The sequence below is a fragment of the Pseudomonas saponiphila genome, from assembly GCF_900105185.1.
In the GTDB taxonomy this organism is placed as follows: Bacteria; Pseudomonadota; Gammaproteobacteria; order Pseudomonadales; family Pseudomonadaceae; genus Aquipseudomonas; species Aquipseudomonas saponiphila.
Genome location: NZ_FNTJ01000004.1, coordinates 1 through 52,431, shown reverse-complemented (window position 1 = coordinate 52,431; position 52,431 = coordinate 1). Strand labels below are relative to the sequence as shown.

Below are 52,431 nucleotides of genomic sequence, written 5' to 3'. Positions count from 1 at the left end.
TCCTTGAAATTGCAATTTCAGTGAGTAACCGCTATTATGAGGGCAGTTGAGAACATGTCAAGCGAATGCGACGACAAAGATGCCGACAAGAGCAAATCAGCGGGGAAATCGAAATCCGTGCCCACGACACGCGAACTGGAATTCGTTCCATTGGGAGAAAGACCACCGCGAGGCCAGGCCAGATACAGAGATCCAGGCAACCCGTTTCATACGTGGAGCGGCAGGGGTAAGCGCCCCGCTTGGTTGAAGGAGTATCTGGACGCCGGCAGACAGCTCGCGGAATTCGAGATACAGGAAAAGGAGGACTGAAATATGGGCGAAGTTGTTGAGCTGCCCGCAGGCAGAAAGCGGAACCGCCAGGTGCAGAAGATCCGCACTGTGGCCACAAAGGATCGAGCAGCGAACGGTGAGCAACCGTCGTTCTTGGCAAAGGCTGCCTCGGGCGCTAAACGCTTCGCCATCGATGCTTTGCGTATCACCACCGGCAACCTGTTCGGCCTCGCAGGCAGGCTGCTTTGGCTTGTGCGCCGCCCCATCAGCCTAGTGCTGACGTTCGGCGCCGTGTCGATGCTAGTGGTGTTCGTGATCCAGGCCGCCAATGGCTGGCCTGATCCAAAGCTGGTTGTGCTGTCCATAGTCGGTTTGATCGCCTTCCTTGCCGCCTCGGGCGGCTACGACCGCCTGGCCCGCGCATTTTTCCACATCGAGCACAGACTAAAAGGAGAGTAGTCATATGAAACGATCAACGGTCGTCGTTGCCTTCTTGGCCAGCCTGGCACTGGTAGGCACCGCAGAAGCCCGTGACCCGTGCAAGACCATGATGTGCATGGCAGGCAAAGCAGGCCTCAAGGGCGGCTCGCTGGCAGACAGCGATTGCAGTGGGGCGATATCCGACTTCTTCTCAATCGTCGTCAAGAAGAAGGGCAAATTCAAAGCCGAGGCCACAGCCCGGGCCAGGGAAGAGTTCTTGAACTCCTGCCCAGGCTCGGACAAAAACCAAGGCACCATCAGCCCGATCATTTCAATGTTCGGCAAGACACGTTAAGGAAATCTCTATGGGAAACAGGACTCGCACGTTCACCAAACTACTGCCGGCATTGCTGCTGGCCAGCGTTGGCCTAACTGGCTGCGCCACGTCGAAACAGGTGGATCAGACCAACGAGCAGCTTCACCAAGTCAATCAAGGTCTGGTCAACATTTCGGCCCAGCTCGCCGCCCTGGAAGCGAAGGCAAACCGCCCTGCCCCAGCTCCTGCCCGTGGCTGCCTGCTGGGCGGTCAGATCTACTCACCAGGCGCAGTAGTCGCGGGTCGGATTTGCGAAGACACACGCGGCATTCGCATCAGCGACCAACCCCCCGTGTACGGCTGGGGCCTGCACACCAACCCACGGCGATAAGCCTCCGCAAAAGCCCGCGTAAGCGGGCTTTTTCTTGCCCGTGCGAAACCTTGACCACGGCTTTCCTACTTCGCACCTGGCCTGCCAGGCGCTGCGCGCTCCGCTTGCCCTCCGGCCTGTCGGCCTGCGCGGCGGCCTGCTGGCCACCTTGCCGCCCCTGCGCGTCCTGGGTGTGCTCATCACCCTCCGGCTGGCCGCTATCAGCCCTATTCGCCTACCCTCCGCTGGGCCTATGCCGTCAAGGGGCTTTCGCGGCATATGCTCACTCCCTTCGGTCGCTCCGCTATTCCACGGTCCCCATGACGGCGGCCCAGCTCCGGGTAGTCGGGGCTTACCGCGACCAACCGAAGGCTGACGAGCAGATCCACCGGGGGAGATTCACGCTCCAGGGCAAAAGCGAGGCTGCACCCGCTTCGCGGGCGCGCTTGATGTTTACCTCCCGCTCCCACCTCGGCATCTAAGCAGCTCCGAAAAGCGCGCCGCGTCAAGTCAATTATTCGTCAAAGAATGTTTTACCAACAGTTGACGAAGGCGCCGCGATTTGAGATACTAACCACGTCGAAGCAATACCGCCTCGACACCCCGGAAACCAGCGGCGGCAACCGCTCCGGGGAATCTGCGAAGGAGATACACCAATGAGCGCTTACGTTGTCGATCGTTTCCACATTTCGGCCATCCTCATGTTCACCTGCATCGGCAGGCCAGGCCGCGAAGCCCGCGAGATCCTTGAGGCTCAGGGCCAGCAATTGCTGGATGAAAACGTGCGTTCCGTGCGGGTCCGCTACCCCCGCGAAAACACCCCCGACAAGCTGTTCCTGCTGGACACCGACGTGCGCCGGCTCTCGGCCCTGGAAGTGCTCAAGCTGATCGAATGCCTGGAGCACCAGTCGAGCGAGGCCAGCGACTACTACTCGACCCCTGCGTTTCGCACCCTGCACGCCATTCGCCAGTCGGCACAGCGCAAGCTTCCCGGTTGGGATCAGGCCAAGTGGGATTACGCCTGATGGCTCCCGCCAGCCAGCACGTAGCGCCCATGTGGCGCTACTCCCTTCGGTGGTGCCTGCCGCACCAGCCCTGCCCTGGCGACTTTGAATTGCTGGTGATCGAGGCCCCAGCGGGGACGCGGATGCCGGAAGAAATGCACCTGGCATGGAAGCGCCGCCCCGAGGGTTACGGTGTTTGCCTGGACTTCCCACAGTCCCGCGCCGTCAAGCGCTGGAGTGCCGAAGCCAAAGGCCGGGTACGCAAGCAGAAGATGGCCAAGCGCATCGAGAAGGCCGCGCCGCTGTTCGCAGACGAGTTGATCGCCCGCGAGCTGGAGCAGCGCCCCGACTACTTCAAGGGGGAGTGAACCATGCTCAGCACGCAGATCCGCCCAGCACAGCCTGGGCTGTTCACCGGCCAGGCCCTGGGCGTTGACGACTTCGAGCTAAGCCAGATCGCCGCCGAGTTCAGCGCCATGAACTCGGGCGAGCTGGAGCACCACTTGTTCGACGCGCCCAGGCCGTCCGAGATCGTGCGCCTGGCCGACAAGGTGGCCCGCCACACCCGGTCACATGGCTGGCTTGACCAGGCCGCCGCCCATGCCCGAATTGCCGAGTGGAAGCGCCACGCCTTCGCCCAGGGCGAAGGGCGGGCCAATGCCGACAAGGTAGTGCTGTCGCTGTTCGACCACACCGGGCAGTGGTCGCAGCCGTGGGAGGATGCCGGCTACCAGGTCCTGCGCTTCGACATACAGGACAACCCCGTTACCGGCGACGTAAACGAGTTCGGCGCCGGCTTCTTCGGTGACTGGTTTGGTGACTTCGACGGCTTGGATATCTACGCCATCCTCGCCGCGTGCCCGTGCACCGAATTCGCCACCAGTGGCGCCCGACACTTCGCAGCCAAAGATGCAGACGGGCGCACGGTTGCCGCCGTGCAGCTCGTTCACCAGACATTGCGCACCATTGAATATTTCCGGCCTGCCGTATGGGCCATCGAGAACCCGGTAGGCCGGATCGAGAAGTTGGGCGGTCTACCGCCGTGGCGCCTGGCCTTCGACCCGCACCACCTGGGCGACCCGTACACGAAGAAAACCCTGCTTTGGGGCCGCTTCAATGCAAACCTGCCCATTGCCCCGGTCGAGGCTTCGGACGGCTCGAAGATGCACCGCAAATTCGGCGGTAACCGCCTCGCTACCAAGAACGCCCGCAGCGCAACCCCGGAAGGGTTTTCCTACGGCTTCTTCATGGCCAACAACGCCCAGGACAACCCGGCGCTGGCCATGGCCTACAAGTACGACCGACTCGACGCCGGCCTGCTACGCGCCGCGCTCGATGCTAATGTGAGCGCCCGCGAGATCGACGAGCTGGTGGCGGATGCTTACTACATGGACATGGACGATAGCGCTGCCGAGTCAGCGCTACGCCAAGCGATCTCTACACAGAACCCACCTACATAGGACTGCCGTTATGCCGAAACCGATGCGCCCAAATATGACCCTGCGCGAGCAGGAGGATGCAGCCAAGATCCAGTGTTACGACTGGAACGCCCAGCACAAAGTAAGCGTCACCGTGACTTATGAAGAGTTGCTTGGCTCGGGCGAGACGATCCAGACCAAAACCTGTGGCCGTGCATTCGTCATGTGCTGCCAGGCGGTCATCATGGTGGAGGATGTTTCGGGCGCGGTGTCCCTGGACCACTGCACCGTTGTCGCAGAGAAAGCCGCGTAGACACCGGCAAATGGCTGTGCAGTAAACGGTCGTTTGCTGCACACATCAAAAAAAGCGCCCAGGGGCGTTTTTTTTGGGGCAAAACTGTAAACTTTCCCGTAAACTTTTCTATGTGAACATTAGGTGTTCGGAAACAACCCCTCCCAAACGACACGGAGTAGTTGATATGGCAGAAAAGCTATCACTCGATACCAGCCTAATTTGGGGACGATAGAGAAAACGGACAAAATCGTACGCTAAGCGTGCGGCCTGTCAGGTTGAGGCCCTAGAGGTTGCAGGCGAGTCGTCAGAAAATGCTGGAATCGGCCCTATTCTGACACTGCCCAAGGTTCCGGCCTGACGCCCAGTTAGGGCATAGCTCAATATGACACATGGCTGCAAATCGCTAATTTACCAACTATAAAGAGCTATGCTCTCAAGAAGCGGTTGCGCTAACCGATACAGTATAAATTAGGCCCCAAGTATTATTTTATTTGCGCAAAGGTAATGATTATGTTTTTCAATAAAAACAAACAACTGCTGGACACAGAAAATAAGCTCTCAGAACTACAGTGGCAGCTTGATTCAATAAATCGAAATGTCGCGGAAATCAGATTCAGGCCAGACGGGAGCGTAATCTATGCGAGCAATATCTTTCTAGAGATGCTTGGTTACAAACTCGAAGAAATAGCAGGGCAGCACCACAGAATTTTCTGCGAAAAGAATTATGCTAGCACAGCTGATTATTCGCGCTTCTGGCAGAAATTGGCTGACGGCCATCCTCAATCAGGTTTATTTAGGCGGCTGCGCAAAGACGGTAACTTAATATTGATTGAGGCTACTTATATTCCAGTTCAAAATCAAGATGGAAAAGTTATTGAAATCATTAAGATTGGCTCAGATGTCACTCAGAGAGAAAACGAGTTACTCTCACTAAGAGCCGTCCATGCAGCCATCTCCCGCTCGATGGCGGAGATCGAGTTCACACCTAACGGTGACATTCTGCATGCAAATGAGAATTTCCTCCGTGCTATGGGTTATCGCCTCAGCGATATCAAGGGTCGACACCACCGAATGTTCTGTTTCGATAATTTTTATCAAGAAAATACAAATTTTTGGCAGAGTTTAAAGGGAGGAACTTTTCTCAGCGGGCAATTTGAGCGCAAGACCGCATCGGGAGAGACCATCTATCTTGAGGCCACCTACAACCCCGTCGTTGATGAAGCCGGCCAGGTTGTGAAAGTGTTAAAATTTGCCACCGACGTCAGCTCGCAGAAGCATAAGGCTGATGAAATCCGTCAAGCCGCAGAGCTTTCCTTCACCACCGCCGAGGAGACATCTCAAATTTCCGTGCGGGGCATGGAGTCCCTTGCTAGTTCAATTGAATTATCTCAGAGCACACTTAATTTAATAAACGGTGCGGTTATTTTGATTACACAGCTAAATGCTCAGGCTAAAGATATCGAGAAAATTGTTACCACCATCCAAGGCGTGGCAGAACAAACTAACTTACTAGCACTTAACGCCGCAATTGAAGCTGCCCGAGCGGGTGAAATGGGCCGAGGCTTTGCTGTAGTAGCCGACGAGGTTCGTCAGTTGGCAGCTCGAACTAGCAGTGCCACCGTGGAAATCCAGAATGTGGTAACTGCTAACGGAAAGCTTACTCAGCAACTGAATATAGATATGAACAGCATCGCTAGAAGCGCCGAAGAAAACAACGATCAGATCGCAACTGTAACAACTATTATGCGTGAAATCAGTGACGGTGCAGACCATGTTGCCCGTACCGTATCGACGTTGTTCAAAGACAATAGCTAGTGTCCAGTTTTAGGCAAAATCAGGATCGGAACTTCGAGCCGCAGCGCTACAGAGCCAGAAGCCCAAACTTGGTGACGGCCATCGTGCTATGGAACACGATGTATCTGGAGCGCATCACTTGGGGCTGGTCGAGGCAAGTCGGTGGACGGCGAGCTGCTGCAATACCTGTTGCCGCTGGGCTGGGAGCACATCAACCTGACTGGCGATTACGTCTGGCGGCAGAGCCGCAGGCTGGAGGTCGGGAAGTTCAGGCCGCTACGATTGCCCGGAAAACCTTAGCGTACGATTTTTTCCGAATTCAGCGGGCACCCCTAATTTGGCGTCTAGTCGGCCTAGCTCTAGTGGAGCTGGGTGGCGGCGCTACTGGGGTATTCCTTGCTGGTAAATATGGCCTCAGCGACCAATACAGCCTGGCCGTTATAGGCGGGGGCATTATTGTCGTATTGCTGTCGATCCGCCGTTCTGAAGACTTTGGTCTAGCAGGCATCATCATGGGATCAGCCGTGGTCGGCGCAGGGTGTGCTTCCGTGCTGGGATCTCCAGCCGTCTCTCCCCTCCTGTTTTCTATCTCTCTAGCGTTAGTCGTGGCAGGTTCAACCCTCCGTATTTTCAGTAACTATTGAGCTGGGAGGCGCTGATGCGTAACAGCAAAGACACTTCCACCCTCGACATACTGACGGGTGGCCTGCGCATCGGGTATGCGCGAACCAGCAAACAGGACCAGAACCTGGACCTACAGCGAGACGCGCTTATTGCCGCTGGCTGCACGCGGATCTATGAGGAACAGATCAGCGGGGCCAAGACAAACCGGCCCGAACTGGAGCAGATGCTAAAGGCGCTGCGCCCAGGTGACACCGTTGTCGTCTGGCAGCTCTCCCGGTTCGGTCGAAGCCTCTCCCACCTGCTCCAACTCATGGCCCAACTGGAGGCCATGCAGGTTCGCTTTGAATCGCTCAAAGAACACATCGACACCAGCACGGCAGGCGGGCGTTTGCAGTTGAACTTATTGGCCACCCTGGCGGAGTACGAGCGCGAGCTGAACCGCGAACGCACCATGGCCGGCCTGGATGCAGCACGCGCACGCGGGCGAAAAGGGGGCCGTAAACCGACGCTCGGGGCGAAGGAGATCCGCGATATCAAGATCCTGTTGGCCGACCCCTTGACGACCGTCAGCGACGTGGCCGCCAGGTTCAAAGTCAGCAGAACCACCATCTACAAGTATCTGAGCAAGGAGGCCCAGCATGTCGTCCAATGAGTTGTTTGATATCGATCCCGACGTGGCCACCTCGCCACCGCCGAAACGTCGCCCAGCGACCAAAGGCCCCTTGGTCGGCCAGGACGCAATCAACATCGACAAGTGGCGCAAGCGCATCGAGGCCGAAGCACGACCAGGCGAAACCTACCAGCAGGCGGCGGAACGACTGAAACGCGAAGAAGCCAAGCAGCCGAAGGACAAGGCACCAGGGCGCGAAGCGGTGAAGGCCTCAGCGGGACGCAAGCAAGTTGTTGTGCTCGAAACGCAGCTCGATTTCTGGATAGCTACCGGCCTGCCAGCGATCCCAAAGGACGAGCGGCCTACGATGGAGCACCCGATCTACGCCGTGGAAGACGGCGATACCAGGCAGATCAGCTACGAGCACAACGGGAACAAGATCGAGATCATTCCCAGCGTTGCCGGTCGGGCGACCCAGCACGACAAAGACATTGTGCTGTTTTGCGTGTCGAAGCTGGTCGCCGCGATCAACGCTGGAATCCCGGTATCGCCGGTCATCGAAACGACCGCCCATGAACTTCTGAGCTTTACCCGCAGCAGCACCAGCGAACGCGGCTACGAGCTGCTTAGCAAGGCGTTCGATAGGCTTACCGGGACTCGCATGCGAGCCACCTTCGAATCGACGAAGGATCGGAACGGAAGCCGGCGCTGGGTTGGCCTGCTCGATGACGTGGAGATCATCACCAGGGGCGCCAAGAACCGCATGTGTGCGATTCGGATCAAGGTATCAGACACCACGTACAACGCTGCAACGGCCATGGACGTGTTGACGATCCCTGGCGACTACTTCGGCCTGCGCAGCGCCATCGCCAAACGCATCTATGAGCTTTGCCGGAAGCATTGCGGCGACCAGGGCCAATGGAAAATCGGCCTGGCCCTCCTGCAAAAGAAAGTCGGAAGCGCCCAGCCCGAAAAGAAGTTTCGCGCCAGGGTCAAGGAGCTGGCCGAGGCCGGCAGCTTGCTCGACTACTTCATGACCTATCTGCCCGACGAAGACGCGGTGTTGTTCTTCAACAAGTCCAATGCCGGCAAAACGGCCTTGCTCAAAGCCACTCGCAGCGGTATCAAGAAGCCACGCAAGGCCAATGCCGCTCCCACTGCATGAGTCATGGCAATTCGTCACTCCAGGGACCGGAAGGGGTCAATCCACTGATGTGTAAGGGTTTTTCTCTATTGATCCAGGCGTGCTTGAACTGTACCGCAGCCCCTTCGGGGGCTTTATCTGCGCATTCGTCACTCCAGGGACCGCGCCCAATTTCACGCCCTAGACGATTCGTCACTCCGGGGACCGCAATTCGTCACTCCAGGGACCGCCGATTCGTCACTCCGGGGACTGGGGTTCGTCACTCCAGGGACCGCCGATTTCGTCACTCCAGGGACCAGAACCACCCGCCAGCCCAGGTAAATCAAGGCCTCGCAAAACGCTAACAACGCGCGCGCGTATTAACCCTTTAACTTAAACCTTTAACGGCCTTGTTTTGGCTTGGCTTGTGGATAACTCACGGGTAGCGCTCGACACCGGCACCGCGCACAACGAACCGACACACCAGACCAACCCGACCCCTCCCCGTTTCTGCTGCTGCGCTCTGGTGCGGTGGCGTGCCGCCGCGCTGGAGCGGAGCCAACAAGGCCGACTGGCCGCGTTAGCCTGTATTGTATTTTGTAGTATGTTGTATGATACTACACGCTACAACATACAAAGGAGCACGCCCCATGGCACTCACCAAGGAAATGATCTGGAAGGCCGCCGACGAACTGGACGCAGACGGCACTAAGCCCACCCTGGCCAACGTGCGCAAGCGCCTGGGCGGCGTCGGCAGCTTTACGACCATTCAGGAGGCCATGAGCGAGTGGAAGAACCGCAAGCAGCAAGAGGCCCAGCCACTCATCGACCCACCACCGCCTGCCCTGGCGCAGTTGCTTGAGAACTTCGGCGCCGATATCTGGAACCTGGCCCGCGTTGCTGCCGACCAGGCACTGGAGGGGAAACGCCGGGTGATCGAAGAGAATGCCGCGCAGATCCGCGAGCAGGCCGAGGAAGCAATTGCGCTGGCTGACAGCATGGATGCAGAACTGCACGATCTTCGCGCCAAGATCGCCGGTCTGGAGGAAACCGCAGCGCTGTACCGCGAGCTACAGGCCAGCTATAACGCCCTGGAGCAACGTGCCGAGCTGGAGTTGAAGCACCAGAAGGAGCACAGCGCCCAGGAGATCCACCGGGCTGTTACCAGAGCAAACGAAAAGGACTCCGAAGCTATCGAGGCACGCAAAAGCGAACGCCTGGCCCTGGACCGCGCCGCACGCGCCGAGGGCCAAGTGGAAGCCTTGGAAAAGCAACTTGACCAACAGTCGAAGAAGAGCAAATAGGCCGAGCCATCGACCTAGCCCAAGCCCGCGGTGCGGGCTTTTTTTTGCCTGCCGGCAGCGGCCAGCCGCTCGCAACGGACAGACTCGGGCAAGCCTCGCTAGTCAGCCACGCGCACCAGGCTCTACGAAGATTCAGGGATTCTTGGGAAGGGGATTACAGGAGGGCCAGAAATGGCGAAGCCCGCTGCACGGCAATGCAAACGGGCCTCTAGTGCTCTGCGAAGGAGCGCATGACCGCAGTATAACGACGCACCCCAACACGCTCAATTGCTCAATTGACATATGCTCGCCATATGCTAGGATTCTCTCAGAGATTGAGGGAGGTTCCGATGCTCAACCGCTGCTTACCTGCATTGCTTTTGGGGTCCGTGCTCACCGCTCCGGCTCATAGCGCCGACTGCCGGTTGTCGTTCCAGAATGGCGCGACCCTCGACCTACCCGTGGCCACCACCGAAGCCGCACAGGCGCAGGGCCTCACCGGTCGGGCAGATCCAGGGCGCGGCATGCTGTTTCTCTGGACTACGCCGGCAGTGCGGTTTGTATGGATGAAGAACACACCAGCCCTGTTAGAGGCCGCTTGGATCGGGGCAGACGGGGTTATCCAGAGCGTGCAGGAGCTGGAGCCACACACGACCACCAAGCATTCATCATTACGGCCCGCCCTGGCCATTATCGAGGTTCCACGCGGGCAGTTTGCAAACCTCGGCATCGAGCGCGGCAGCACCATCACCGGCTCAACGTGTTTCAACTTGTAGGAGGTTCCCATGCGTACCGTTTCCATTTTCATGAACAGCCGAAACCAGGCGATCCGTATCCCTCGGGATATGGAGTACCAGGGCGTTTCCGAGCTGGAGATTATCCGCGATGGTGAAACCCTGATCCTTCGCCCTGTGCGCCCCTCCTGGGCATCGCTGCGCGAAGTGGCTCCCGCAGATCCTGACTTTCTGACCGAGCGGAAGGACGTGATCGAGGAAGGCCGTTTCCTGGGTGACTTCACATGAGCAAAAAGACGTACATGCTCGATACGAACATCTGTTCGTTCATCATGCGCGAACGCCCCGAGGCGGTACTGGCCAAGCTGGAACAAGCAGTTATCCACCAGCACCGGATAGTCGTTTCAGCAATTACCTACTCCGAAATGCGTTTCGGGGCCGCCAACCCCAAGGCATCGCCCAAGGTGGCTGCGATGGTCAACGCCTTCGTCCAGCGACTGGACGCCATCCTGTCTTGGGACGCCGCCGCCGTGGATCAAACAACACAGATCCGCACTACCCTCGCCCGCCTGGGCACGCCCATTGGCAACAACGATGCAGCCATTGCCGGCCACGCCCTGGCCGCTGGGTGTGTGCTGGTCACGAACAACACCCGCGAATTTGCCCGCGTGCCTGGCCTAGTCCTCGAGGACTGGACCCAACCCACCACTACCAAGAGTTGATACGCCATGACCGAATTGGAACAAGCCATCCTTGATTGCGCCCGACTGCACCTGGCCCAGTTGAAAGGTGCACTCGCACTGCCCAATGGTCCCGAGCGTTCAGACAGCTTTAGCTCGGCTTGGTGGCAGCTCACCGGCCTGGCCCAGCTTGCCGAGTTCCACAGCGGGCTTAGCCAGCCCGCCCGCGATCAGTTGCGCGCTATCGACCGCGAGGCCGCCCAGGCTGCGAGCAGCAATCGCGAGTCGTCCGGTACCGCGCAGTTTGCCGATAGCATCGCCGCCACGCTGGCCGACCCCACCACCTCGAACTGGCTAAAGCAGAGTCTCAACGAAGCCTTGGCACGGGATAGCGTGGACGCCGCCAATGACGCCCAGGTGCTTTTCGAGCTGCTGGCCCACCGCAGCGAGGAAGAGTTGCGCGCCGCCGCTCTCGCCGCCTCCGGCATACCGGCGCCGACCCTGGCTGTTCGCTTTGCAGACGGTCGCGCTGGGACGCTGGACGTGTCTCAGGCCCGCCATACGATCATTACTGGCGACAACTGACAGGAGGCCCCAGGGATGGCAAGAGGGCGTATTCACCTCACCCCTGCAGAAGCGGAGGCCAAAGGCTGGCTGTGCTGCCGCGATCTCAAGGCGCGCCACCGCCTAATGCCTGGGTATAGCACCCGGCCTGCCGGCAGCGTCTGGCAAGGTCGCGGTGCCTACCATGTTTACGACCCCGCCGATTGCGTGCCCTGGAAATGGGAGCCAAGTGCCGCGCAGCTTCGCCGGAAGGACGTGGCTGCCCGTGCCCAGGCGCTGATTGGCGGTGATTGTCTGCTGCTGGACACAGAAACAACGGGTGTGGGTAATGACGACGAGGTGTGCGAAATCACGATCCTCGACGCGAGCGGCACGCCCCTACTCAATACGCTGGTACGCCCGACTCAGCTGATTCCAGCGGAGGCTACAGCGGTTCACCGCATCACCAATGACATGGTGTCCACCGCACCGGGCTGGCCCGAGATCGCAGAGCAATACGCTTCTATCGTCGCGGGGCGAACGGTCGTTGCCTACAACGCTTCCTTTGACGTGCGCCTGCTTTCGCAGACCCACCAGCGGCACGGCCTTGTCGCCCCTGCGCTGGCCACCGCCTGCGCCATGCTGCTGTATGCCGAATGGCATGGGGAATGGGTTGAAGGCCGATATGGGTGCTGGCAATGGCGCTGGATCAAGCTGATCGAGGCCGCCCGTGAATGCGGCGTGCTGGAGGATGGTGCCCACCGTTCCCTGGCCGACGCTCGCATGACCCTGGGCGTGCTGCGTTACCTGCACAAGCGCACCAATGGACGCAAACCTTCTACCAAGCGGAGAACTGAACATGCCCAGTGATTACGATTTCAAGGTTGTGAGCAAGGAAGACGCCGTGCGTTACCTGCTGGTGTGGGAGTCGAAAGGCTATGCTCGCCTGCTCGATGTGGTGCGGATGTTCGACATGGACGATGGCGGCGTTACCGTTGGATTCATGGACTACGGCAACCCAGATACCGTGGTGATCGTGCCCGAGCACATGAACCGCACGTATACCAAGCAACAGCACGCCCTGGCAGCGGTCGGCGCGATGTTTGATGCGGTCGACGAGTGGAACAAGGTCATGGCCGAAGTGCGCCAGGTCGTGGGTGTGCAGTCATGAGCACCACTGATGATCGGGCGGTCAAAGGCCGACAGGCACCACTCATAGAAAGGAACCCCTGCGATGTTGACGATTGAAGCCACCGAATTAAAAGCCCTGGTACAAGCCAGTGATCAGGCACACCGAGAATTGATCCAGGCCAGTGAGGCCTGGCTCGACATTCAGGCGCGGCTGTTCCGTGTGCCTGCTGACCCGGCGGATGAGGTCGCTGAGGTGATTGCCAAGGAGGCCGTAACAAAGGCCCGAGCTGGGCATACTTACGCGATGGGAGCGGTTGTGGCAGCGCTGCGCAACGCAATTATCAAGGCCGAGCACGGCACCCAGTAGGAGGAAAGCGCGACCATGAACCCTGATTTGTTGCCTGGCTTGATCCTGCCGCCGAGCTATCTGGTCGTGTTGCGCAGGCGCCTGGCCGAAGTGACCAAAGCCACCAGCGCAGCGAATTGCTTAATTGCCCAGGCCCGCGCCGAGGGCATGGTAGAGGCCCTGGAGCTGCTGAAAGCGCTGGAACAACAGCAGGTTGAGCGCCTGTATTTGTTGATCGAGCAGGCCGCCACAGCGCGCTTGCTGGAGCTGGAGCAGGGTGCCGGCGAGTGACCGACCTGCCGTCATCCGAGGCATAGCGCGAGGCCTTCGGCCCGGGCTTTCGTGCTGCGCATCGAGCCACGGCTGCGCCGCGTCTCGCCCCTTCGGGCTTCAATCCCTCTCGCCTGCGCACCTGGCCTGCCAGGCGCTGCGCGCTCCGCTTGCCCTCCGGCCTGTCGGCCTGCGCGGCGGCCTGCTGGCCACCTTGCCGCCCCTGCGCGTCCTGGGTGTGCTCATCACCCTCCGGCTGGCCGCTATCAGCCCTAGTCGCCTACCCTCCGCTGGGCCTATGCCGTCAAGGGGCTTTCGCGGCATATGCTCACTCCCTTCGGTCGCTCCGCTATTCCACGGTCCCCATGACGGCGGCCCAGCTCCGGGTAGTCGGGGCTTACCGCGACCAACCGAAGGCTGACGAGCAGATCCACCGGGGAAGATTCACGCTCCAGGGCAAAAGCGAGGCTGCACCCGCTTCGCGGGCGCGCTTGATGTTTACCTCCCGCTCCCACCTCGGCATCTAAGCAGCTCCGAAAAGCGCGCTGCGTCAAGTCAATTATTCGTCAAAGAATGTTTTACCAACAGTTGACGAAGGCGCCACGATTTGAGATACTAACCACGTCGAAGCAATACCGCCTCGACACCCCGGAAACCAGCGGCGGCAACCGCTCCGGGGAATCTGCGAAGGAGATACAAAAATGCGTCTTTCCAGCAACTTCCGTAACCCGTGCATGATCCGCAGCGATGCCCCTCTGACCAATGACGAGATTGCCCGCGTGGCGCCCTCGATCTTTGCCGAGGAAGCGCACGACAGCCGTTCGGAACGTTACCTGTATATCCCCACCGTCGCGGTGCTCGATGCGCTGCGCGCCGAAGGGTTTCAGCCGTTCATGGCTTGCCAGACCCGCGTCCGTAACACCGACAAGCGCGATCACACCAAGCACATGATTCGCCTGCGCCATGCCAGCAACATCATGAGCAAGGAAGCGAACGAAATCATTCTGCTGAACAGCCACGACGGGAGCAGCAGCTACCAGATGATGGCCGGCAAGTTCCGTTTCGTGTGCGCTAACGGGCTGGTCCTGGGCGACATGGCGATGGATCAGAAAGTGCGCCACAGCGGCCGCATTGACGTTGTTAACGACGTTATCGAAGGCGCCTATGAGGTGCTGGGCCAGTTCGAGCAGATCGACGCCAACCTTGACGACATGCAGCACTACCACTTGCGCCAGGAAGAGCAAGAAGCGTTCGCCATGGCGGCCCTGGCCTACCGCTATGACCCATCCGAAGGCCCTGCCCCGGTCACGCCGTCGCAACTGCTGATGCCGCGCCGTGCCGAAGACCGCGCAAGCGATCTCTGGACCACGTTCAACCGTGTGCAGGAAAACACCATCAAGGGCGGCTTGCGTGGCCGCAACAAGCAAGGACGCCGGACCACTACCCGCGCCGTTAACGGCATTGACCAAGACGTGAAACTCAATCGCGCCTTGTGGGTGCTGGCCCAGGCCCTACGCAGCGGCCAAGCCGCCGCGTAACTGGCGAGCCGGGCGCTAGCCGCCCGGCTTTCCCCCGCCCTTGGAGGATCGAACCATGTGCAAAGTCTTCTATGTCCCTGGCCATACCGCGATCATCGACTATGCCCGCCAGATCGCGCCGAACATGTGGATGGCCCAGCATTCCGGCCTGATGTTGCCCGAACTGCGCGTGCGCTACCCCGGCGCGATCCTCGGCGACGAAGAGACGTTTTTGATCGATCAGGAACGCGCCTACGGCACGCCACCGGCCCGCACGACCGCCGCCCGTTTCGATTTCAACCTTTCGCAGCGGCCCGTGATCGACTACCACGCCGACGAGCTGGGCGCGTCGTTCAAGCTGGCCGACCTGGACCACGGCAACATGACGACCATTTTTGCCCAGTGGGGCGGGCGCTACTGGACCTTGACGGGCCTGGCCACCCTGCCCCACCTGCTCATCATGCGCCGCATCGCTACCCACTCCCTGGCCGTGGCCAAGGCCTAAGATCGAGGACCGACCATGACTTACGACCGCACGTTAGAAGCCTACCGATCGTTACTCAGGGCGAACCCTGGCCACGGCCTTGTCATCCCTGGCGATTGCGTGGCGTTTCTGCTCGACTCCGACCAGCTCTACGCCTGCCAGGTGCAGGACGGTCGGCCACTCTTGGCGTGGATGTTCCCCGTTACCGCCGAAGCCTGGGACGAAGACGACGAAGCATGGTTGAGCGATCCGGGCGGCCTGGAGACAGCCGACGCGCTCAACGACCCGCAGTTTGTGCCCCTGCTGGTATGGGACCGCGAGACACTGGAGAGCGAAACCGTGGCGGCAGTCGCCGCCAAGGTTGGTACCAGTGACCAGGGCGTTGCCATTACTATCGAGCGCAACAACGAGGGGACGTTTTACGTCATCTGGAAAGCCACCGCCCAGGGCGTCAAACGGCACCGGCTTCATGCCGGTTCCACAGACGCCCGCCGCTTGGAAGCGCATGCGCGGGGCTTCATCGAGCAAATTAACCAGCAGCACGCTTGACCCGTAGCCCTGCCGGTTGCAGGGCATTTAGCCAACAGTAAGGAACCGCGAATGCAGCCCACCCAGCCGAAATACACCGCCGAACAATGGACCGCTTCCCTGCCGGCGCTCCGGGGCATGTCCACCAAAACCCTGGACATTGCCAGGGCGGTGCTGGTGGAGGGCAAGGAACCTATCGAGGTGGCCAACAACATCGGCCAGTCGCGGCAGCTTGTACACGCTGCAATCAAGCGCGTAACCGCCGTGCTGGAGCGCCAGACCGTCGGCCTTGTGCCTGTCATGGTCTGGCTCACCCCCGAGGAAGCCGAGCAGGTCAAGCAGATGGCCGCCAAGCATGAGCAGCCAAAGGAGGCCCAACCAGGGACCACAAAGAAAACACCTAACCGACAGAAAAAGGCCTAGATAGCGCCTTGCTGTCACGGACAGATCGACTGCTGAGGGAATTGCAGATGCTTACACCAACAGAAGAAAAGGGCGTGCTCGATTACCTGGCTTGCCTTGCATGGGTAGCCAGCGCCGAGGTTGAAGAGATCCGCCAGCGGCTGGAATCAGCGGAGGGCCAGGCCCGCGAGGATCTGGTGACAGCGATCAAGCAGCAGATGGGCGGCAACCGTCCAGAATTGGCCTGGTACTTCCACCACCTGGCCAGCGAGAAGATCTAGTGCGAGGCCTGCGGCCCGGGCTTTCGTGCTACGCATCGAGCCACGGCTGCGCCGCGTCTCGCCCCTTCGGGCTTCAATCCCTCTCGCCTGCGCACCTGGCCTGCCAGGCGCTGCGCGCTCCGCTTGCCCTCCGGCCTGTCGGCCTGCGCGGCGGCCTGCTGGCCACCTTGCCGCCCCTGCGCGTCCTGGGTGTGCTCATCACCCTCCGGCTGGCCGCTATCAGCCCTATTCGCCTACCCTCCGCTGGGCCTATGCCGTCAAGGGGCTTTCGCGGCATATGCTCACTCCCTTCGGTCGCTCCGCTATTCCACGGTCCCCATGACGGCGGCCCAGCTCCGGGTAGTCGGGGCTTACCGCGACCAACCGAAGGCTGACGAGCAGATCCACCGGGGGAGATTCACGCTCCAGGGCAAAAGCGAGGCTGCACCCGCTTCGCGGGCGCGCTTGATGTTTACCTCCCGCTCCCACCTCGGCATCTAAGCAGCTCCGAAAAGCGCGCCGCGTCAAGTCAATTATTCGTCAAAGAATGTTTTACCAACAGTTGACGAAGGCGCCACGATTTGAGATACTAACCACGTCGAAGCAATACCGCCTCGACACCCCGGAAACCAGCGGCGGCAACCGCTCCGGGGAATCTGCGAAGGAGATACACATGAATACCAGCACCTTTCTAGAGGACGCCGATTTCCTAACGAACGAAGACTTTGTTTCGTTCGCTAGAGGGCTGCGCAAACCAGAGGCTGCAATCATGGATTCCCAGGCAGTAATCCAACATCCGTTTAACGTATGCGCGGTCATTGTCCTGGCCGATCTCATCGACCTGATTCGTTACGAACTGGAGGTGATCGAGGACGATGAGCTGGGGTCGCGGAGAGGGGTTGACCTGTTCAATGAGATGGTGGCCAACGTACACAGCGAAGCCGAGAAACAACTGCTGATCGACGCAATCAACGACGCATTCATCTAACCTAACGTGCCCGGTTTAACCGGGCACTTCGCGAGAAAGGAGACTCATCATGGCCCGTGGCGTAAACAAAGTGATCCTCGTTGGCACTTGCGGACAAGACCCCGAAGTCCGCTATTTGCCCAATGGCAACGCCGTTACCAATCTGAGCTTGGCCACCAGCGAGCAATGGACCGACAAACAGACAGGCCAGAAGGTCGAGCGCACCGAGTGGCACCGCGTTTCGTTGTTTGGCAAGGTCGCGGAAATTGCCGGCGAGTATCTGCGTAAAGGCTCCCAGTGCTACATCGAGGGCAAGTTGCAGACCCGCGAATGGGAGAAGGACGGCATCAAGCGTTACACCACCGAGATCATCGTGGACATGCAGGGCACCATGCAGCTACTGGGCGGGCGTCCGCAGAACCAGCAACAGCAAGGCGGCGATCCGTACAACCAGGGCCAGCAGCAGGCACCACGTCAGCAGGCCCCGCGACCACAACAGGCCCAGCGGCGACCAGCCCAGCAACAGCCGCCGCAACCTTCCCCGCAGCCCGCCGCCGACTTCGATAGTTTCGACGACGATATCCCGTTCATGGACCCGTACCGCTTCACTTGGATGATGCAGTGACGTGACTGCCTGCCCCGCCCTGGACATGTCCGGGGCTTTTTTTTGCCCAATGATCCGGCGCAGTTTTCGTAAATGTATCGTCAAATATTGTTTTACGAACAGTTGACGAGGGCCGCAAGTTTTGAGATACTAACCACGTCGAAGCAATACCGCCTCGACTCCCCGGACACCAGCGGCGGCAACCGCTCCGGGGCAATCTGCGAAAGGAGATTCAACCCATGACTATCGAAACCCACATCCTGTATTTCAGCGAAGCCGAGGCCCTGCGCGAGTTCAGCGGCTTCACCGTTGAAGTTTCCCATCAGGCTCGCCCGAACCAGACCCCATCCAACGTCACCATGTACATGATCGTTGCCCAGCGTGGCGGCATCGGTCGTCGCGAGGTGATCGCCGAGTTCCCACTGGAAATGCACGCCGAGATCTTTCGCGACATGTGTGAAGGCTTTGTGCGCAGCGAGCGCCTGACCAAGTAAACCAACCCCGGCCCGGATACCAGCGGCGGCAACCGCTCCGGGCCTTCCTCTGCGAAAAAAGGAGTCACCCGATGGCTACTCAAACCCTTCCCTCGTTCCGCGTCTTCCTGGCCCGCCTGGCCGCTTCTGCGCGCCGCGCAGCGGCTCCAGCTTGCCCGGTGCCGTCCATGCAGCAACTGGCCGAGCACGGCCAGTTAATGGAGGCCGCCGACCTTCTGACCCTCGCACGGGCTGTTAAACGGGCTTAACCCCACTACCCAACCGAGCGCCGCGGCTTCGCCCCGGCGCTCCCCGCTGGAGAACAGGATATGTACGGACACCAGACCACGCCGACCAGGGCCGCCAAGACGTGCCAGGCGCTTGCCGCCGCTGCGCGCAAGGCTGCGGATTTCGGAGCACCGTGACCGGCCGTTTCGGTTGATCGTGACCGGTCATTTCGCTAACGCGTGACCGCTCATTTCGGTAGCAACGTGACCGATTTTCCGCCTGTTCCGAAACAGGTGGTCACGGCTTACCGAAATCGCCGGTCACGACTTAGCGAAAGCCTTCCCCTTCGTTGCGCATGACCTGATGCGCCGCCATCCTCGACCGATTTCGGGAGAGGAAGATGGCGGCGCCGCGAGTAGCCATGCGAAACATCAAAGAATGTCTGCGCCTCAAGTTTGAGGCCGGCTTGTCCCACGAGAAGATTGCCCGTGCCTTGCAGCTGTCCAAGGGCGTGGTTAGCAAGTACATCGCGGCGGCGCGGGTGGCCGGGCTGGACTGGCCGGCGCTGGTGGCCATGGACGAGGCCGCGCTGGCGGCCGCCTTGTTTGCACCGACGTCGACGAACAAGCCGCGCGGTGAGCGAGTGCTGCCCGATGTGCTGAGCATCCACCGCGAGTTGCGACGCAAGGGCGTGACCTTGCAGCTGCTGTGGGAGGAATATCTCGCCGCGCATGCGGGCCAGCCGACCTACCGCTACACCCAGTTCGTCGAGCACTACCGGCGCTACGCCCAGACGCTCAAACGTTCGATGCGTCAGCTGCACCGTGCGGGCGAGAAGCTATTCATCGACTATGCCGGGCCGACGCTGCCGGTGGTCGACCCGGCCACCGGCGAAGTGCGCCGGGCGCACATCTTCGTCGCCGCCCTGGGCGCCTCGAATTACACCTATGCCTGCGCGACGCCAGGCGAAACCCAGGTGGACTGGCTGACCTCGCTGGGCCAGGCTCTGACCTACTTTGGCGGCGTGCCGGAAATGGTTGTGCCGGACAATCCGCGCGCCCTGGTCGCCCAGCCGGATCGCTACGAGCCGGGCCTGAACCGGGCCACGCTGGAGTGCGCGCGTCATTACCAGACGGTGATCCTGCCGGCACGGCCACGCAAGCCTCAGGACAAGGCCAAGGCCGAGGTGGCGGTGCAGGTGGTCGAGCGCTGGATCATGGCGCGGCTGCGCCATCGGCAGTTCTTCAGCCTGCATGCGCTTAACCAGGCCATCGCCGAGCTGCTGGAGGATCTGAATCGGCGCCCGTTCAAGCGGCTCGATGGCTGCCGGCGCGACTGGTTCGAGCGCCTGGATCGCCCGGCCTTGCGAGCGCTGCCGGTGCATCCCTACGAGGTCGCCACCTTCAAGCGCTGCAAGGTCAGCATCGACTACCACATCGAGGTCAATGGCAGCTTCTACAGCGTGCCCTCCGCCCTGGCCCGGCAGAACGTGGACGTGCGACTGACGGCACACACCCTGGAAGTGCTGCATGGCAACCGGCGGGTGGCCAGCCACCTGCTGCTGGGGCGACGCGGCGCTTACAGTACCCAGCGCGAGCACATGCCCGCGGCGCACCAGGCGCATCGCGAATGGACGCCACAACGCCTGCTCGACTGGGGCGCGCGGATCGGCCCCTACACGCGCCAACTGATCGATCACCAACTGACCCACAAGCCGCACCCGGAGATGGGCTACCGCGCCTGCCTCGGCCTGCTCTCGCTGGCCCGGCGCTATGGCAATGCACGCCTGGAAGCCGCTGCCGAACGTGCCGTACACCTGCGCGCCTTCACCGGGCGCAGCGTGCGCAACCTGCTCCAGCAAGGCCTGGATCAACAGCCGCTGCCCCAGCGTGCCGCCGAAACGACCTTACCCGGCGACCACGAGAACGTCCGTGGCGCCGACTACTACCAACCCCCGCAACAGGAGCTGTTCGATGATGCCGCAACACACCCTGAATCAACTGCACCAGCTACGCCTGGACGGCATGGCCCGCGCCCTGGAAGAGCAATGGACGCTGCCGGCCAGCCACAGCCTGAGCTTCGATGAACGCCTCGGCCTACTGCTCGACCGCGAACTGGCCTGGCGTGACAACCAGCGCCTGGTACGGCTGCGCAAGAAGGCCAAGCTCAAGTACGCCAACGCCTGCCTGGAAGATCTCGACCGCCGCACCGGACGCGCCCTGGACGAGCGTCTGATCGCCACCCTGGCCAGTGGCGACTGGATCCGCCAGCAGCACAACCTGCTGCTGACCGGCCCGACCGGTGCCGGCAAAACCTGGCTGGCCTGCGCCCTGGGCAACCAGGCCTGCCGCCAGGGCTATAGCACCCTGTACCTGCGCACCCCGCGCCTGCTGGAACAACTGCGCATCGCTCATGGCGACGGCAGCTTCGGCCGTACCCTGCAACAGCTGGCAAAGGTCGACGTCCTGGTGCTGGACGACTGGGCGCTAGCCCCGCTGGAGGAAGGAGCCCGGCATGACCTGCTGGAGGTGATCGACGACCGCGCTGGCAGCCGCTCCACCATCCTGACGAGCCAACTGCCCATCGAGCACTGGCACGGCTGGATCAACGACCCGACCCTGGCCGATGCCATCCTCGACCGCCTGGTGCACAACGCCTACCGACTGACGATGAAAGGCGAGTCGCTGCGCCGAAAAAAAGCCGAGGAACAAGCCGCATCGTGACCGATGCGATTACAATCCAGAACCCGCGCAACCGGGGTGGAAGCACCGGTCACGTATTAGCGAAACGCTCGGTCACGTTCACCGAAATCCGCACAAGGCCGAGCTGCAACACGATTGGGAAGTGGCCGCAGAGTTCTACGAGGCCGCCGCGACGTTCATCACCAAACCGGGCGAACTGGCGCACCGCGATAGCGCCGGCTTGCTGCGCAAGGCCGCCGCATGCTGGGAAGCTGGAGATCGAGGCCGGGACGTAGAGCCTGGCCACCGTTGAGAACGTGGATTGCGCAATCCAAAAGGCCCGCTTTCGCGGGCCTTTGTCATCGTGCTACCGGCTGGAATGGCGACCCGCCGCAGTGCTCGCCGCCGCACAGAATTGCCAGCTCAGGCTTGCCCCAAACCTGCGTAGCGCATTTCGGGCACCGATACTTGACCCGGTTTGACCGGTTCGGCGGCACCTCGGGCGGCAGCTCGACCAGCTCACCGAGCGGCCCCAGGTCATCGCCGCCCTGATCCACGCCTAGCGCCTGCCCTTCGTCCTCTCCGTCCACGTCATCGACAAACCCGCGACCGTTCGAGCCGGTCGGCGGATCAATTTGCGGTCGCTCCGGGGGGAAACGGTCGTACCACGACAGGGAGAAGTCCCGCGTCAGCAGCTCCGCGCAGCTCACGTCAAAGCGCCCGCCTGGGATGATGTAGTGATCCATTTGTTCGCCCAGGCGCTTACCACCAGGTGCGCCGGTATTGCTGGGCATCAGGCCCAGGGCTTCCATGCGGGCGGCCCATTCTTTGTTGTGGTAGCCACGCCGGCCAGGCGCGCCAAAGTGGAACTGCCACAGGTGCACCATTTCATGGGCCAGCACCGACAGCGTTTTACGCAATGAACGAATCGCGAAGTAGCCGGGGTTCATGGCGATTTCATCGGTCATTTCACCGCTACGACGGGCGAAGCGCTTGCGCGAGAAGTAGCCGTAGGTTCGGCGTTCACGCTGGAGGGTGATAAGGCAGTCCGGTAGCTGGCCGTCGAACAGCTGGACGTTGAAGTGTTCGTACGCCAGTTGCAGCTCGGCATAGACCTCATGAGTCGGCAGTAGCGACATGGTGACGATCCTGTCTTGTGGATTGTGCAATCCAGTTTAATGGAAGTGGATTGCGCAATCCAGGGCGAGGCCTTCGGCGCGGGCTGTCGTGCTGCGCATCGAGCCACGGCTGCGCCGCGTCTCGACCCTTCGGGCTTCCATCCCTCTCGCCTCCGCGCCCGGTTCCCAGGCGCTGCGCGCTCCGCTTGCCGCACGGGAGCGCCTGCGGCGACTCCCACAAACGGCGAGGCCGCCTTGCGGCGGCCTCAGCGTGTGTCACACCCCGGCGCTAGCCGGCAACTAGGCGGTAGAAGAGCAGGGCACCGCCCAGGCCTCCGGCCAGGCCGGCGATGCCGGCGCAGATCGCCGCCACCCACACCGTCCGACGCTGGGTCGCGGCCAACAGGCTTTTGGCTTGGCGGTCCAATTTTTCCAGGGCCTTGTCATGCCGTGCCTCGGTTTCCCGAATCGCGGAAGTCAGCTCCCGATGGGCCGTGACCAGCTCGGCACGCGCATCCTCGACCGTGGAGGCCAGGCTTGCGCCGGCCTCCTGCATCAACTGGTGCACCTCGCGGGCCGCCGCAACCGCGCCTTGGAGATCGGACACAATCTCTCTGGAGTCGCCCAGGAACCACTCAATTAATACTTCTTCTCTCGGTTTCCTAGAATCCATTACTGGTACTCCGGTCGCTTAGGCCGTCAAGGCGGCGTAGCATTCGTCCAAGTTTTGACGAATAGGTTTTGCATAACTTGTCCAACGATAGAGACTTACATACTTGCTGCGCTGCGCCTCATCAGCTTCGGCCCGTGCCAGCGCCTTGTAATCGGTATCGTCACCGATCAACTGATCGAATGACATTTTGTTAGCAGCCAAATAACCATATACGTCGCTATCAAACAGGAACGCGCCTGGCTTGATGGTGGCCTTCTTGGTCTTCTTTACATAGTTGTAGATCGACGGAATTTCGGCCTCGGGGTTATCTTGAATGCGGTTCGGCAGCAGAATAATGCGATCAGCCGAAACCCCCATGGTCGCCAGCGCTTCTACAGTCTTCAAACTTTCTTGCCACGCTTTTTGCTCAGGCGTGACCGGAACAATGAATTGTTCGATTTCATCTATGAAGCCGTGGTAGCGCGAACCGGCTTCAAAGAACGACTCAATGTTCGACGCGCCAATGTCAATAATCGCCACGTCCTCAAGTACCAGTTCCTCGATCAAATCGCCTACTTCACGACCGCGCATGGTCTTAACCTCGGCAATGCCCAGGTCCAAAGCAGACTGGTTGATCGACTCGATGGCGAAGAATACAGAACTTGGCATGCGAGGGTAGAGCAGGTGCGCTGCGATAGTGGTTTTGCCGATGCTGCCGCTGTAGTTCAAGATGGCTCGTTTCATACGCTATTTCCTTTTGCCCGTATATTTATCATCAAGATCCGAGAAGTCCATGGAGTGGACTTTCTCAAAATCGCTACTGGTGACGATGCGACCCTTTAAGGGCGCCTCGGGTGGCGTGGGTTCTTCGTTCTGGATTGCGCAATCCACTTCCTTTCCCTGGCCATCGTTCCCCGGTCGGGGTAGCGGTGGAGTGGTCGCCGCTGGTGTTCCAGCTCGCTCCTGCCTGGCGGCCCTCGCTCGCATCAGCGCCTTGCAAAATCCGTTGAACCCGATGGTCATGCCGTGCTCATTTTTGAGCGTTTCCCATACATCCTCCCGTGAGGCTCCGGCTGTCAGTGCGGCCTCGATCTCGCCGAGCATGTTCCGCACCAGGGCCGAATCGCTCCGTGGTTTTATTCGCGATAGTGGCATCGCTGATCCCTCGTTATCGACCTCGGGCACTTTTGTCCCCTGTTTGTCTCTGATCCGTACTCTAAACGTCCCTTTTCGGTCTGGCAAGTCCCTTTTTTGTCTCTTCGTTGTCTTCACTCCGTCTCTCGATTGTCTCTAAAGCGTACCCAGTGGCACCCCTAGGCCGCGAAAAGCCCCTCACGCTGCGCGTGAGGGATCAGGAGGACGCTTTTTTGCGGCCTCCGAGGGGTGCAGACGGCTGTTTTCTCCCTTAAAAGCAGAGCGGTATTTTCCCTTAACGAGCTATACACCATACGCAACGCTTCGCGTAGCTAAGTCGTTGAAAAATAAAGCATTTTCAACGACCTACGGAAAAGCGTAATACCTGCGTAAGACAAAAGTAGGCGCAGCCCCTGATTTTGCTGTATTTTGTGTCTTACACACGTCAGACAAGGAGGCCATCCGTGCCCACAGTGAGCTTTCGATGCACCGAAACACAGAAAATCGAGCTGGAAGAGCGGTCGCAGGGCGACATTTCGGAGTATGTTCGCCGGCAGCTTTTCCGGCAGATGGAGCAGGAGGACACGCTAGAAATGATCCTCCAGCGCCTCGATCAACGGCCTGGTGGCGCCGAGCAACCGAGCGCAGGAATCGACCGTCAGTCGATGGCCATTTTGATCGAGCTGCTGTTGCTGCTGCGCACCGCGTCCAAACCGGACGCCAAGAGAGAGGCCCAGGCCGAGGTCGAGCGCCTGGGCCTCGACGTATGGGATTCATCAAAGAGGGATAGCTGATGAACGAGCGCCAACGATCTCAAATCTGCCTGGCCGTCATGGTACTGGTGCCCCTGTTCGCTTGGTTCTTTACCGCCAAGCTGATGTATGGAATTGAAAAACAAGGCGCTCGCGACAGGGTGTTTTACCTAGCGAAAAATACGTTCACCTTGTGGCCGCTTGCGGTTGCGTTAGTTGGTGGATTGATCCTGGCGATTGCGCTGTGCGTGCTTATCGTGAAGTTGAGCAAGACCACTTTTGCCGGCGCCCACTTCGACAAGTATTTTCGTGGTAGCCAACTTGTATCCCAGCGTGAGCTTAAACGGCTTACCAAGGAAAAAGAGGAACAAATAACTATTGCCGGCGTGCCTGTTCCTATTGCTGCTGAGGCGACACACTTCTCAGTTGGCGGAGCGACAGGTACGGGTAAAAGTACGATTTTCCGCGAAATGATGTACGGCTGCATGCAGCGGAAAGATCGAATGGTAATTCTTGATCCCGATGGGGAATTCCTATCAACCTTCTATCGCAAGGGGGATAAAATCTTGAATCCCTATGATGCCAGAACCGAAGGTTGGAACTTCTATAACGAAATCCGTAGTCACTACGATTTCGAGCGCTATGCAAAATCCATTATTCAAGTCTCAGACAGTAACGACTCGGAAGAATGGAATCAGTATGGCCGTCTTCTTTTTGCAGAGGTGGCCAAGAAGCTGTATAACACCACGCGCAATCCTGGCATGAGAAATGTATTTCGGTGGACTAACGAATGCAGTTCGGAAGCACTCCAGGGGTTTGTAAAAGGCACTCGCGCCGTATCGTTGTTCACTGAAAACGAGCGCGCTACAGGCAGCGTCCGGTTTGTCCTCAGTAATAAACTGCCTGCGCATTTTGATATGCCGCCAGGCAACTTTTCGCTGCGCCAGTGGTGCGAAGATCCTAACGGCGGCAACTTGTTTATCACTTGGGACGAGAACATGCGCGAAGCGCTGCGCCCATTGATTAGTTGCTGGGTTGATACCATTTTCACCAGCATTCTTGGGATGAAATCCAACCCCAAGCGCCGCATCTGGACGTACCTCGACGAGCTGGAGTCGCTGCAACGGTTGCCCACCCTGGGCGACATGTTGACGCGGGGCCGGAAGAAGGGCGGTTGCGTGGTATCCGGCTACCAGTCCTACACCCAGCTCGAATCTGTGTATGGCGAGAAACTGGCCGAAACGATGCTGGCCAACCACCGGACGATGGTCGCCCTGGCCGTTGGCCGCATGGGTACGGCCACCGCCGAACGCATGTCCAAAGCCTTGAGCGAGCATGAAGTGCTGCGCACAAAAGAAGGCCGCAGCTCGCGCTGGGGTGACTGGGGCACTCGCAGCGAGAACGAGGATGTGAAACCCGAGCGCATCGTTATGTCGTCGGAAATCATGGCCTTGAACAACCTCGAAGGCTTCCTGTCGTTCCCCGGCAGCATCCCGATTGCACGGGTGGCCATTGAGCCGATCAACTTCACCCGCACGAACCCGGTACCGGGCATCGTTCCAAACCTTGAGATCATCTAAATGCTCGATATCACGACCATTTCTCGGCAATCACTGGGCAAAGTCGTGTCGTACTACGCGGATGGTGCGGATGACTACTACGCAAAAGACGGCGGCGCCATGCAATGGCAAGGTGCCGGCGCCGAGGCATTAGGCCTGTCCGGGGAGGTAGAGCAGGCCCGATTCCGCGAGCTGCTGGATGGCCGGATTAGCGACAGCACGAAGCTCATGCGCACCGTCAAAGAGGCGGACGGCAAAGTGGTCAGCAAGGAACGGCTGGGGTACGACCTCACATTCTCGGCACCCAAGGGCGTGTCGCTCCAGGCCTTGGTCCACGGTGACGCCAGTATCATCGAAGCCCACGACAAGGCCGTGGCGGCGGCGATCCGCGAAGCAGAACGGCTGTCCCAGGCGCGGATAACGGTCAACAAGAAGACCGGCACCGAGAACACCAACAACTTGGTGGTGGCCAAGTTCCGACACGAAACGTCACGCGCCCTGGACCCCGACCTGCATACCCATGCGTTCGTGCTGAACATGACCCAGCGTAGCGACGGCGAATGGCGGGCACTAAAAAATGACGGCGTGTTCAATTCGTCCATGTTCCTAGGCAACGTCTACAAGGCGGAACTGGCCCGCGAGCTGGAAAAGGCCGGCTTCCAGTTGCGCTATGAGCGCAACGGCACATTCGACCTGGCGCACTTCTCCGATGAGCAGATCCGCGAATTCAGTTCGCGCAGCCAGCAGATCGAGGCAGCGCTAGCGGCGAAAGGCCTGGACCGCAGCACAGCGTCGTATGCCGAAAAGAACCAGGCCGCGCTGGCCACCCGCGACAAAAAGCAGGGTGGCATCGACCGCGAGGAACTGCGCCAGGTTTGGCTTGAGCGGTCGAGGGCCTTGGGTATCGACTACCACAGCCGCGAGTGGGCCGGCGTCGGCGCCGATGCCCAGGGCGGCAGGGAGCGAAACAGCGCGGCCACTCCGCAGATCGAGAAGCCCCTGGAGTACCGTGCCGACCAGGTGATCGAATTCGCGATCAAGAGTCTGACCGAACGCCAGGCTGTGATCGGACAGAAGGAGCTGATGGATACCGCGCTGCGCCACGGGTACGGCGCCCTCACCATCGACGATGTGCGCGCCGGCATCGAGCGGCGAGCCGCATCTGGCCACCTGATCCGCGAGGAACCGCTGTACTCATCACAGAACCCAGCCGATGGAAAGAAGGGGAAGGCCGCCGAGAAGGCCCGCCAGGAGGCGCCACAACTCAGCCGCAAGGAATGGGTAGCAAACCTTGTCCGCGCCGGAAAATCGCGCTCAGAGGCCGCCAGGCTCGTTGATGAGGGTATCCGCACCGGACGGCTGCGCCAGGGTGAAAACCGTTTCACCACGCACATCGCGCAGAAGCGCGAGCGCGAGGTGCTGCAAATCGAGCGAATGGGGCGCGGTACGGTTGAGCCGCGGATCTCCAAAGAAGCCGCCGAAGCCTTCCTTGCCGATCGGGGATTGAACGCGGAACAGCAAGCCTCGGTGATGCGGATCGCCCGCACACAAAACCAGTTCATCGGCGTCCAGGGTTTTGCCGGCGTCGGCAAAAGCTACATGACTGTAGCGGCCAAGGATCTGCTGGAAGCGAACGGATACCGTGTCACCAGCCTGGCGCCCTACGGTAGCCAGGTGAAGGCGCTCCAGGCCGAGGGCCTGGAAGCGCGCACTCTGCAATCGTTCCTCAAGGCCCGCGATAAGAAGATCGACAGCAACACCGTCGTGATTATCGACGAGGCCGGCGTAATTCCTGCGCGGCAGATGCACGAGGCCATGAAAACCATCGAGGCAGCCGGCGCCCGCGTCGTCTTCCTGGGCGACGTGGCACAGACCAAAGCCATTGAGGCGGGCAAACCTTTCGAGCAGCTGATGAAAGCCGGCATGGAAACGTCCCGACTGACTGACATTCAGCGGCAGAAAGACCCGCAGTTGCTGGAGGCGGTGAAGCTGGCCGCCGAGGGCAAATCCAAGCAATCGCTGCCGCTGGTGAACGAGATACGCGAGATCGAGGACAACGGGGCACGCTACCAAGCGATTGTCGACGCCTACGCCTCGATGCCGAAGGCCGAGCGCGACCAGGCTCTGATTATCACTGGTACCAACGCCAGCAGGATCGAGATCAACGAAGGGGTGCGCGAGGCGCTGGGACTGAAAGGGCAGGGCACGGAGTATCCATTGCTCAATCGCCTGGACACCACGCAGGCCGAACGCCGGCACAGCAAATACTACGGCAAGGGCAGCATTGTCGTGCCCGAGGTGGACTACAAGAACGGGCTGCAACGGGGCGTGCAGTACGTGGTTCTCGACACCGGCCCCGGCAACAAACTCACCGTGCGCGGGCCGGAAGGCGAGACATTGCAATTCACCCCGGCCCGTTGCACAAAGCTGTCGGTCTACAGCGTTGAGCGAACGGAGCTGGCCCCTGGCGATCAGGTGAAAATCACCCGAAACGACGCCGAAAAGGACTTGGCCAACGGCGACCGATTTGTGGTGAAGGAGATCCACAGCGACCGCGTGGTACTCGAAGGAGACAAAGGCCGCCAGGTCGAGCTGGACACAGCGTCGGCTATGTTCGTCGGCCTGGCCTATGCCTCGACCGTTCACAGCGCCCAGGGCCTCACCTGCGACAAGGTGCTCATCAACCTTGAAACCCAGTCACGCACGACCGCCAAGGACGTGTACTACGTGGCGATCAGCCGCGCCCGGCATGCAGCGGAAATCTTCACCGATAACCGCAAAAAGCTGGGTGCTGCGATCAGCCGCTTGAACGCCAAGGCCGGCGCCCTGGATATCAAGCAGCTCCAGCGGCACGCGCTCGAGCGCAAAGGACACGACCAGGCTGGCAAACAGAAGGACGCTGCGCAGAAGCAACAGCAAGGCCAGCAGTTGCCGGCCAAACAGCCCAAGGAAAAGGGCAGGGCATTCGGCCTGTAACCAGCAAAGGGGCTTCGGCCCCTTTTCTGCACGTTAAAGCCCCTTGGCCATGCGCATTTGCGCGATCCGCTCATGTGACACACCTGCGAGCTTGGCCAGCACGCTATTTGGCACCACGCCGAACAGATGCACGTACCGATCAGCACGCGACACGCGCTTATAGGGCGCGATACCCAGGAACTGCCGGCGTGCCTCTACGACCGCATAGGCCACGCCTACGGTGCGGCTCAGTTTGGCGGCAGACATGGTGCCCAGGAGCGATTCGTAACCGAGTCCGGGGCCGTGGTAGTCCTCGACCGGCGCCGGGCTGGCCAGGTCGGGGGAGGGCGCCACAGCATCCAGGCCGAACGCTTCGCGCAGCGCCTGCACGACTTCTACGGCCACGCCCGAGGCCTGGGCTATGTCTTCATCGGGAACCAGGCCCAGCGCGTTCTTGTACGGCCTCACAGGATGATCGAGCGGCAAACGCTGAATACGGCGTGTGACCTTGGAGCGAGGCGCGATGCCCTGGGACTTGCGGTAAGCCTGGATACTCTTCACCGACACCCCGCTTTTCTCAGAGACAGACCTATCCGACTCCAGGCCCAGCAGATGCTGGTATGGGGCAAGGGCTACTGCGACCGAGTAGGCCTCGATTCCGAATTGAACACGTCGGCGCCGTATGCTGCCCTCGCTGGTTCCGACCAGCTTGGCCAGGTCCCGGTCGGAAAGCTTGCCCAGCTTCCAGTCGTACCAGCGGGCCACACCAATAACCGTCCAGTTAGTTTGCTTCACAATCTCCCCTCGTAACACAACATCTTGTGTCGCTGGCCAGCTGATCGAGCACAAGATATAGCGGCAAGCAAAAGCCCCGCAAATGCGGGGCTTCGTTTCTGGTCCGAGCGCTAGATCAAAGTTGCATTCTGCGCCGCTGCTCTTCGCTCACAGCGGCGCTAACCAACGTCAGCAGTCGGTCTACCGGCTTTTCTACCGACGCGCCGAGGAACAAGCGCTGTGTAGCGTTGTATACCTGGCCGTTGGCAACAACGTTGACCATGAACTGCCAGGTACGCGAATCATCGCCGATGGCGATGGCGCGGCGTGGCTGAACCTCTTGGATCGATGACAGGCGAATCCATCGCCAGTCATCGGCGCTGTAGGCAGGGGTACGGCCTTCAACGCTGGGATAGACACGCAGCCAGATCGGCAGCTCACCGTGGACGGCAATGCCATCACCGCCCAGCAGGTCCACGACCACGGCCATGACGCTATCGAACTCTCGGGCGCCGATCTCGCGCACGGACGGCACCAGTTCTTCCAAGCCATGGCGACCAAGCAGCAGCAGTTGGTCGTAGACATCGCGTGGGCCTGGCTCGCCACAGTCCATGGCGACAAGGTTTTCATGTACCGCCTTGGTGATCTCGGTTGCGGTGGCAGTCCAGATATTGGTTGCTTCTGTCATGCGTACTTCTCCTTGGTTTTAGCCCTGCAGGGCGCTAAGCGGCTTGAGTTCCTACACCGCAGCCATTGCTTGTTTCTTGAACATCGGGTCGTACAGGATTTCCAGCACTTCCCGTTTTTCCATGTACACGACCACATCTAACGTGGTGTTGATGGTTTTCATGATGACGTCGTAGTCGAGCGCCCGACCGATTTCCGAGGCCTTTACCAACGTGGCGATACGCGCTGGGGTGCTGGCCGCGCTGTCAGCGTGGGTCGAGAAAATGCCCCCAGGGTGGCCCGTGTTCGCGCCGGCTAGGTAGTCCCAGGCAGCATCGTCGCGCAGCTCGGTCAGGAAGATCCGGTCAGGGGACAGACGCATGCACAGCTTGAGGCATTCGCGGGCTGACATTCGGCCATCGCCTTCCCCGTACATCAGATAGCCGACTTCATCGAGCCGGTTATCGTCGATTTCGTGCGTATCTTCCATCAGCAGCACACGCTCAATCGTAGGCACCGCACCCATCAGCGAGCGGGTGAGCGTGGTTTTGCCGGAGCCGGTAGGACCGGCTACGGCAATGTTCCGCTTAGTCTTGACGGCCTGCGTCAAGAAGCCTTCCACGTCACCCTTTTCCAACAGCTCAAGCAGTTCTTCCTCGAACGGCTCAAGCGTGAATTGCTCAGACTGCTTACGGTGCCGCACCTTGGCAAAGCGGCCTTCCTGGGCGAGCTGGGCCAAGCTCTTCGATACGGGCAAATGCTTACGGATCGACATGAGCATGGTCCCCTCGACAGTCGCAGGGGGCCAGCAGAACGTCCCCCGAGATCCGTCCGGCAACTTCACGTAGCTAATAGGCGTGCGGCCGAGTCCATTGAGGCTCAGCAGATGGTCATTCAAGGCCCACAGGTAGTCGTAGGTGATCCGTGGGTCGGCATGCAAGACACGCCCTTTGGGCGTGTCACATACCACCTGGCCAAACTTGTTCACCCGGATCTCGAACACTTCTGGATCGTCGAGGTACTGGCGAAGCGGGGCGAAGTTCGCCGCCGCCAGGGCCATGTCCATGTCTGCTAAAGCCAGGTCGATATCGGTCGCAGTATCCATACGTGCCTCCCTCACTCCACCATTTCCAGGCCGTACACATCGCTGAAATCAACGTCACGCGGCACGAAGATCGAAACGGCTTCGCCGTGATTGACGGTCAGAGTTGGCGGGATGTTGATCGTGGCGCGCAACACCTCACGGGCCAGCGAATCGGGGATGTAAGCCGGAACCCCAGAAATTTCCGTCACCCTAGTTGGGTGGGCTCAACACTCGTGTCACCAGCTACCTTCTGGAGAATCGAGCTCGGCCATCCCTCCCTGGACGGGCATCGCTCGACGATGTTCAACGGCTCCCTCACGGGGCCGTCGTTTTGTGGGGGCTATTCCATCCACAAGTCGTCGAGGTTCTTGAAGTTCCAGAGCGTCGGGTCTTCGGGGCCAGTGATACTGTCCTTGCAACTCGTGGCCGCCAGGTCGATGGTCTGCATCGGGATCGGCTCTCTCGAGCGTAGCGAGAAGAACACGCGAACCTTGGGAGTCAGCAGTGATTCCATTCCCGGCTCAACGACAACGGCCAGACGCTGAGAGGACAGGCGAACCAAGGAGCCGACGGGGTAGATGCCCACGGCCTTGACGAAGGCGTGGAAGATGCGTTTGTCGAAATGGCCCTCCCACTTGGCCATCTGCCGCATCGCCGCGGACGGGTCCCACGGCTTTTTGTAGGCTCGCTCCGACGTCACGGCATCATAGACGTCGCAGATTGCGCCCATGCGGGCCAGGAGTGAAATGGCGTCACCGGCCAAGCGATCCGGGTAGCCGGTTCCGTCGATCTTCTCGTGATGGTGCAGGGCAATGTCCACCACCCCGGGCTCGGCCCCGCCTGCGCGCAGCATCTTTGCGCCCTCCACAGGGTGGCGCTTCATGATGGCGAACTCGGCATCGGTGAGCTTGCCTGGTTTGTTAAGCACTTCCAGCGGCATCGCGGCCTTGCCTAGGTCGTGCATCAGTCCGCCGATGCCAGCCAGGCGCGTTTGCTCCTCGTCTAGATCGAGATGCCGGGCCAGCGATAGCATCAGGGCGCAGACGGCAACCGAGTGCAGGTAGGTGTAATCGTCGTGCGTTTTGATGCGTGCGACGCTGATGAGGGCATGAGGTTGGCGCAGCACCGAGGCAGCGATTTCTCCGACCAGCGGCAACGTCGTGCTTGGGTCGACGGCCTTGCCAAGCCGGGCTTCCTGGAACATGTCCATGACTTGGGACTTGGCCGCAAGACAGAGTTTCCGTGCATAACACATTTCGCTCTCCATTGAGGTTGCGCCGTCACTTTTCTTGCTTAGTGGACTAGACGGCAGAGATTGCTCCTCCGACAATTCTCTGGGCTCTGGGCTCTGGGCTCTGGGCTCTCTGGGCTCTCTGGGCTCTCTGGGCTCTCTGGGCTCTCTGGGCTCTCTGGGTCGACTTGGCTTTTGGCCAAGTCGACCCAGACCTCCCCGACGCCACATTCTCGAATGGCAGAGAGATCCTGAGGCTCGGTCAGCAGGAAGCTGCCGCGCCAGAATGGGTGTCGAACCCAAGAGCCGGCGAGCTTGTGGATGTACATGCCGAGACGAAGCTCGGATACGGGAATGCGTTTTACCAACTTATTTTCCTTTCTGAGTTGGGTGGTTAGGCGTGCGCCGAGGCTGGCACCCAGCGGTAGAGCGGAGGTAAGGTCACGCCAAGATTCTTGGATCAGCCGGAACCGCCGAAATTTCCGTCAGCCGATCAACATGGCTTTGTCTCGCGCTCGGTCGATGCGTTCCTGCATCGCCTGCATGACTTCTTCGTGGGTGTACGACTTGGCGTTGGGGTCGTCGGCCTCTCGGAGAGCTTCCTCGACCTCGCGGGTCATCCGCGCATATTCTTCCGGCCACAGCGCTTGCTCCATGCGCAGCGACGCCTGCCCAAGCAGGTGCAGCAGGCCGAACAGCCGCATGTCATTGGTGGCGACGACGTGCTCTCGAATCCGCTCCTGGATCACCTCGCAGGCCCGATGCGCCTCTGGCGTCGCCGTGCCCTCGTAGCCGGCTGGGAGTTCTGCTTCTTCAGCGATTCGCGCCCAAGCGATAGCCAGCGCCTCGATGGTGGACAGGTTCATTTGCTCATCCACTTGCGCAGCAGACGCTTTTTCAGGGAGGCGCGCTCTTGCGGATTGCGTCCCTTGTGGTTGGCAATGCGATCCGCCGTGGCGGCCTGGCGCTTGATGGGCCAGTAGGAGCGGCCATCCTTACCCATCGACCAGACGTTGCTGACCTGGTTTTCCAGTAGAGGCAGATGGGCGCATAGAGCTTCCGGCGACGCGCTGGCCAGCGCGGTGCGCTCGTGGGTTCGCCAGCGCTGATGCCAGAGTTTCTTGTCCTCGCGCTCGCTACGGCAGGTCGTGTGCCCAACGATGGGCGTTTTGCGGCGGCTGCGGCTCATGATGTGGTTGTCTCCAAGAACATTCAGGACAGGCTTTCTGGGTAGAGCGCCGTCAACCGGGACAGGGTTTCTTGCACTTGTTCCAGCGAGGTCATCAGATGATCAACCTGATCCTGAAGATCCACGGCGAGATCAAATAGCTCAGCCACTCGGCTGCGTGATCCCTCGTTGAACGCGGCCATTGCCAGTTGATGCAGCTTCAACAGGTCGGTGCGCAGTTGCGGAGGTGCGCCGTCTGCGCTGTCATTCAAATCGCCGCGCAGCACGTCCACGGCATCGACTGCACGCAGCAGTGCCGTGGTATCGAAATTCTCGGGAGTCAGTTCGTCCCATTCGTCGTCGGTGATGCGGGCTGCCATCAGGAGAGCTCCGATTAAGCGGTTGCGAGCGTTAGATGCCCGATCGGCTCGGCTGCTGGCCGTACCTTGATTTCGATGTCGTAGCCGAGGCGATTCAGACAATCCATCAGCTTGCGTTCGGATAGATTGGTGAAGTCGCCGCGCATCATGCCCGACACCTTCGGTTGCGGGATGCCCATGCGTTTGGCCGCCGCTTGTTGAGTCAGCCCAAGGGCGCGCATGGCCCTCCTGATCTCGACCACCAGGCCGGTCTTGATCTTGAGCTTTTCAGCGTCAGGCAGTCCAAGGTCGGCAAAGACGTTGCCCGAGCTGCGCTGAACCTCGACGCCTTCAATGATTCGTTTTTGCATTTCGTAGCTCCTGTGCCAATACCTCGGCCACCTTCAGCCGAGCGCGGATGATGTCCATGTCGGCCTTTGGCGTGGCGATTCCGCTCTTGCTCTTCTTCTGGAAGCAGTGCAGGACGAACACCGCTTCCGCAAACTTGACCGTGTATACCGCTCGATAGGTGCCGCCGGCATCGTCTTCGACGACCTCCAGCACGCCGGCACCACCGAACCCCTTGAGCACCTTTGCTGCGTCATCCTGATCGCCTATCTGCGCCAACGAGAGCGCGTAACCGAAACGGCGACGCACGTCGGACGGCAACGCCATCAAATCCTTGTGGCTGCTCGCGATCCATTCGAGCGGTTTTTCTTTGTTTGTCATGACGGAATTTTATACCTGTTCAGGTAATGATGTAAACGCGGCAACCTCAAGGAGGTGTCGTAAAACATTTGTTTTGCGACAGGCTGTCAGCCGCCGCTGTGCTACCTGTGCAACACCCCCTCAAAAATGTACGGAAAACTCTATCGCTATTCACTATTATGCGGAAACCTGTTTTTGATGGTTATCCGCCTATGTTGGTTGGCTACATGCGCGTGTCGTCGGACTCCGACCGCCAGAGCACGGACTTGCAGCGCGACGCGCTGCTCGCCGCCGGCGTCGATCCGCGTCACCTGTTTGAGGATCGTGCCTCTGGCGCGAAGGATGACCGTGCCGGCTTGGCGCGGGCGCTTGAGTTCGTTCGAGCCGGCGATGTGCTGGTGGTGTGGAAACTCGACCGGCTCGGTCGCTCGCTGTCGCACCTGCTCGCCATTGTGACTTCGCTCAAGGACAAGCGGGTGGCGTTCCGCTCGCTGACAGAGAACCTGGACACTACGACGCCCTCGGGCGAATTCCTGTTCCAGGTGTTCGGTGCGCTCGCGCAGTACGAGCGCGCCTTGATTCAGGAGCGCGTCGTCGCGGGCTTGGCCGCCGCACGCAAACGCGGCCGGATCGGCGGCCGGCCGCAGGCGATCACTGGTGAGAAGCTGGACGCCATCGTCGCCGCGCTCGATGGCGGCATGTCTAAGGCGGCGGTGTGCCGCAACTTCAATGTCAAGCGCACTACGTTGATCGAAACATTGACGCGAGCAGGTTGGCGTGGTGCGGGAAGGACGGTCGATGAGCAACAAGAATAAGCTACTCACCGTCTTTTCTGACGCAGAGCAGGAAGCCTTGTACCGCCTACCGGACTTCGACGATGCTCAGCGGCTGGAATACCTGGCGTTGGCCGAATCTGAACTGGCGTTCGCCAGCAGCCGGCCTAGCCTGCAGGCCCAAGTCTATTGCGTCTTGCAGATCGGCTACTTCAAGGCCAAGCATGCTTTCTTCCGCTTCGATTGGCATGAGGTCGAGGACGATTGCGCCTTCGTGCTGAGTCGCTATTTCCACGGCGAAGCGTTCGAACGCAAGGCGATCACCAAGCATGAGCACTACAGCCAGAGGGGTCAGATCGCCGAACTGTTCGGCTACCGGTCGTGGGCGGCTAGCTTCCTGCCGCAACTGGCACAGCAGGCTGAACAGATCGTGCGGCGCGACGTAATGCCAGGATTCGTGGCCGCCGAACTGATCGTTTGGCTCAGCGAGCACAAAATCATCCGGCCCGGCCACACCACCTTACAAGAGCTGGTCAGTGAAGCCCTGTCCACCGAACGCAGGCGCTTGGGCGGCTTGCTGGCAGAAGTGTTGGACGAATCGGCCAAAGCTGCGCTGGGCCAGCTCCTGGTGCGTGACGACACCCTGTCTCAACTGGCAGCGCTCAAGCAGGACGCTAAAGATTTCGGCTGGCGTCAGATGGCAGGGGAGCGCGAGAAGCGCGCCACGCTGAAGTCCTTGCACGGGATCGCCAAGGCGCTGCTGCCCAAGCTCGGCATCTCGCAGCAGAACCTGCTGTACTACGCGAGCCTGGCGAACTTCTATACCGTCCATGACCTGCGCCACCTGAAGGCGGAGCAGACCCGGCTCTACCTGCTGTGCTATGCCTGGGTACGTTACCGGCAGCTCACCGACAACCTGGTCGACGCGATGGCCTTCCACATGAAAAAACTTGAGGACGAGAGCCGCACGGGTGCGAAACAGTCCTTTGTCGCCGAACAGCTGCGACGCCATCAGGAAACGCCGCAGGTTGGCCGCCTGCTGTCGCTGTACGTGGACGACAGCGTGGCCGATCCGACGCCGTTCGGCGAGGTGCGCCAACGCGCCTACAAAATCATGTCCAGGGAATTGCTGCAAAACACGGCGCAGCGCATGAGCGTCAAGCCACTGAACAAACTGGCGCTGCACTGGCAGGCGGTGGACGGCCTGGCCGAACGCATTCGACGCCATCTACGGCCGCTGTACGTCGCGCTCGACTTCGCCGGCACGGCCCCCGATAACCCATGGCTCGCGGCGCTGACTTGGGCCAAGAGCGTGTTCGCCAAGCAGCAGCGCCTATCACAACGGCCACTCGACGAATGTCCGGCGGCAACGCTGCCGAAACGCTTGCGTCCGTACCTGCTGATGTTCGATGCCGAAGGCACGCCGACAGGCCTGCATGCCGATCGTTACGAATTCTGGCTTTACCGTCAGGTCAGGAAACGCTTCCAGGCGGGCGAGCTCTACATTGACGACAGCTTGCAGCACCGGCATTTGTCCGACGAGTTGGTTTCGATGGACGAGAAAGCCGCCGTGCTCGCGCAGATGGACATCCCCTTCCTGCGGCAGCCGGTCAGTGCCCAGCTCGATGCACTGGCGGCCGAGTTGCGTGCGCAATGGGTGGCGTTCAATCGCGAGCTGAAACAGGGCAAGCTGACGCACCTGGAATACGACAAGGACACGCAGAGACTGACCTGGCGCAAGCCCAAGGGGGAGAACCAGAAGGCGCGCGAGCAAGCTCTCTACGAGCAACTGCCATACTGCGATGTCGCCGACGTGTTTCGCTTCGTCAACGGCCAGTGCCAGTTCCTGTCGGCGCTGACACCATTGCAGCCACGCTATGCGAAGAAGGTAGCCGACGCCGACAGTCTGATGGCGGTGATCATTGCCCAAGCCATGAACCACGGCAACCAGGTTATGGCACGTACCAGCGACATCCCGTACCACGTCCTGGAGAGTACCTACCAGCAGTACCTGCGCCAGGCGACGCTACATGTGGCCAACGATTGCATCAGCAACGCCATCGCCGCACTGCCGATCTTCCCGCATTACTCGTTCGACCTCGATTCGTTGTACGGTGCCGTTGATGGGCAGAAATTCGGCGTCGAGCGACCAACTGTGAAGGCGCGCTACTCGCGCAAATATTTCGGCCGCGGCAAGGGCGTCGTCGCCTACACGCTGCTGTGCAATCACGTGCCGTTGAACGGCTACCTGATAGGCGCACACGAGTACGAGGCTCACCACGTGTTCGACATCTGGTACCGCAACACGTCGGACATCGTGCCGAGCGCGATCACCGGCGACATGCACAGCATCAACAAGGCCAACTTCGCCATCCTGCACTGGTTCGGACTTCGTTTCGAGCCGCGCTTCACCGACCTCGACGACCAGTTGCAGGAGCTGTATTGCGCCGATGATCTGGCATTGTACGAGAAATGCCTGATCCGGCCGGCTGGCCAGATCGACCGGCAACTCATCGTCGGTGAGAAGGCGAACATCGACCGAATCGTCGCCACACTGGGCCTGAAGGAAATGACGCAGGGCACGCTGATCCGCAAGCTGTGCACCTATACGGCGCCGAACCCGACGCGGCGCGCAATCTTCGAGTTCGACAAGCTCATCCGCAGTATCTACACACTGCGCTACCTGCGCGACCCGCAACTGGAGCGTAATGTTCACCGCTCGCAGAACCGCATTGAGTCCTATCACCAGCTACGCTCGACCATCGCCCAAGTCGGTGGGAAGAAGGAATTGACCGGCCGCACCGACATCGAAATCGAGATCAGCAACCAGTGCGCCAGGCTGATCGGCAACGCGATCATCTTCTACAACTCGGCGATCCTGTCCCTGCTGCTGACGAAGTACGAGGCAGCTGGCAATGCCAAGGCGCTGGCGTTGATCACGCAGATGTCGCCAGCGGCCTGGCGGCACATCCTGCTGAACGGGCATTACACCTTCCAGACTGACGGCAAGTTCATCGACCTGGATGCGCTCGTGGCGGGACTGGAGCTGGGCTGACGGAAATTTCTGGGATTCCGGCGTACAACCCCGAATCGGAGGTGTTGGACGTGTTGTCGAGGTTCACCGTTGTGTCGCTGTTGGACTTGTCGGTGGAGTTGACTAGGGCCTGCATCAGACCACGGCTCAGGTCACTGAACACGGAAATGAACATGGCACCACCGAAGCGATCCCAAAAGTGGGTATCAACCTGGCCAGGAATGCCGGCACTCCCGAGGCGATTGGTGCCAGGCGCATCGAGGTAGGCCACGGCACCGTCGCGGTTGCGAACCCGCGACCACAGCACAAAGGCCCTGGCCTGGCCCATCAGGATGCCGCCACTGACTTCACCAGTGATCGTCGCGCCCTTGTCGATCAGCACCACCGAACCGTCAGCCGAACGGACTTCCTTCGACACCTGGCAGGACACGAAACCAGGGACAGTGGTATCCAGCTCGGTGATGGTGCCGCAGCGAATCATCGTGCCAGCGGCTATCGACATGCCCATGTTTTTCATGAGTGTCGCCCTCGATGCCGCGTACCGGGCGCTGTTCATCCGCGTGGCCAGCTCCGAACTGCTACTGCTGGTTTGTACCGGCTCAGCTTTCTCGCCACGATTAGGCGTGGCGGCTGCTCCCTGGGAGCGCATTTCTTCTGTCGCGCTCGACGCACTGAGCCGGCGCTGCATGGCCTTTTGTTCGGGCGTCAGCTCGACTTTGCCCTGCTGTCCGGGCTGGGTCGGTTGCGCCGGCTGCTGGTAGGTACTCGCTGCTTGTGCCTGTTCGTCTGGCTGCTCGGCAGGTTCGTCCTGGGCGTTCGCTGGCGTGGTTGCGAAGCTAACATTCGGCAGGCTCGTGGATTTGCTGGGCGCTGCTTTTTCGGTCTGCTCCTGCTGGTGGAGTTTCGGCAAAATCACGTTTTTGTAGACGATCCAGCCAATGAGACACAGGGCGATCAGCAACAGCACGCCGATGAACGCTCGCAGGCCTGGAACTTTCTTTTTCGGCCCGCCATCGAAGCCGCCTCGGTCGTCCTCGAACGTGTCCAGTTCGTCGATATTTACGTCGCGGCTCATTCCTCACCCCCTTTCAACACACGCTTGACCTCGGGCGAGTTGGTGCCGGTCTTGCTAGCGCCCAACGCCGGGTTGTAACCGCCATTGACAACACCCACCACGCGATCACCCAGGCGAACCCGCCATTCACGCGCCGTTGTCTCGGCAACGATAATGTTGGAATACTCGCCCTCGATGTGCGTCTGCGGGATGGTCTCCTTGCCATCCGGGCCAATCATGTAGACGTTAGGCAACGCTGCATTGGCCGGAAACTCGAAGTAGGTAAAGCGGAAATCATCCCAGGTGTGGGTCGGCCTGATCTCCAGGCTGTTTTCTTCATCGGAGCGGGTGTAAGCGATGTTCACCGGACCGTTGTTACCCTTGGCCAGCGCCTCGCGAATGCGGCGTTCTTCGAGCTTCTTGTTAGCGACCTTCATGTCTTCAAACGGGTACTTGAAGATGACGCCTACCGTGGCTTTGCGCATGCTCCAGGGCGTCTTGATGAACTCTTCTTTCACCTGGCCATCAGGGCCTTTGACGGCATTGCTGCCGATGTAGTGGAGCAGGAAGTAATACGTCCGCTTGTTGGTCACAACGGTCAGGTTGGTGTCGCTCAGCTCGGCAATTGGCCTGATGAACACGTTGTTGTCTTTGTTGACCAACTCCCAGGCGCTTTTTGCACCGAAGTTATGCGTCACGTAGACCTCATCCGGGGCAAACTGGATGAGCGTTTGCAGACCTACCACCCCGTCAATCTGAACAACGTCCATCGGGTTGTAGATCACCGTCTTGATCCGATAGTCGTAGGGGCTATCTGTCTTCTCGTTAAGCGCCAGGGCAGGCGCTGATACCAGCGCCGCAGCCAAGGCAGTTGCAATAGCGAATTTGAGATTCATCATCGACCCCCTCCGCTGGCAACGGATTCAGCATTGACTCGGTACGAGTAAACGCGGAATCCAGCCGGGTTGATGTAGCGCTCCGCAGCCTTCAGCTCCATGTTGTCGTAGCGATAGGACAGGGTAGCGATCCAGAATTGCGGCGCCTCATCGGCACCACGCGCACGGTACTTTTCAGTGGTAGAGAAGCGAACCGTAGCGGTCCCTTTTTCACGGTCGAGGATGACCGAGGAAACCTTGACCTTGACCGACTTGCGGTCGCCAACGGTCTTGTCCATGGCTTCCTTGGTGCCCCACTTGTAACGCTTCTGATATTCGTCAGCCACTTCGCCACTGGAGGCCATCAGGCGGATAGCGTCATAGTCCACCTGCGCTGTGTTGAACTCGTAGCTTTCGTAATGGCGGACGAATTCAGATACCCAATAGGTATCTGCCACCTCGCCATAGGTGGACTGGGGAGTCAGCAACGTCACCTGTTGGATACTGCCGTCAGTGTTCATAACCAGCATGTGCGCCGGGACCGGCTGGCTGTAGCGGTACATGGTGAAACCAGACACGGCGAACGCCACAGCGGACAGAGCACCCAGCCCAGTCGCCACCCACCAGGCAGCGCGACGGGATTTCAGCACCTCATCGAGCAGATCCGTTTCCAGGTTCTGGCGTTCTTCTTGGAACGCGGCCATGTCGGCCTTGGTAATTGCCTCGTTCTTATCAGCCCGACTCATTCTTTACGTTCTCCATTCGTGGCCTGGGGAATTACCCCGGGGCGTCCTACAAGGGCGCTGGGCAACGTCTTGTTGACCGGCACCAAATTGGTCATGTCAGGCTCAGGTGCGGGCTTGGGCTTGCTTGCGCATCCAGCCAGAGCCGCAACCAGTAAGATCCCGACCAATCCCGTCGAAAACCGCACCATGTGATTTACCTCAGATGAGAAAAAGACAGGGCCATAATAAATCCCTGAAATCATAATTTCAAGGACTTATTATGGCCCAAAAGTGATTCCGTTTAACCTGCTCGGCGTGAACCTCTAGCCATGCCTTGCATGGCCGAACCCACAGCGCTCGCAGCTGCTCCAGCAGCTCCAGCAGCCGCGCCACCGGCTCCAGCAGCCGCTGCGCCACCGCCAGCTCCTGCCGCTCCTGCACCGGAGCCAGCGCCGGCACCGCCTTTGCCGCCGCCACCCGCACCCTGACCCCCCCCACCTTTGCCTGGGCGTTGACGGCCCGGTGCGAACTGCACCGAGACGCCACTGCCCCACGACGCGGCCAGGTCGGGGATCTTCTTGAGGACAAACCACGTCACCACGGTCAGAAGGCCGCAGGTGATGATTGGTACCAAGATCGGCAAGTTGGCTGCCGGATCTGCCGCCGACGCCACCGCTTTTCCGTAAAACTTCATCAGCAGGCCGAAGGTGGCAGACAGCAGGATGGTTATCAGCCCGAAGTTGATAACCGAACCAATCCACTTCGAGAACAGTTCGCGCAGGGAGTCGAACATCAGGCACATGATAAAGATCGGCCCGAAACAGACCGCGATGGCCAGCATAAACTTGGCCATCAGGATCAGGGCCGCACCAATACCGCAGACCAGCACCGTGGACAGAAGCACCGCAGCAGCCAGCAAGAAGCTCGCAAGGCCTGCACCGCTTGTCACACCTGCGTTGTCGAAGGCCTTCTGCGCGGTTTTCAAGCCATTCTCCAGCGCCTTGTCGATGGTACTGGCGACTTCGTTCTGCACGTTGGAACCCGACTTGCCATCGACAATCAGGATCGAGGCGAACTCATCGGGTGTTTTCAACGCAACATCAGCGAGTTCTTTCTGATACCAACCGCCTGCCGACGATATGCTTAGAATGAGGCCCCAAAATGCGAACTTCTTGAGCATGTCCGTCAGCGGCTCGCCGTCACCGCCGTAGAGTTTAAAGGTGCCTTCGACCATGAGAACAATGGTTAAACCTAGGGCAACCAACGGTGTTACAGCGGCAATGATGGTCGCCACGTTCGACGCCACCAACTCCTTGGACACTTCGTCCATGTAGCTGAAAATCTGAGTCGTTGCGTTATAGGCCATTGTTCACCCCCGTCACTTCTTATCGAGCTTGAGGTCGATGCTGTAGTCCGACTGCCCCTTGCCCATGGTCACTACTTGAGCCTCGGCGGCCAGGGCATTCTGGCAATCAGCGCTCACCTGCTCCTTGGCATCGTTACGGCATTCGGCAACGCGAACCGCTCGTTCCTTGTCATGCTGCATGTACCACTCTTTGGTGTTGGCCTCCCCACAAGCGGCCAGGGCAGCGAAGAGTGGCAGCAGGCATACGATCTTTTTCATAGCGGTCATTCCGTGAGGTTAGGGGCTTCGAGACTGTCGTTCTTATCGCCAATGACATAGCGGCGAACGGCGGTCTGTTGTTGTTGTTGCAGCACCTTGTCTTGCGACTGCTGGAGGATGGCCATCAGTTGCAGCTTGGCTTGCTCGCCTTGGATCGCGCCCTGGGCGGTCGAGATCCTGGCTTGCAGGTCTGCAATTTCTTTCTGCGACGTGGTTGTGTCGATCTGATTGGTCAGCGTCTGGATATCTTCCAGTTCGCGCATCTGGTTGTTGTAGGCCTGCTGCGCCATTACGCGGTCATACGCCCCTTTCTCCTTGAGACGCTGGTTCACCAGGTCCAAGGCCTCGCTGCGGCCCATGTTCTCGACCTCGCTATCGAACTGCCCAAGCATGTCGCGCACAGAGCCTGTGATGCTCGAATTGCTGTTCATCGCGTCGGAGTAGACCTTGTCCCAGTCAGCCGGGAGATTCTTCTGCAATTCCCCCGCACTACCAGGCAGCATTCCACCGAACCCGCGAGCGCCGGTCATCGAGGCGTACATGCCTTCTTGGGTTTCCAGCTGTGACTTGAGATTGGCCAGCTGCTGAACCATGTTCTCGACTTGAAGCACGGTGTTGGCCAGCACGGCAGGGTCTTCTACGACGACCTGTGCATGCGAAACGCCGGCAGCGCTCAGGAAGATGGCCATCGTGCAGTTGCGCAGGATGGCTTTTACCTTGGGCGCCGGCAGGCGCATCACGTCTTGGGTGTTCACAGTGGCGAAAACGTACTTTTCCATGTCAGTTGCTCCTGTTTTGTTGCTTGGGTAAAACCGCTTCCCAATACTTCGGCAGCCACGCCTCTGGCTTGGCGTTTGGATTGGCGGCAAGGATGCTTTCCAGGCGGTCCGCATTGTCCGGGGTGCCCGAGAGGATGCTGATCGCCTTCTCCATCCCGCGCAGATCCATGGTGGCAATGGCCGATTGACTGCCCTGCTTGACCAAGAACTGACGGCTGAACTCAGGAATGTTAAGCAGCGCCTGATATTCCGCCTCGGTCAGTTTCAACCCCTTCATGTAGTCCACTGGGTCAGCTTCCGGGTTTTCCAGCAGGATCTTGGTGACGCACTGCTGCATGATCGTTTTGCCGATCCGGCTTTCCAGGGCGTCGTTTGGTTCCTGCGTGGAAAAGACGTAGATCGCGTCCTTTTTCCGGTCGGTCTTCAAACCGCGCTTCACTTCCACATCCATGTAGGGGTCGTCCAGATACTGGGCGAATTCGTCAAATACCTGAATCACCCGGCAGCTACCATCGATGGCCAGGCGAACCCGATAAAACAGGTACATCAGCAACGGCGTGCGAGCTTGGGGGGCCGGCTGATCCGGGGCCACGATAAAGTCGGTCAGGTCGAAGCCGAACACCTTGTGCGTGTCGAAGGTCAAGGCGTCGGACGGGTTATCGAACAACCACCCATGTTCTCCACCTCGGCACCAGGGCTTGAGCATTTCAGCCAGCGACAATTTCTGCTGGTTATTGACCCGCGCCGCCGCAGGGATCTGGCGCCAGATCGCATAAAACGAACGCAGCTCCTTGGCGACCAGGCCACTGACCATCACATGGTCGACGGCCTTGCCGATGAGTTCCACGTCGGTCTGTTCAATCGGGCCGCCGTTCGTGGTTTCCGCGCAGATCCTGATCAGACGCTTGACCATGGCAACGTTGGCGGTAGTCGGCTCGATTTGTGCCGGCTGCCAGCCCGTCGATTCACCCTCGCGCAGCACGGTATAGCGCCCTTCCAAGGACGTCACCAGCGGCATCATGCCCCGGTCTTTGTCGTAACAGATCACCCGTGGCTCGAACTTGCTGGACTGAGTAATCAATGCATTGAGCAGGGTCGTCTTACCGGCGCCGGTCTGGCCCAGGATAAGGGTGTGGCCTGGCGGGCGCTTGCCAAACGACTGTTCTTCCATCGGCGACACGTGCCAGTTGAAGAACAGCGGCGTACCTGCCGTGGTCTTGAACAACGTGACCGCTGGTCCCCATGGGTTGTTGTTCGCCTTGCCAGTCATGAAACCGTGAAACGGCGAGAAACACAGGAAGTTCCAGCTATTCACTGGGACCGGGCGGGGAACAAACGCATGGTTGGCCGGCAGCATGGCGTAAAAGGCAGCCTCGGATGCGAGGCCAACCGAGTCAGCCTTGATACCGCAGTCGGTCATCATGCCCTTGGCCTTGCGAGCCAGTTTCTGTACGCCTTTCGATGTGTTTGCCCAAACGTGGATGGTCGCATGATGGAAACCCATGACGAACCGCCGCGAGGTCACATCGTCCTCGGCGTCTTCCAACTGCCGGATCTGCGACTTGCCCTTGTCCTTTGTTTCCAGCATCGATTTCTGCTGGTTAGACAGGAATGACTGAGCAGCCCCCAGGGACATGCAGCAATAGGATTGGGTCAGCACGTATTCAAAATCTGCTTCCATCAGCAGATTGAGCTGGCCAGGCTCCGTCTCATCGTCGTAATCGACGATCTCAACACCTGCCATGTAATCCACGCCATCGAAGCGGCGGCGCTGGATTATGTCGCCCCAAATAGAGGAAACGGGCCGGCTTTCCATCAAATATGTGCGTATCTGTGAGCGGCAGACGGGTACTGGCTGCCAATAGCCGTTGATGAGGAACGAGAGCCATTCCAGGGCAGTAGAAAATGCCCGAAGGCTGCCGGCGCTTTCTTGCGCAGGAACTGCCGGCGCCGGCGCGCTCGCCACCGTATCGGCCAACAGGTCGTCAGGATCGATATCGAAGGCATCAGCCTCAAGCCCGGTTTCATCAGCCAGCCAGGAATCATCGTCCTGATCCTGGGCAATGGTGATTTCGCCGCGGCTGTTGCGATAGTAGACGCCCAGTCGCTCAATACCGTAAGGCTTGAGCGTGTGCATGATGCGGCTGCTGATCTCTTCCAAGGCGCTCAACGCCTCGTTACGCATGTCTACCAACTCCTCGCGGGTAGGGCGCTCCATCTTGGAAAAGACCTTTTGCGCCAGATCACCAACAGGGTTGTAAACCACCGTGAGGTAGAGATCATTCACCATCAGCGGCTTGGACTGGAAGCTCTTGCGGTAGCTGTCGTCAAAGTGTTGGGCGAACGCCAGGTTCCACTCCGTTTCCGGGTAGTCGTTGACCTCGCGGTGATGCTGATGGGTCCAGTATTTGACGTGCTCGGTGCTGATCTGCCTGAACATGGTGTTCAGGTCGCGGTGCCAGCGGATCAGGTCGAGATCCGAGGCGCAGTCATGCGTGCGCCCGCGCAGTTTGAACATCGTCAGCAGCTCACCGTTTTCCGTGCTGATTACGTGGTCGGTGATGTGATGCTGATACGGTAGGAATTTTTTGAAGGCTGGTTCCTTCGTGAATTTTTTTACGCTCTTTACATCACGGGCTGTTACGGCCATTAGTCTTTATCTCCGTAGTCCCTGGGCGAGTAGCTAGACCCACCCCACAAGTTCGTAAATGACGATTCAGACCTGTTCACAATCTTGGTTTTCCAAGCCAGGTAGAGAATCCGAAAAGCTCGGTCATCGTGCTTGGTGATGCACCATTCGATGACAAACAGGAATACGAACACCCCAATGGCCCACAGGTGGATGAACTGGAACAACGCGCCGCAGAACATGAAGGTGACTAGCAACACAGTTCGAGGCACACCAGCTAAGGTCGGCAACCGAGTTGCCCCTTTGAACAAGGGGAACCGTCCTTGTGAGAAATTCAATTCGATAACCTCCCAAGGGCGGGACCAAAAGGCCCCGCCCTTCTGGTATTAGCCGAAGAAGAAACTGACGATGTAACTGGCAGAGCCAGCACCGATCATTGCCAGGGCGCCACGGGTAGCGAAGTCAGCGCGAACAACGTGCGCCCACCAGAGGATGCACAGCACCGCCAGTACCACGGCGCAGGCAAGCGGAATCCACGTATCGAGCCAGGTTTTCATCGAGTTCAGCGAAGAGTTCGCCGTATCAACCCCCGCTGCTTGGGCCAGACTCGACCCGAAGATACACAGCAGAACCATGCAGACCATGCCCAGTTTCTTGCCGTTTACACCAACATTCAGTTTGTCCATATTTCACTCCGTTACTGGTAAATCAAAGTCCGTTAATAGAAGCTCACACCGTTCGATGCTTAGCTTTTCCCTCAGCCACTCGGCCAACAGTCGAAGATCAGCCCACGTTCTAACCTCCCCTGTATCCTTTACACGCAACGAACAGCACACCGTTTGCCCGTCGTCGCTAATGACTTCAAAGAGTGGAAGCCATTTCTTTTCTTCCAACCTCTGAATCCATGTCCGTATTAATTTCTTCTTGCTGCTCATGTCCTCTAATTGTTTTTGCTGGATGAGAAAGACCTTCATTTGGCGCTCCGTCATGTTGCCGCGCCATCACCTCGAAACCGTCTTGAGTGCTGTTGGCAAATCCGTCCGGGGTTGAATCATCGAACCCACCAGACCGACCTAACCTTGCGTTTTCAGCGGGTAGCGCGTTCTCCTGCTCAACGCTACTCCCCACCTGGCCGCCTTCACTCTCCACTCCATCGACGCGCAGCGCAGGCACTTTCAATGTGTTATTGGCTTGAGCCACAGCCAGAATCTTTCCCACATATCCGTTCGTGAAACCGTCCCGCTGATTGCCGGTGTTGTAGCAACTAAGGGCATGGCGTAATGCAGCCTGCCCCTCCTGATTAGTCGCTACAGCGGCCCGGTAGCAGTCCGACAAGATTCGGTCCAGGGCGGCCAGATTCTTACACGGCTCAAGCATGTCCACAGCAGAAACCCCTAACGCTGCCAAGTTCCCCGACCAGATTTGCCCATAGCCGGTATCGAAACTGGCGCCTTCGCGAGCAAGCTTTTCGACTACTGCCTTCGCGTCCTCGAAGGTTTCTGTCTTTGGCTGCTTACTCCAGGGCACGCCGTTTACATGGACTGCAAATGGGTTATTTCTCGACTCATGGCTAACTGCGGATTTCGGAGCACCGTGACCGGCCGTTTCGGTTGATCGTGACCGGTCATTTCGCTAACGCGTGACCGCTCATTTCGGTAGCAACGTGACCGATTTTCCGCCTGTTCCGAAACAGGTGGTCACGGCTTACCGAAATCGCCGGTCACGACTTAGCGAAAGCCTTCCCCTTCGTTGCGCATGACCTGATGCGCCGCCATCCTCGACCGATTTCGGGAGAGGAAGATGGCGGCGCCGCGAGTAGCCATGCGAAACATCAAAGAATGTCTGCGCCTCAAGTTTGAGGCCGGCTTGTCCCACGAGAAGATTGCCCGTGCCTTGCAGCTGTCCAAGGGCGTGGTTAGCAAGTACATCGCGGCGGCGCGGGTGGCCGGGCTGGACTGGCCGGCGCTGGTGGCCATGGACGAGGCCGCGCTGGCGGCCGCCTTGTTTGCACCGACGTCGACGAACAAGCCGCGCGGTGAGCGAGTGCTGCCCGATGTGCTGAGCATCCACCGCGAGTTGCGACGCAAGGGCGTGACCTTGCAGCTGCTGTGGGAGGAATATCTCGCCGCGCATGCGGGCCAGCCGACCTACCGCTACACCCAGTTCGTCGAGCACTACCGGCGCTACGCCCAGACGCTCAAACGTTCGATGCGTCAGCTGCACCGTGCGGGCGAGAAGCTATTCATCGACTATGCCGGGCCGACGCTGCCGGTGGTCGACCCGGCCACCGGCGAAGTGCGCCGGGCGCACATCTTCGTCGCCGCCCTGGGCGCCTCGAATTACACCTATGCCTGCGCGACGCCAGGCGAAACCCAGGTGGACTGGCTGACCTCGCTGGGCCAGGCTCTGACCTACTTTGGCGGCGTGCCGGAAATGGTTGTGCCGGACAATCCGCGCGCCCTGGTCGCCCAGCCGGATCGCTACGAGCCGGGCCTGAACCGGGCCACGCTGGAGTGCGCGCGTCATTACCAGACGGTGATCCTGCCGGCACGGCCACGCAAGCCTCAGGACAAGGCCAAGGCCGAGGTGGCGGTGCAGGTGGTCGAGCGCTGGATCATGGCGCGGCTGCGCCATCGGCAGTTCTTCAGCCTGCATGCGCTTAACCAGGCCATCGCCGAGCTGCTGGAGGATCTGAATCGGCGCCCGTTCAAGCGGCTCGATGGCTGCCGGCGCGACTGGTTCGAGCGCCTGGATCGCCCGGCCTTGCGAGCGCTGCCGGTGCATCCCTACGAGGTCGCCACCTTCAAGCGCTGCAAGGTCAGCATCGACTACCACATCGAGGTCAATGGCAGCTTCTACAGCGTGCCCTCCGCCCTGGCCCGGCAGAACGTGGACGTGCGACTGACGGCACACACCCTGGAAGTGCTGCATGGCAACCGGCGGGTGGCCAGCCACCTGCTGCTGGGGCGACGCGGCGCTTACAGTACCCAGCGCGAGCACATGCCCGCGGCGCACCAGGCGCATCGCGAATGGACGCCACAACGCCTGCTCGACTGGGGCGCGCGGATCGGCCCCTACACGCGCCAACTGATCGATCACCAACTGACCCACAAGCCGCACCCGGAGATGGGCTACCGCGCCTGCCTCGGCCTGCTCTCGCTGGCCCGGCGCTATGGCAATGCACGCCTGGAAGCCGCTGCCGAACGTGCCGTACACCTGCGCGCCTTCACCGGGCGCAGCGTGCGCAACCTGCTCCAGCAAGGCCTGGATCAACAGCCGCTGCCCCAGCGTGCCGCCGAAACGACCTTACCCGGCGACCACGAGAACGTCCGTGGCGCCGACTACTACCAACCCCCGCAACAGGAGCTGTTCGATGATGCCGCAACACACCCTGAATCAACTGCACCAGCTACGCCTGGACGGCATGGCCCGCGCCCTGGAAGAGCAATGGACGCTGCCGGCCAGCCACAGCCTGAGCTTCGATGAACGCCTCGGCCTACTGCTCGACCGCGAACTGGCCTGGCGTGACAACCAGCGCCTGGTACGGGCTGCGCAAGAAGGCCAAGCTCAAGTACGCCAACGCCTGCCTGGAAGATCTCGACCGCCGCACCGGACGCGCCCTGGACGAGCGTCTGATCGCCACCCTGGCCAGTGGCGACTGGATCCGCCAGCAGCACAACCTGCTGCTGACCGGCCCGACCGGTGCCGGCAAAACCTGGCTGGCCTGCGCCCTGGGCAACCAGGCCTGCGCCAGGGGCTATAGCACCCTGTACCTGCGCACCCCGCGCCTGCTGGAACAACTGCGCATCGCTCATGGCGACGGCAGCTTCGGCCCGTTACCCTGCAACAGCTGGCAAAGGTCGACGTCCTGGTGCTGGACGACTGGGCGCTAGCCCCGCTGGAGGAAGGAGCCCGGCATGACCTGCTGGAGGTGATCGACGACCGCGCTGGCAGCCGCTCCACCATCCTGACGAAGCCAACTGCCCATCGAGCACTGGCACGGCTGGATCAACGGACCCGACCCTGGCCGATGCCATCCTCGACCGCCTGGTGCACAACGCCTACCGGACTGACGATGAAAGGCGAGTCGCTGCGCCGAAAAAAAGCCGAGGAACAAGCCGCATCGTGACCGATGCGATTACAATCCAGAACCCGCGCAACCGGGGTGGAAGCACCGGTCACGTATTAGCGAAACGCTCGGTCACGTTCACCGAAATCCGCACCTGGTCACCCTGTCATTCGTCTCTGGAATTGCGGCCTGAACATCCCTCTGGCCCGGCATCTCCTGATCTACCGGCACGCACCTGCCACCTTGAAGATTGCCTCATCACCAACCAGCAAGAGGCATCACCATGTCGCAAGAACTGCGCACCCGCTTCACCTTCACCGAAGGCTCCAGTGACAAGGAGTACATCATTCAGCTTAAGGCCCGCGACGGCGGCTTCGTCCTCATCACCTATCACGGTCGCCGTGGCTCGACCCTGACCGAGACCCTGAAGACCAAAGCCCCGTCGAGTACGATGTTGCCAAGAAGGCCTTCGATAAGGCCGTCAATGAACGTCTCGGCAAGCGCTATGTGCCTGATGGCGACCAAGGCGCGGCGATGGTGTCTGCCGGTCAGGAGCTGTTCCCACCGGCCTGATCCCCCACCTGCTCAACGTGATGACTGAAGCCGAGCTTGAGCAAGCCATCGAGGATGATGGCTGGGTGTTGCAGGAAAAGCACAATGGCCACCGCCCGCGGCTTTGCCCTGAACGAGTCGGCCATCATCAGCGCGAACCGCAAGGGCTTTCTCGGTGGCCTACCCGAGCGAGGTGTCTGGCGATCTGGAGCGCTGCTGCGTCGATTTCCTCCCCCTGACCGTTGACGGCGAGCTGATCGGCACCCGCTATGTGGTGTTCGATGTCCGTGAAGTGCGTGGGCAGCGTGTTGAAGCGATGTCGCTCGAAACGCGCCTCGAAACACATGGAGCAGCTGCGCGCTGCCCTGTCGGCAGGCGGGTCTAAGCATGTTGAGGTGGTTGTCAGCGCCTATACCCCTGAAGCCAAGCGCCAGCTCTTCGAGCGCGTCAAAGCCGAGAAAGGTGAAGGCGTCGTGGCCAAGAAGCGTGGAACCCCGTACACGCCCGGCAAACCGGCGTCTGGCGGTACTCACCTGAAGTTCCCGTTCCTCCAGTTCACCACTGCGATCGTTACCTCTCAGCACCCCACCAAGTCGAGCTTTCGGTGTCAGCATGCTGGATGAACTGGGCAACCTCGTTTCTGTTGGCAACTGCACTGTGCCGGCCAACAAGAGCACCCCGGCCATCGGCAGCCTCGTGGAGATTCGCTACCTCTACGCGCACAAGGGCGGTTCTCTCTTCCAGCCGGTCTTTCAGGGGTCAGCGTGACGACGTGAGCCGCG

Annotated in this window: 67 protein-coding genes and 3 pseudogenes; 44 read left to right on the top strand and 26 right to left on the bottom strand. The window is 60.0% G+C overall.

Going from position 1 to position 52,431, the window contains the following annotated elements:
- Positions 1-36 precede the first annotated feature (36 nt).
- From BLV47_RS35105 to istB (BLV47_RS34955), 33 genes and pseudogenes are all read left to right on the top strand, one after another.
- Positions 37-309 (top strand): H-NS histone family protein, encoded by a 273-nt coding sequence (locus BLV47_RS35105; protein ID WP_123809516.1) that lies wholly within the window; start codon positions 37-39, stop codon positions 307-309.
- Between the two features lie 3 nt (positions 310-312).
- A complete protein-coding gene (locus BLV47_RS35100) occupies positions 313-729 on the top strand; it encodes a hypothetical protein (RefSeq protein WP_092321035.1) in 417 nt (138 codons plus the stop codon).
- A gap of 4 nt (positions 730-733) precedes the next feature.
- Entirely contained in the window at positions 734-1,045 is a 312-nt protein-coding gene (locus BLV47_RS35095) for a TrbM/KikA/MpfK family conjugal transfer protein (protein ID WP_092321034.1), read from the top strand.
- Between the two features lie 10 nt (positions 1,046-1,055).
- Positions 1,056-1,397, top strand: a complete 342-nt coding sequence (locus BLV47_RS35090; RefSeq protein WP_092321033.1) for a hypothetical protein — start codon at positions 1,056-1,058, stop codon at positions 1,395-1,397.
- A gap of 635 nt (positions 1,398-2,032) precedes the next feature.
- A complete protein-coding gene (locus tag BLV47_RS35085; RefSeq protein ID WP_092321032.1) occupies positions 2,033-2,401 on the top strand; it encodes a hypothetical protein in 369 nt (122 codons plus the stop codon).
- A complete protein-coding gene (locus tag BLV47_RS35080; RefSeq protein ID WP_233462764.1) occupies positions 2,401-2,748 on the top strand; it encodes a theronine dehydrogenase in 348 nt (115 codons plus the stop codon). Before BLV47_RS35085 ends, BLV47_RS35080 begins: the two co-directional genes overlap by 1 nt.
- Before the next feature lie 3 nt (positions 2,749-2,751).
- Positions 2,752-3,840 carry a DNA cytosine methyltransferase gene (locus tag BLV47_RS35075; RefSeq protein WP_092321031.1) on the top strand — a complete coding sequence of 363 codons (1,089 nt, stop codon included), beginning with the start codon at positions 2,752-2,754 and terminating at the stop codon, positions 3,838-3,840.
- Positions 3,841-3,850: 10 nt separating this feature from the next.
- Complete coding sequence (locus tag BLV47_RS35070) at positions 3,851-4,111, top strand: hypothetical protein (RefSeq protein ID WP_049289301.1); 261 nt, start codon at positions 3,851-3,853, stop codon at positions 4,109-4,111.
- A gap of 486 nt (positions 4,112-4,597) precedes the next feature.
- A pseudogene (locus BLV47_RS37235) lies at positions 4,598-5,362 on the top strand (PAS domain-containing protein); the annotation flags it as partial.
- 87 nt (positions 5,363-5,449) lie between these two features.
- Positions 5,450-5,908, top strand: a complete 459-nt coding sequence (locus tag BLV47_RS37230) for a methyl-accepting chemotaxis protein (RefSeq protein WP_255260238.1) — start codon at positions 5,450-5,452, stop codon at positions 5,906-5,908.
- Between the two features lie 20 nt (positions 5,909-5,928).
- Positions 5,929-6,187 (top strand): annotated as a pseudogene (locus BLV47_RS35060) (Tn3 family transposase); the annotation flags it as partial.
- 358 nt (positions 6,188-6,545) lie between these two features.
- Positions 6,546-7,163 carry a recombinase family protein gene (locus BLV47_RS35055; protein ID WP_092321030.1) on the top strand — a complete coding sequence of 206 codons (618 nt, stop codon included), beginning with the start codon at positions 6,546-6,548 and terminating at the stop codon, positions 7,161-7,163.
- The gene (locus BLV47_RS35050) at positions 7,150-8,286 is read left to right on the top strand and encodes a replication initiator protein A (RefSeq protein WP_092321029.1); all 1,137 of its coding nucleotides are present in this window, start codon (positions 7,150-7,152) and stop codon (positions 8,284-8,286) included. Before BLV47_RS35055 ends, BLV47_RS35050 begins: the two co-directional genes overlap by 14 nt.
- 608 nt (positions 8,287-8,894) lie before the next feature.
- Positions 8,895-9,548, top strand: a complete 654-nt coding sequence (locus BLV47_RS35045) for a DNA-binding protein (protein ID WP_049289292.1) — start codon at positions 8,895-8,897, stop codon at positions 9,546-9,548.
- Positions 9,549-9,877: 329 nt separating this feature from the next.
- Positions 9,878-10,303, top strand: a complete 426-nt coding sequence (locus BLV47_RS35040) for a DUF192 domain-containing protein (RefSeq protein WP_049289293.1) — start codon at positions 9,878-9,880, stop codon at positions 10,301-10,303.
- 9 nt (positions 10,304-10,312) lie between these two features.
- Positions 10,313-10,549, top strand: coding sequence for a type II toxin-antitoxin system VapB family antitoxin (gene vapB, locus BLV47_RS35035; protein WP_049289294.1), 237 nt, complete (start codon positions 10,313-10,315; stop codon positions 10,547-10,549).
- On the top strand, positions 10,546-10,983 hold the full coding sequence (locus BLV47_RS35030) for a PIN domain-containing protein (RefSeq protein ID WP_049289296.1): 438 nt from the start codon (positions 10,546-10,548) through the stop codon (positions 10,981-10,983). The genes vapB and BLV47_RS35030 overlap by 4 nt, the downstream gene beginning before the upstream one ends.
- A gap of 6 nt (positions 10,984-10,989) precedes the next feature.
- On the top strand, positions 10,990-11,526 hold the full coding sequence (locus BLV47_RS35025; RefSeq protein WP_049289297.1) for a hypothetical protein: 537 nt from the start codon (positions 10,990-10,992) through the stop codon (positions 11,524-11,526).
- 15 nt (positions 11,527-11,541) lie between these two features.
- The gene (locus BLV47_RS35020) at positions 11,542-12,354 is read left to right on the top strand and encodes a 3'-5' exonuclease (RefSeq protein WP_092321028.1); all 813 of its coding nucleotides are present in this window, start codon (positions 11,542-11,544) and stop codon (positions 12,352-12,354) included.
- Complete coding sequence (locus tag BLV47_RS35015) at positions 12,344-12,655, top strand: hypothetical protein (protein ID WP_049289835.1); 312 nt, start codon at positions 12,344-12,346, stop codon at positions 12,653-12,655. The genes BLV47_RS35020 and BLV47_RS35015 overlap by 11 nt, the downstream gene beginning before the upstream one ends.
- Positions 12,656-12,718: 63 nt before the next feature.
- Positions 12,719-12,982, top strand: coding sequence for a hypothetical protein (locus tag BLV47_RS35010; protein ID WP_092321027.1), 264 nt, complete (start codon positions 12,719-12,721; stop codon positions 12,980-12,982).
- A 15-nt stretch (positions 12,983-12,997) separates the two neighbouring features.
- Complete coding sequence (locus tag BLV47_RS35005) at positions 12,998-13,252, top strand: hypothetical protein (RefSeq protein WP_092321026.1); 255 nt, start codon at positions 12,998-13,000, stop codon at positions 13,250-13,252.
- A gap of 680 nt (positions 13,253-13,932) precedes the next feature.
- Positions 13,933-14,769 (top strand): DUF932 domain-containing protein, encoded by an 837-nt coding sequence (locus tag BLV47_RS35000; RefSeq protein WP_092321025.1) that lies wholly within the window; start codon positions 13,933-13,935, stop codon positions 14,767-14,769.
- Between the two features lie 55 nt (positions 14,770-14,824).
- Positions 14,825-15,253: a hypothetical protein gene (locus BLV47_RS34995; protein WP_078132644.1), complete on the top strand. Its 429-nt coding sequence runs from the start codon at positions 14,825-14,827 to the stop codon at positions 15,251-15,253.
- A 15-nt stretch (positions 15,254-15,268) separates the two neighbouring features.
- Complete coding sequence (locus BLV47_RS34990) at positions 15,269-15,781, top strand: hypothetical protein (RefSeq protein ID WP_092321024.1); 513 nt, start codon at positions 15,269-15,271, stop codon at positions 15,779-15,781.
- Between the two features lie 51 nt (positions 15,782-15,832).
- Positions 15,833-16,183, top strand: a complete 351-nt coding sequence (locus tag BLV47_RS34985) for a TrfB-related DNA-binding protein (RefSeq protein ID WP_015272403.1) — start codon at positions 15,833-15,835, stop codon at positions 16,181-16,183.
- Between the two features lie 47 nt (positions 16,184-16,230).
- A complete protein-coding gene (locus BLV47_RS34980; RefSeq protein WP_208605351.1) occupies positions 16,231-16,443 on the top strand; it encodes a hypothetical protein in 213 nt (70 codons plus the stop codon).
- A gap of 652 nt (positions 16,444-17,095) precedes the next feature.
- A complete protein-coding gene (locus tag BLV47_RS34975) occupies positions 17,096-17,410 on the top strand; it encodes a hypothetical protein (protein WP_092321022.1) in 315 nt (104 codons plus the stop codon).
- A gap of 49 nt (positions 17,411-17,459) precedes the next feature.
- Positions 17,460-18,014, top strand: a complete 555-nt coding sequence (locus BLV47_RS34970; RefSeq protein ID WP_092321021.1) for a single-stranded DNA-binding protein — start codon at positions 17,460-17,462, stop codon at positions 18,012-18,014.
- Between the two features lie 218 nt (positions 18,015-18,232).
- Positions 18,233-18,487: a hypothetical protein gene (locus BLV47_RS34965; RefSeq protein ID WP_065862388.1), complete on the top strand. Its 255-nt coding sequence runs from the start codon at positions 18,233-18,235 to the stop codon at positions 18,485-18,487.
- A 71-nt stretch (positions 18,488-18,558) separates the two neighbouring features.
- Positions 18,559-18,735, top strand: coding sequence for a hypothetical protein (locus BLV47_RS36385; protein WP_167365761.1), 177 nt, complete (start codon positions 18,559-18,561; stop codon positions 18,733-18,735).
- A 359-nt stretch (positions 18,736-19,094) separates the two neighbouring features.
- A complete protein-coding gene (gene istA, locus BLV47_RS34960) occupies positions 19,095-20,780 on the top strand; it encodes an IS21 family transposase (protein WP_062838241.1) in 1,686 nt (561 codons plus the stop codon).
- A complete protein-coding gene (gene istB / locus BLV47_RS34955) occupies positions 20,668-21,417 on the top strand; it encodes an IS21-like element IS1474 family helper ATPase IstB (RefSeq protein ID WP_062838242.1) in 750 nt (249 codons plus the stop codon). The genes istA (BLV47_RS34960) and istB (BLV47_RS34955) overlap by 113 nt, the downstream gene beginning before the upstream one ends.
- A 317-nt stretch (positions 21,418-21,734) precedes the next feature.
- Here the strand turns inward: istB (BLV47_RS34955) and BLV47_RS34950 are convergent, their stop codons facing one another.
- The 4 genes from BLV47_RS34950 to BLV47_RS34935 form a co-directional block, all read right to left on the bottom strand.
- Positions 21,735-22,514, bottom strand: a complete 780-nt coding sequence (locus BLV47_RS34950; protein WP_092321020.1) for a SprT-like domain-containing protein — start codon at positions 22,512-22,514, stop codon at positions 21,735-21,737.
- A gap of 268 nt (positions 22,515-22,782) precedes the next feature.
- Positions 22,783-23,166: a plasmid stabilization protein StbC gene (stbC, locus tag BLV47_RS34945; protein ID WP_279626617.1), complete on the bottom strand. Its 384-nt coding sequence runs from the start codon at positions 23,164-23,166 to the stop codon at positions 22,783-22,785.
- 18 nt (positions 23,167-23,184) lie between these two features.
- Complete coding sequence (gene stbB, locus BLV47_RS34940; RefSeq protein ID WP_049289571.1) at positions 23,185-23,889, bottom strand: StbB family protein; 705 nt, start codon at positions 23,887-23,889, stop codon at positions 23,185-23,187.
- 3 nt (positions 23,890-23,892) lie between these two features.
- On the bottom strand, positions 23,893-24,249 hold the full coding sequence (locus BLV47_RS34935) for a StaA (protein ID WP_092321019.1): 357 nt from the start codon (positions 24,247-24,249) through the stop codon (positions 23,893-23,895).
- Positions 24,250-24,743: 494 nt separating this feature from the next.
- Here BLV47_RS34935 and BLV47_RS34930 point away from each other — a divergent pair, with 494 nt between their 5' ends.
- Genes BLV47_RS34930 through mobF form a run of 3 tightly spaced genes read left to right on the top strand, consistent with a single transcriptional unit; the run spans position 24,744 to position 29,566 of the window.
- Positions 24,744-25,073, top strand: coding sequence for a hypothetical protein (locus tag BLV47_RS34930; protein ID WP_078132663.1), 330 nt, complete (start codon positions 24,744-24,746; stop codon positions 25,071-25,073).
- Positions 25,073-26,611 (top strand): type IV secretion system DNA-binding domain-containing protein, encoded by a 1,539-nt coding sequence (locus BLV47_RS34925; RefSeq protein ID WP_049289576.1) that lies wholly within the window; start codon positions 25,073-25,075, stop codon positions 26,609-26,611. Before BLV47_RS34930 ends, BLV47_RS34925 begins: the two co-directional genes overlap by 1 nt.
- A complete protein-coding gene (mobF, locus tag BLV47_RS34920; RefSeq protein ID WP_092321018.1) occupies positions 26,612-29,566 on the top strand; it encodes a MobF family relaxase in 2,955 nt (984 codons plus the stop codon). It abuts the gene before it with no gap.
- 33 nt (positions 29,567-29,599) lie between these two features.
- Here mobF and BLV47_RS34915 read toward each other — a convergent pair whose 3' ends face one another.
- From BLV47_RS34915 to BLV47_RS34865, 11 genes are all read right to left on the bottom strand, one after another.
- Positions 29,600-30,340: a hypothetical protein gene (locus BLV47_RS34915; protein ID WP_244169013.1), complete on the bottom strand. Its 741-nt coding sequence runs from the start codon at positions 30,338-30,340 to the stop codon at positions 29,600-29,602.
- Positions 30,341-30,455: 115 nt separating this feature from the next.
- Entirely contained in the window at positions 30,456-31,007 is a 552-nt protein-coding gene (locus BLV47_RS34910; protein ID WP_092321017.1) for a hypothetical protein, read from the bottom strand.
- A 51-nt stretch (positions 31,008-31,058) separates the two neighbouring features.
- Positions 31,059-32,090, bottom strand: coding sequence for an ATPase, T2SS/T4P/T4SS family (locus BLV47_RS34905; protein WP_092321016.1), 1,032 nt, complete (start codon positions 32,088-32,090; stop codon positions 31,059-31,061).
- A gap of 11 nt (positions 32,091-32,101) precedes the next feature.
- Positions 32,102-32,278 (bottom strand): TraB/TrbI/VirB10 family type IV secretion system protein, encoded by a 177-nt coding sequence (locus BLV47_RS34900; RefSeq protein WP_208605350.1) that lies wholly within the window; start codon positions 32,276-32,278, stop codon positions 32,102-32,104.
- Between the two features lie 131 nt (positions 32,279-32,409).
- Complete coding sequence (locus tag BLV47_RS34895) at positions 32,410-33,279, bottom strand: HD-GYP domain-containing protein (protein WP_223198360.1); 870 nt, start codon at positions 33,277-33,279, stop codon at positions 32,410-32,412.
- A gap of 83 nt (positions 33,280-33,362) precedes the next feature.
- Positions 33,363-33,629 carry a DUF3391 domain-containing protein gene (locus tag BLV47_RS36865; protein WP_336509734.1) on the bottom strand — a complete coding sequence of 89 codons (267 nt, stop codon included), beginning with the start codon at positions 33,627-33,629 and terminating at the stop codon, positions 33,363-33,365.
- 156 nt (positions 33,630-33,785) lie between these two features.
- Positions 33,786-34,166, bottom strand: a complete 381-nt coding sequence (locus BLV47_RS34885) for a hypothetical protein (protein ID WP_001054412.1) — start codon at positions 34,164-34,166, stop codon at positions 33,786-33,788.
- On the bottom strand, positions 34,163-34,489 hold the full coding sequence (locus BLV47_RS34880; protein ID WP_000091614.1) for a hypothetical protein: 327 nt from the start codon (positions 34,487-34,489) through the stop codon (positions 34,163-34,165). The genes BLV47_RS34885 and BLV47_RS34880 overlap by 4 nt, the downstream gene beginning before the upstream one ends.
- A gap of 23 nt (positions 34,490-34,512) precedes the next feature.
- Complete coding sequence (locus BLV47_RS34875) at positions 34,513-34,848, bottom strand: hypothetical protein (RefSeq protein ID WP_000741275.1); 336 nt, start codon at positions 34,846-34,848, stop codon at positions 34,513-34,515.
- 14 nt (positions 34,849-34,862) lie between these two features.
- Entirely contained in the window at positions 34,863-35,198 is a 336-nt protein-coding gene (locus tag BLV47_RS34870; protein WP_001172026.1) for a helix-turn-helix domain-containing protein, read from the bottom strand.
- Complete coding sequence (locus BLV47_RS34865) at positions 35,179-35,556, bottom strand: type II toxin-antitoxin system RelE/ParE family toxin (RefSeq protein WP_003151133.1); 378 nt, start codon at positions 35,554-35,556, stop codon at positions 35,179-35,181. The genes BLV47_RS34870 and BLV47_RS34865 overlap by 20 nt, the downstream gene beginning before the upstream one ends.
- Positions 35,557-35,747: 191 nt before the next feature.
- On the opposite strand from BLV47_RS34865, the gene BLV47_RS34860 reads away from it, so the two are divergent.
- Both BLV47_RS34860 and BLV47_RS34855 read left to right on the top strand, forming a co-directional pair.
- Positions 35,748-36,350, top strand: a complete 603-nt coding sequence (locus BLV47_RS34860; protein WP_010465829.1) for a recombinase family protein — start codon at positions 35,748-35,750, stop codon at positions 36,348-36,350.
- Positions 36,334-39,363, top strand: coding sequence for a Tn3 family transposase (locus BLV47_RS34855; RefSeq protein WP_010465834.1), 3,030 nt, complete (start codon positions 36,334-36,336; stop codon positions 39,361-39,363). Before BLV47_RS34860 ends, BLV47_RS34855 begins: the two co-directional genes overlap by 17 nt.
- Here the strand turns inward: BLV47_RS34855 and BLV47_RS34850 are convergent.
- From BLV47_RS34850 to BLV47_RS34805, 11 genes are all read right to left on the bottom strand, one after another.
- On the bottom strand, positions 39,320-40,417 hold the full coding sequence (locus BLV47_RS34850; RefSeq protein WP_092321015.1) for a TrbI/VirB10 family protein: 1,098 nt from the start codon (positions 40,415-40,417) through the stop codon (positions 39,320-39,322). The genes BLV47_RS34855 and BLV47_RS34850 overlap by 44 nt on opposite strands.
- On the bottom strand, positions 40,414-41,295 hold the full coding sequence (locus BLV47_RS34845) for a TrbG/VirB9 family P-type conjugative transfer protein (protein WP_233462760.1): 882 nt from the start codon (positions 41,293-41,295) through the stop codon (positions 40,414-40,416). Before BLV47_RS34845 ends, BLV47_RS34850 begins: the two co-directional genes overlap by 4 nt.
- Positions 41,292-42,017, bottom strand: coding sequence for a VirB8 family type IV secretion system protein (locus tag BLV47_RS34840; protein WP_092321014.1), 726 nt, complete (start codon positions 42,015-42,017; stop codon positions 41,292-41,294). Before BLV47_RS34840 ends, BLV47_RS34845 begins: the two co-directional genes overlap by 4 nt.
- Positions 42,014-42,205, bottom strand: a complete 192-nt coding sequence (locus BLV47_RS37225) for a hypothetical protein (RefSeq protein ID WP_032491391.1) — start codon at positions 42,203-42,205, stop codon at positions 42,014-42,016. Before BLV47_RS37225 ends, BLV47_RS34840 begins: the two co-directional genes overlap by 4 nt.
- Before the next feature lie 92 nt (positions 42,206-42,297).
- Positions 42,298-43,362, bottom strand: coding sequence for a TrbL/VirB6 family protein (locus BLV47_RS34835; RefSeq protein ID WP_092321013.1), 1,065 nt, complete (start codon positions 43,360-43,362; stop codon positions 42,298-42,300).
- Between the two features lie 12 nt (positions 43,363-43,374).
- Positions 43,375-43,620 (bottom strand): EexN family lipoprotein, encoded by a 246-nt coding sequence (locus BLV47_RS34830; protein ID WP_019692591.1) that lies wholly within the window; start codon positions 43,618-43,620, stop codon positions 43,375-43,377.
- A 5-nt stretch (positions 43,621-43,625) separates the two neighbouring features.
- The gene (locus BLV47_RS34825) at positions 43,626-44,399 is read right to left on the bottom strand and encodes a TrbJ/VirB5 family protein (RefSeq protein WP_092321012.1); all 774 of its coding nucleotides are present in this window, start codon (positions 44,397-44,399) and stop codon (positions 43,626-43,628) included.
- Between the two features lies 1 nt (position 44,400).
- On the bottom strand, positions 44,401-47,049 hold the full coding sequence (locus BLV47_RS34820) for a VirB4 family type IV secretion/conjugal transfer ATPase (RefSeq protein WP_092321011.1): 2,649 nt from the start codon (positions 47,047-47,049) through the stop codon (positions 44,401-44,403).
- Entirely contained in the window at positions 47,049-47,339 is a 291-nt protein-coding gene (locus BLV47_RS34815; protein ID WP_092321010.1) for a VirB3 family type IV secretion system protein, read from the bottom strand. The genes BLV47_RS34820 and BLV47_RS34815 overlap by 1 nt, the downstream gene beginning before the upstream one ends.
- A 75-nt stretch (positions 47,340-47,414) precedes the next feature.
- The gene (locus BLV47_RS34810) at positions 47,415-47,714 is read right to left on the bottom strand and encodes a TrbC/VirB2 family protein (RefSeq protein ID WP_092321009.1); all 300 of its coding nucleotides are present in this window, start codon (positions 47,712-47,714) and stop codon (positions 47,415-47,417) included.
- Positions 47,715-47,889: 175 nt separating this feature from the next.
- Positions 47,890-48,555 (bottom strand): lytic transglycosylase domain-containing protein, encoded by a 666-nt coding sequence (locus BLV47_RS34805; protein ID WP_092321008.1) that lies wholly within the window; start codon positions 48,553-48,555, stop codon positions 47,890-47,892.
- A gap of 273 nt (positions 48,556-48,828) precedes the next feature.
- On the opposite strand from BLV47_RS34805, the gene istA (BLV47_RS34800) reads away from it, so the two are divergent.
- The 6 genes and pseudogenes from istA (BLV47_RS34800) (at position 48,829) to BLV47_RS36375 (ending at position 52,417) form a co-directional block, all read left to right on the top strand.
- Complete coding sequence (gene istA / locus BLV47_RS34800) at positions 48,829-50,514, top strand: IS21 family transposase (RefSeq protein WP_062838241.1); 1,686 nt, start codon at positions 48,829-48,831, stop codon at positions 50,512-50,514.
- Positions 50,402-51,157 (top strand): annotated as a pseudogene (gene istB, locus BLV47_RS34795) (IS21-like element IS1474 family helper ATPase IstB). Before istA (BLV47_RS34800) ends, istB (BLV47_RS34795) begins: the two are co-directional and overlap by 113 nt.
- A gap of 223 nt (positions 51,158-51,380) precedes the next feature.
- Positions 51,381-51,698 (top strand): hypothetical protein, encoded by a 318-nt coding sequence (locus BLV47_RS36035; RefSeq protein WP_143038402.1) that lies wholly within the window; start codon positions 51,381-51,383, stop codon positions 51,696-51,698.
- A 126-nt stretch (positions 51,699-51,824) separates the two neighbouring features.
- The gene (locus BLV47_RS36380) at positions 51,825-52,034 is read left to right on the top strand and encodes a hypothetical protein (RefSeq protein WP_167365760.1); all 210 of its coding nucleotides are present in this window, start codon (positions 51,825-51,827) and stop codon (positions 52,032-52,034) included.
- Entirely contained in the window at positions 51,994-52,272 is a 279-nt protein-coding gene (locus tag BLV47_RS34790) for a DNA ligase-like domain-containing protein (protein ID WP_092321007.1), read from the top strand. Before BLV47_RS36380 ends, BLV47_RS34790 begins: the two co-directional genes overlap by 41 nt.
- Positions 52,262-52,417 (top strand): hypothetical protein, encoded by a 156-nt coding sequence (locus BLV47_RS36375; RefSeq protein WP_167365759.1) that lies wholly within the window; start codon positions 52,262-52,264, stop codon positions 52,415-52,417. The genes BLV47_RS34790 and BLV47_RS36375 overlap by 11 nt, the downstream gene beginning before the upstream one ends.
- The last annotated feature ends 14 nt before the right edge of the window (positions 52,418-52,431 follow it).

What these genes read in the sequence shown, in the direction of transcription:
- BLV47_RS35105 (WP_123809516.1), top strand. Translation starts at nt 37, where the DNA reads ATGAGGGCAGTTGAGAACATGTCAAGCGAATGCGACGACAAAGATGCC.
- BLV47_RS35100 (WP_092321035.1), top strand. Translation starts at nt 313, where the DNA reads ATGGGCGAAGTTGTTGAGCTGCCCGCAGGCAGAAAGCGGAACCGCCAG.
- BLV47_RS35095 (WP_092321034.1), top strand. Translation starts at nt 734, where the DNA reads ATGAAACGATCAACGGTCGTCGTTGCCTTCTTGGCCAGCCTGGCACTG.
- BLV47_RS35090 (WP_092321033.1), top strand. Translation starts at nt 1,056, where the DNA reads ATGGGAAACAGGACTCGCACGTTCACCAAACTACTGCCGGCATTGCTG.
- BLV47_RS35085 (WP_092321032.1), top strand. Translation starts at nt 2,033, where the DNA reads ATGAGCGCTTACGTTGTCGATCGTTTCCACATTTCGGCCATCCTCATG.
- BLV47_RS35080 (WP_233462764.1), top strand. Translation starts at nt 2,401, where the DNA reads ATGGCTCCCGCCAGCCAGCACGTAGCGCCCATGTGGCGCTACTCCCTT.
- BLV47_RS35075 (WP_092321031.1), top strand. Translation starts at nt 2,752, where the DNA reads ATGCTCAGCACGCAGATCCGCCCAGCACAGCCTGGGCTGTTCACCGGC.
- BLV47_RS35070 (WP_049289301.1), top strand. Translation starts at nt 3,851, where the DNA reads ATGCCGAAACCGATGCGCCCAAATATGACCCTGCGCGAGCAGGAGGAT.
- BLV47_RS37230 (WP_255260238.1), top strand. Translation starts at nt 5,450, where the DNA reads ATGGAGTCCCTTGCTAGTTCAATTGAATTATCTCAGAGCACACTTAAT.
- BLV47_RS35055 (WP_092321030.1), top strand. Translation starts at nt 6,546, where the DNA reads ATGCGTAACAGCAAAGACACTTCCACCCTCGACATACTGACGGGTGGC.
- BLV47_RS35050 (WP_092321029.1), top strand. Translation starts at nt 7,150, where the DNA reads ATGTCGTCCAATGAGTTGTTTGATATCGATCCCGACGTGGCCACCTCG.
- BLV47_RS35045 (WP_049289292.1), top strand. Translation starts at nt 8,895, where the DNA reads ATGGCACTCACCAAGGAAATGATCTGGAAGGCCGCCGACGAACTGGAC.
- BLV47_RS35040 (WP_049289293.1), top strand. Translation starts at nt 9,878, where the DNA reads ATGCTCAACCGCTGCTTACCTGCATTGCTTTTGGGGTCCGTGCTCACC.
- vapB (WP_049289294.1), top strand. Translation starts at nt 10,313, where the DNA reads ATGCGTACCGTTTCCATTTTCATGAACAGCCGAAACCAGGCGATCCGT.
- BLV47_RS35030 (WP_049289296.1), top strand. Translation starts at nt 10,546, where the DNA reads ATGAGCAAAAAGACGTACATGCTCGATACGAACATCTGTTCGTTCATC.
- BLV47_RS35025 (WP_049289297.1), top strand. Translation starts at nt 10,990, where the DNA reads ATGACCGAATTGGAACAAGCCATCCTTGATTGCGCCCGACTGCACCTG.
- BLV47_RS35020 (WP_092321028.1), top strand. Translation starts at nt 11,542, where the DNA reads ATGGCAAGAGGGCGTATTCACCTCACCCCTGCAGAAGCGGAGGCCAAA.
- BLV47_RS35015 (WP_049289835.1), top strand. Translation starts at nt 12,344, where the DNA reads ATGCCCAGTGATTACGATTTCAAGGTTGTGAGCAAGGAAGACGCCGTG.
- BLV47_RS35010 (WP_092321027.1), top strand. Translation starts at nt 12,719, where the DNA reads ATGTTGACGATTGAAGCCACCGAATTAAAAGCCCTGGTACAAGCCAGT.
- BLV47_RS35005 (WP_092321026.1), top strand. Translation starts at nt 12,998, where the DNA reads ATGAACCCTGATTTGTTGCCTGGCTTGATCCTGCCGCCGAGCTATCTG.
- BLV47_RS35000 (WP_092321025.1), top strand. Translation starts at nt 13,933, where the DNA reads ATGCGTCTTTCCAGCAACTTCCGTAACCCGTGCATGATCCGCAGCGAT.
- BLV47_RS34995 (WP_078132644.1), top strand. Translation starts at nt 14,825, where the DNA reads ATGTGCAAAGTCTTCTATGTCCCTGGCCATACCGCGATCATCGACTAT.
- BLV47_RS34990 (WP_092321024.1), top strand. Translation starts at nt 15,269, where the DNA reads ATGACTTACGACCGCACGTTAGAAGCCTACCGATCGTTACTCAGGGCG.
- BLV47_RS34985 (WP_015272403.1), top strand. Translation starts at nt 15,833, where the DNA reads ATGCAGCCCACCCAGCCGAAATACACCGCCGAACAATGGACCGCTTCC.
- BLV47_RS34980 (WP_208605351.1), top strand. Translation starts at nt 16,231, where the DNA reads ATGCTTACACCAACAGAAGAAAAGGGCGTGCTCGATTACCTGGCTTGC.
- BLV47_RS34975 (WP_092321022.1), top strand. Translation starts at nt 17,096, where the DNA reads ATGAATACCAGCACCTTTCTAGAGGACGCCGATTTCCTAACGAACGAA.
- BLV47_RS34970 (WP_092321021.1), top strand. Translation starts at nt 17,460, where the DNA reads ATGGCCCGTGGCGTAAACAAAGTGATCCTCGTTGGCACTTGCGGACAA.
- BLV47_RS34965 (WP_065862388.1), top strand. Translation starts at nt 18,233, where the DNA reads ATGACTATCGAAACCCACATCCTGTATTTCAGCGAAGCCGAGGCCCTG.
- BLV47_RS36385 (WP_167365761.1), top strand. Translation starts at nt 18,559, where the DNA reads ATGGCTACTCAAACCCTTCCCTCGTTCCGCGTCTTCCTGGCCCGCCTG.
- istA (WP_062838241.1), top strand. Translation starts at nt 19,095, where the DNA reads ATGGCGGCGCCGCGAGTAGCCATGCGAAACATCAAAGAATGTCTGCGC.
- istB (WP_062838242.1), top strand. Translation starts at nt 20,668, where the DNA reads ATGATGCCGCAACACACCCTGAATCAACTGCACCAGCTACGCCTGGAC.
- BLV47_RS34950 (WP_092321020.1), bottom strand. Translation starts at nt 22,514, where the DNA reads ATGTCGCTACTGCCGACTCATGAGGTCTATGCCGAGCTGCAACTGGCG.
- stbC (WP_279626617.1), bottom strand. Translation starts at nt 23,166, where the DNA reads ATGGATTCTAGGAAACCGAGAGAAGAAGTATTAATTGAGTGGTTCCTG.
- stbB (WP_049289571.1), bottom strand. Translation starts at nt 23,889, where the DNA reads ATGAAACGAGCCATCTTGAACTACAGCGGCAGCATCGGCAAAACCACT.
- BLV47_RS34935 (WP_092321019.1), bottom strand. Translation starts at nt 24,249, where the DNA reads ATGCTCGGCGAGATCGAGGCCGCACTGACAGCCGGAGCCTCACGGGAG.
- BLV47_RS34925 (WP_049289576.1), top strand. Translation starts at nt 25,073, where the DNA reads ATGAACGAGCGCCAACGATCTCAAATCTGCCTGGCCGTCATGGTACTG.
- mobF (WP_092321018.1), top strand. Translation starts at nt 26,612, where the DNA reads ATGCTCGATATCACGACCATTTCTCGGCAATCACTGGGCAAAGTCGTG.
- BLV47_RS34910 (WP_092321017.1), bottom strand. Translation starts at nt 31,007, where the DNA reads ATGACAGAAGCAACCAATATCTGGACTGCCACCGCAACCGAGATCACC.
- BLV47_RS34905 (WP_092321016.1), bottom strand. Translation starts at nt 32,090, where the DNA reads ATGGATACTGCGACCGATATCGACCTGGCTTTAGCAGACATGGACATG.
- BLV47_RS34895 (WP_223198360.1), bottom strand. Translation starts at nt 33,279, where the DNA reads ATGGACATGTTCCAGGAAGCCCGGCTTGGCAAGGCCGTCGACCCAAGC.
- BLV47_RS36865 (WP_336509734.1), bottom strand. Translation starts at nt 33,629, where the DNA reads ATGTACATCCACAAGCTCGCCGGCTCTTGGGTTCGACACCCATTCTGG.
- BLV47_RS34885 (WP_001054412.1), bottom strand. Translation starts at nt 34,166, where the DNA reads ATGAACCTGTCCACCATCGAGGCGCTGGCTATCGCTTGGGCGCGAATC.
- BLV47_RS34880 (WP_000091614.1), bottom strand. Translation starts at nt 34,489, where the DNA reads ATGAGCCGCAGCCGCCGCAAAACGCCCATCGTTGGGCACACGACCTGC.
- BLV47_RS34875 (WP_000741275.1), bottom strand. Translation starts at nt 34,848, where the DNA reads ATGGCAGCCCGCATCACCGACGACGAATGGGACGAACTGACTCCCGAG.
- BLV47_RS34870 (WP_001172026.1), bottom strand. Translation starts at nt 35,198, where the DNA reads ATGCAAAAACGAATCATTGAAGGCGTCGAGGTTCAGCGCAGCTCGGGC.
- BLV47_RS34865 (WP_003151133.1), bottom strand. Translation starts at nt 35,556, where the DNA reads ATGACAAACAAAGAAAAACCGCTCGAATGGATCGCGAGCAGCCACAAG.
- BLV47_RS34860 (WP_010465829.1), top strand. Translation starts at nt 35,748, where the DNA reads ATGTTGGTTGGCTACATGCGCGTGTCGTCGGACTCCGACCGCCAGAGC.
- BLV47_RS34855 (WP_010465834.1), top strand. Translation starts at nt 36,334, where the DNA reads ATGAGCAACAAGAATAAGCTACTCACCGTCTTTTCTGACGCAGAGCAG.
- BLV47_RS34850 (WP_092321015.1), bottom strand. Translation starts at nt 40,417, where the DNA reads ATGAGCCGCGACGTAAATATCGACGAACTGGACACGTTCGAGGACGAC.
- BLV47_RS34845 (WP_233462760.1), bottom strand. Translation starts at nt 41,295, where the DNA reads ATGATGAATCTCAAATTCGCTATTGCAACTGCCTTGGCTGCGGCGCTG.
- BLV47_RS34840 (WP_092321014.1), bottom strand. Translation starts at nt 42,017, where the DNA reads ATGAGTCGGGCTGATAAGAACGAGGCAATTACCAAGGCCGACATGGCC.
- BLV47_RS37225 (WP_032491391.1), bottom strand. Translation starts at nt 42,205, where the DNA reads ATGGTGCGGTTTTCGACGGGATTGGTCGGGATCTTACTGGTTGCGGCT.
- BLV47_RS34835 (WP_092321013.1), bottom strand. Translation starts at nt 43,362, where the DNA reads ATGGCCTATAACGCAACGACTCAGATTTTCAGCTACATGGACGAAGTG.
- BLV47_RS34830 (WP_019692591.1), bottom strand. Translation starts at nt 43,620, where the DNA reads ATGAAAAAGATCGTATGCCTGCTGCCACTCTTCGCTGCCCTGGCCGCT.
- BLV47_RS34825 (WP_092321012.1), bottom strand. Translation starts at nt 44,399, where the DNA reads ATGGAAAAGTACGTTTTCGCCACTGTGAACACCCAAGACGTGATGCGC.
- BLV47_RS34820 (WP_092321011.1), bottom strand. Translation starts at nt 47,049, where the DNA reads ATGGCCGTAACAGCCCGTGATGTAAAGAGCGTAAAAAAATTCACGAAG.
- BLV47_RS34810 (WP_092321009.1), bottom strand. Translation starts at nt 47,714, where the DNA reads ATGGACAAACTGAATGTTGGTGTAAACGGCAAGAAACTGGGCATGGTC.
- istA (WP_062838241.1), top strand. Translation starts at nt 48,829, where the DNA reads ATGGCGGCGCCGCGAGTAGCCATGCGAAACATCAAAGAATGTCTGCGC.
- BLV47_RS36035 (WP_143038402.1), top strand. Translation starts at nt 51,381, where the DNA reads ATGTCGCAAGAACTGCGCACCCGCTTCACCTTCACCGAAGGCTCCAGT.
- BLV47_RS34790 (WP_092321007.1), top strand. Translation starts at nt 51,994, where the DNA reads ATGGAGCAGCTGCGCGCTGCCCTGTCGGCAGGCGGGTCTAAGCATGTT.
- BLV47_RS36375 (WP_167365759.1), top strand. Translation starts at nt 52,262, where the DNA reads ATGCTGGATGAACTGGGCAACCTCGTTTCTGTTGGCAACTGCACTGTG.